This window comes from Streptomyces sp. NPDC000941 (genome assembly GCF_053599555.1).
In genome coordinates this window covers 1-55,206 of sequence record NZ_JBSFMM010000024.1, presented here as the reverse complement: position 1 = coordinate 55,206, position 55,206 = coordinate 1, and the positions used below count along the sequence as shown (strand labels likewise).

General features: G+C 70.2%; 52 protein-coding genes and 1 pseudogene (1 of these 53 only partly in view). 20 read left to right on the top strand and 33 right to left on the bottom strand.

Annotated elements, in window-relative coordinates:
• Together ACWDSL_RS11050 and ACWDSL_RS11045 are read right to left on the bottom strand one after the other, a co-directional pair.
• Positions 1-912, bottom strand: partial view of a FecCD family ABC transporter permease gene (locus ACWDSL_RS11050; protein WP_450483942.1) — the 5' portion only. 195 nt of this gene lie to the left of the window's left edge; 912 of the gene's 1,107 nt are visible here — the first part of the coding sequence; the start codon lies at positions 910-912; its stop codon lies beyond the left edge, outside the window.
• 2 nt (positions 913-914) lie between these two features.
• Entirely contained in the window at positions 915-1,904 is a 990-nt protein-coding gene (locus ACWDSL_RS11045) for a FecCD family ABC transporter permease (RefSeq protein WP_450483940.1), read from the bottom strand.
• A 338-nt stretch (positions 1,905-2,242) separates the two neighbouring features.
• On the opposite strand from ACWDSL_RS11045, the gene ACWDSL_RS11040 reads away from it, so the two are divergent.
• The 4 genes from ACWDSL_RS11040 to ACWDSL_RS11025 are packed head-to-tail and all read left to right on the top strand — an operon-like array spanning position 2,243 to position 5,023.
• On the top strand, positions 2,243-3,277 hold the full coding sequence (locus tag ACWDSL_RS11040) for a zinc-dependent alcohol dehydrogenase family protein (protein WP_450483938.1): 1,035 nt from the start codon (positions 2,243-2,245) through the stop codon (positions 3,275-3,277).
• A gap of 47 nt (positions 3,278-3,324) precedes the next feature.
• A complete protein-coding gene (locus ACWDSL_RS11035) occupies positions 3,325-3,789 on the top strand; it encodes an SDR family oxidoreductase (protein ID WP_450483936.1) in 465 nt (154 codons plus the stop codon).
• A 56-nt stretch (positions 3,790-3,845) separates the two neighbouring features.
• Positions 3,846-4,199 (top strand): hypothetical protein, encoded by a 354-nt coding sequence (locus ACWDSL_RS11030; protein WP_450483934.1) that lies wholly within the window; start codon positions 3,846-3,848, stop codon positions 4,197-4,199.
• Positions 4,196-5,023, top strand: a complete 828-nt coding sequence (locus tag ACWDSL_RS11025) for a thioesterase family protein (RefSeq protein ID WP_450483932.1) — start codon at positions 4,196-4,198, stop codon at positions 5,021-5,023. The genes ACWDSL_RS11030 and ACWDSL_RS11025 overlap by 4 nt, the downstream gene beginning before the upstream one ends.
• A gap of 12 nt (positions 5,024-5,035) precedes the next feature.
• Here ACWDSL_RS11025 and ACWDSL_RS11020 read toward each other — a convergent pair whose 3' ends face one another.
• The 8 genes from ACWDSL_RS11020 to ACWDSL_RS10985 form a co-directional block, all read right to left on the bottom strand.
• Positions 5,036-5,797, bottom strand: a complete 762-nt coding sequence (locus tag ACWDSL_RS11020) for a DUF6461 domain-containing protein (protein ID WP_450483930.1) — start codon at positions 5,795-5,797, stop codon at positions 5,036-5,038.
• Between the two features lie 117 nt (positions 5,798-5,914).
• Positions 5,915-6,595, bottom strand: coding sequence for a VOC family protein (locus tag ACWDSL_RS11015; protein WP_450483928.1), 681 nt, complete (start codon positions 6,593-6,595; stop codon positions 5,915-5,917).
• Between the two features lie 16 nt (positions 6,596-6,611).
• Entirely contained in the window at positions 6,612-7,970 is a 1,359-nt protein-coding gene (locus ACWDSL_RS11010) for an MFS transporter (RefSeq protein WP_450483926.1), read from the bottom strand.
• Positions 7,971-8,041: 71 nt separating this feature from the next.
• A complete protein-coding gene (locus ACWDSL_RS11005) occupies positions 8,042-9,016 on the bottom strand; it encodes an amidohydrolase family protein (RefSeq protein ID WP_450483924.1) in 975 nt (324 codons plus the stop codon).
• A complete protein-coding gene (locus ACWDSL_RS11000) occupies positions 9,013-9,486 on the bottom strand; it encodes a hypothetical protein (RefSeq protein WP_450483922.1) in 474 nt (157 codons plus the stop codon). The genes ACWDSL_RS11005 and ACWDSL_RS11000 overlap by 4 nt, the downstream gene beginning before the upstream one ends.
• A 51-nt stretch (positions 9,487-9,537) precedes the next feature.
• The gene (locus tag ACWDSL_RS10995) at positions 9,538-10,728 is read right to left on the bottom strand and encodes an FAD binding domain-containing protein (RefSeq protein WP_450483920.1); all 1,191 of its coding nucleotides are present in this window, start codon (positions 10,726-10,728) and stop codon (positions 9,538-9,540) included.
• Entirely contained in the window at positions 10,725-12,125 is a 1,401-nt protein-coding gene (locus ACWDSL_RS10990) for an MFS transporter (protein WP_450483918.1), read from the bottom strand. The genes ACWDSL_RS10995 and ACWDSL_RS10990 overlap by 4 nt, the downstream gene beginning before the upstream one ends.
• Positions 12,126-12,218: 93 nt before the next feature.
• Positions 12,219-13,733 (bottom strand): aldehyde dehydrogenase family protein, encoded by a 1,515-nt coding sequence (locus tag ACWDSL_RS10985; protein ID WP_450483916.1) that lies wholly within the window; start codon positions 13,731-13,733, stop codon positions 12,219-12,221.
• 182 nt (positions 13,734-13,915) lie between these two features.
• On the opposite strand from ACWDSL_RS10985, the gene ACWDSL_RS10980 reads away from it, so the two are divergent.
• Entirely contained in the window at positions 13,916-15,790 is a 1,875-nt protein-coding gene (locus tag ACWDSL_RS10980; RefSeq protein WP_450483914.1) for a helix-turn-helix domain-containing protein, read from the top strand.
• Positions 15,791-15,821: 31 nt separating this feature from the next.
• Here ACWDSL_RS10980 and ACWDSL_RS10975 read toward each other — a convergent pair whose 3' ends face one another.
• The 3 genes from ACWDSL_RS10975 to ACWDSL_RS10965 all read right to left on the bottom strand — a co-directional run bounded on the left by ACWDSL_RS10975 (position 15,822) and on the right by ACWDSL_RS10965 (position 18,868).
• Positions 15,822-17,513, bottom strand: a complete 1,692-nt coding sequence (locus tag ACWDSL_RS10975) for a helix-turn-helix domain-containing protein (RefSeq protein ID WP_450483912.1) — start codon at positions 17,511-17,513, stop codon at positions 15,822-15,824.
• A gap of 70 nt (positions 17,514-17,583) precedes the next feature.
• Entirely contained in the window at positions 17,584-17,766 is a 183-nt protein-coding gene (locus ACWDSL_RS10970) for a DUF485 domain-containing protein (RefSeq protein WP_450483910.1), read from the bottom strand.
• Positions 17,767-17,977: 211 nt separating this feature from the next.
• Complete coding sequence (locus ACWDSL_RS10965) at positions 17,978-18,868, bottom strand: DMT family transporter (RefSeq protein ID WP_450483909.1); 891 nt, start codon at positions 18,866-18,868, stop codon at positions 17,978-17,980.
• A 56-nt stretch (positions 18,869-18,924) separates the two neighbouring features.
• Here ACWDSL_RS10965 and ACWDSL_RS10960 point away from each other — a divergent pair.
• Positions 18,925-20,934 (top strand): annotated as a pseudogene (locus ACWDSL_RS10960) (FAD binding domain-containing protein); the annotation flags it as partial.
• A 255-nt stretch (positions 20,935-21,189) separates the two neighbouring features.
• On the opposite strand, the gene ACWDSL_RS10955 reads toward ACWDSL_RS10960, so the two are convergent.
• The 3 genes from ACWDSL_RS10955 to ACWDSL_RS10945 form a co-directional block, all read right to left on the bottom strand.
• On the bottom strand, positions 21,190-21,606 hold the full coding sequence (locus ACWDSL_RS10955; protein ID WP_450483962.1) for a (2Fe-2S)-binding protein: 417 nt from the start codon (positions 21,604-21,606) through the stop codon (positions 21,190-21,192).
• Positions 21,607-21,647: 41 nt separating this feature from the next.
• A complete protein-coding gene (locus ACWDSL_RS10950; RefSeq protein ID WP_450483907.1) occupies positions 21,648-22,058 on the bottom strand; it encodes a hypothetical protein in 411 nt (136 codons plus the stop codon).
• Positions 22,059-22,148: 90 nt separating this feature from the next.
• On the bottom strand, positions 22,149-22,814 hold the full coding sequence (locus tag ACWDSL_RS10945; protein WP_450483905.1) for an O-methyltransferase: 666 nt from the start codon (positions 22,812-22,814) through the stop codon (positions 22,149-22,151).
• 86 nt (positions 22,815-22,900) lie between these two features.
• Between ACWDSL_RS10945 and ACWDSL_RS10940 the strand changes: the two genes are divergently transcribed.
• Entirely contained in the window at positions 22,901-23,545 is a 645-nt protein-coding gene (locus tag ACWDSL_RS10940) for a TetR/AcrR family transcriptional regulator (RefSeq protein ID WP_450483903.1), read from the top strand.
• A 13-nt stretch (positions 23,546-23,558) separates the two neighbouring features.
• Here ACWDSL_RS10940 and ACWDSL_RS10935 read toward each other — a convergent pair whose 3' ends face one another.
• Positions 23,559-24,203: a dihydrofolate reductase family protein gene (locus tag ACWDSL_RS10935; protein WP_450483901.1), complete on the bottom strand. Its 645-nt coding sequence runs from the start codon at positions 24,201-24,203 to the stop codon at positions 23,559-23,561.
• Between the two features lie 107 nt (positions 24,204-24,310).
• On the opposite strand from ACWDSL_RS10935, the gene ACWDSL_RS10930 reads away from it, so the two are divergent.
• Positions 24,311-24,718: an Imm7 family immunity protein gene (locus ACWDSL_RS10930; protein WP_450483899.1), complete on the top strand. Its 408-nt coding sequence runs from the start codon at positions 24,311-24,313 to the stop codon at positions 24,716-24,718.
• Between the two features lie 65 nt (positions 24,719-24,783).
• Here ACWDSL_RS10930 and ACWDSL_RS10925 read toward each other — a convergent pair whose 3' ends face one another.
• Entirely contained in the window at positions 24,784-25,320 is a 537-nt protein-coding gene (locus ACWDSL_RS10925) for a GNAT family N-acetyltransferase (RefSeq protein WP_450483897.1), read from the bottom strand.
• A 40-nt stretch (positions 25,321-25,360) separates the two neighbouring features.
• Entirely contained in the window at positions 25,361-26,362 is a 1,002-nt protein-coding gene (locus ACWDSL_RS10920) for a helix-turn-helix transcriptional regulator (protein ID WP_450483895.1), read from the bottom strand.
• A gap of 134 nt (positions 26,363-26,496) precedes the next feature.
• Between ACWDSL_RS10920 and ACWDSL_RS10915 the strand changes: the two genes are divergently transcribed.
• Entirely contained in the window at positions 26,497-26,958 is a 462-nt protein-coding gene (locus ACWDSL_RS10915) for a VOC family protein (RefSeq protein WP_450483893.1), read from the top strand.
• A gap of 20 nt (positions 26,959-26,978) precedes the next feature.
• Here the strand turns inward: ACWDSL_RS10915 and ACWDSL_RS10910 are convergent, their stop codons facing one another.
• The 4 genes from ACWDSL_RS10910 to ACWDSL_RS10895 form a co-directional block, all read right to left on the bottom strand.
• On the bottom strand, positions 26,979-27,461 hold the full coding sequence (locus ACWDSL_RS10910; RefSeq protein WP_450483891.1) for a hypothetical protein: 483 nt from the start codon (positions 27,459-27,461) through the stop codon (positions 26,979-26,981).
• Positions 27,451-28,281 carry an SGNH/GDSL hydrolase family protein gene (locus ACWDSL_RS10905; protein WP_450483889.1) on the bottom strand — a complete coding sequence of 277 codons (831 nt, stop codon included), beginning with the start codon at positions 28,279-28,281 and terminating at the stop codon, positions 27,451-27,453. Before ACWDSL_RS10905 ends, ACWDSL_RS10910 begins: the two co-directional genes overlap by 11 nt.
• Positions 28,268-28,837, bottom strand: a complete 570-nt coding sequence (locus tag ACWDSL_RS10900) for a PadR family transcriptional regulator (RefSeq protein ID WP_450483887.1) — start codon at positions 28,835-28,837, stop codon at positions 28,268-28,270. Before ACWDSL_RS10900 ends, ACWDSL_RS10905 begins: the two co-directional genes overlap by 14 nt.
• Positions 28,838-28,983: 146 nt before the next feature.
• On the bottom strand, positions 28,984-30,216 hold the full coding sequence (locus ACWDSL_RS10895) for an MFS transporter (RefSeq protein WP_450483885.1): 1,233 nt from the start codon (positions 30,214-30,216) through the stop codon (positions 28,984-28,986).
• A 354-nt stretch (positions 30,217-30,570) separates the two neighbouring features.
• Here ACWDSL_RS10895 and ACWDSL_RS10890 point away from each other — a divergent pair, with 354 nt between their 5' ends.
• The gene (locus ACWDSL_RS10890) at positions 30,571-30,990 is read left to right on the top strand and encodes a YciI family protein (protein WP_450483883.1); all 420 of its coding nucleotides are present in this window, start codon (positions 30,571-30,573) and stop codon (positions 30,988-30,990) included.
• Positions 30,987-32,132, top strand: coding sequence for an RNA polymerase sigma factor (locus tag ACWDSL_RS10885; protein ID WP_450483881.1), 1,146 nt, complete (start codon positions 30,987-30,989; stop codon positions 32,130-32,132). The genes ACWDSL_RS10890 and ACWDSL_RS10885 overlap by 4 nt, the downstream gene beginning before the upstream one ends.
• Before the next feature lie 206 nt (positions 32,133-32,338).
• Here the strand turns inward: ACWDSL_RS10885 and ACWDSL_RS10880 are convergent, their stop codons facing one another.
• The gene (locus ACWDSL_RS10880) at positions 32,339-33,364 is read right to left on the bottom strand and encodes an alcohol dehydrogenase (protein ID WP_450483879.1); all 1,026 of its coding nucleotides are present in this window, start codon (positions 33,362-33,364) and stop codon (positions 32,339-32,341) included.
• Positions 33,365-33,560: 196 nt separating this feature from the next.
• On the opposite strand from ACWDSL_RS10880, the gene ACWDSL_RS10875 reads away from it, so the two are divergent.
• Positions 33,561-33,743, top strand: a complete 183-nt coding sequence (locus ACWDSL_RS10875) for a hypothetical protein (protein WP_450483877.1) — start codon at positions 33,561-33,563, stop codon at positions 33,741-33,743.
• A gap of 9 nt (positions 33,744-33,752) precedes the next feature.
• Entirely contained in the window at positions 33,753-34,202 is a 450-nt protein-coding gene (locus tag ACWDSL_RS10870) for a hypothetical protein (RefSeq protein ID WP_450483875.1), read from the top strand.
• Between the two features lie 46 nt (positions 34,203-34,248).
• Here ACWDSL_RS10870 and ACWDSL_RS10865 read toward each other — a convergent pair whose 3' ends face one another.
• The 5 genes from ACWDSL_RS10865 to glyA are packed head-to-tail and all read right to left on the bottom strand — an operon-like array spanning position 34,249 to position 40,706.
• A complete protein-coding gene (locus ACWDSL_RS10865) occupies positions 34,249-34,878 on the bottom strand; it encodes a sarcosine oxidase subunit gamma (protein WP_450483873.1) in 630 nt (209 codons plus the stop codon).
• Positions 34,871-37,813, bottom strand: coding sequence for a sarcosine oxidase subunit alpha family protein (locus ACWDSL_RS10860; protein ID WP_450483872.1), 2,943 nt, complete (start codon positions 37,811-37,813; stop codon positions 34,871-34,873). Before ACWDSL_RS10860 ends, ACWDSL_RS10865 begins: the two co-directional genes overlap by 8 nt.
• A complete protein-coding gene (locus tag ACWDSL_RS10855) occupies positions 37,810-38,106 on the bottom strand; it encodes a sarcosine oxidase subunit delta (RefSeq protein WP_450483871.1) in 297 nt (98 codons plus the stop codon). The genes ACWDSL_RS10860 and ACWDSL_RS10855 overlap by 4 nt, the downstream gene beginning before the upstream one ends.
• Positions 38,107-38,116: 10 nt before the next feature.
• Positions 38,117-39,337 carry a sarcosine oxidase subunit beta family protein gene (locus tag ACWDSL_RS10850; protein ID WP_450483869.1) on the bottom strand — a complete coding sequence of 407 codons (1,221 nt, stop codon included), beginning with the start codon at positions 39,335-39,337 and terminating at the stop codon, positions 38,117-38,119.
• 55 nt (positions 39,338-39,392) lie between these two features.
• Positions 39,393-40,706: a serine hydroxymethyltransferase gene (gene glyA, locus ACWDSL_RS10845; protein WP_450483867.1), complete on the bottom strand. Its 1,314-nt coding sequence runs from the start codon at positions 40,704-40,706 to the stop codon at positions 39,393-39,395.
• A 101-nt stretch (positions 40,707-40,807) separates the two neighbouring features.
• Between glyA and ACWDSL_RS10840 the strand changes: the two genes are divergently transcribed.
• The gene (locus ACWDSL_RS10840) at positions 40,808-41,473 is read left to right on the top strand and encodes a GntR family transcriptional regulator (RefSeq protein ID WP_450483866.1); all 666 of its coding nucleotides are present in this window, start codon (positions 40,808-40,810) and stop codon (positions 41,471-41,473) included.
• 88 nt (positions 41,474-41,561) lie between these two features.
• Here the strand turns inward: ACWDSL_RS10840 and ACWDSL_RS10835 are convergent, their stop codons facing one another.
• The gene (locus ACWDSL_RS10835) at positions 41,562-43,421 is read right to left on the bottom strand and encodes a helix-turn-helix domain-containing protein (RefSeq protein ID WP_450483864.1); all 1,860 of its coding nucleotides are present in this window, start codon (positions 43,419-43,421) and stop codon (positions 41,562-41,564) included.
• A gap of 366 nt (positions 43,422-43,787) precedes the next feature.
• Here ACWDSL_RS10835 and ACWDSL_RS10830 point away from each other — a divergent pair, with 366 nt between their 5' ends.
• The 5 genes from ACWDSL_RS10830 to ACWDSL_RS10810 all read left to right on the top strand — a co-directional run bounded on the left by ACWDSL_RS10830 (position 43,788) and on the right by ACWDSL_RS10810 (position 49,858).
• Entirely contained in the window at positions 43,788-45,128 is a 1,341-nt protein-coding gene (locus ACWDSL_RS10830; protein WP_450483862.1) for an MFS transporter, read from the top strand.
• A gap of 57 nt (positions 45,129-45,185) precedes the next feature.
• Complete coding sequence (locus ACWDSL_RS10825) at positions 45,186-46,574, top strand: NAD(P)/FAD-dependent oxidoreductase (protein ID WP_450483860.1); 1,389 nt, start codon at positions 45,186-45,188, stop codon at positions 46,572-46,574.
• 150 nt (positions 46,575-46,724) lie between these two features.
• Positions 46,725-47,624: a 4-hydroxy-tetrahydrodipicolinate synthase gene (gene dapA, locus ACWDSL_RS10820; protein ID WP_450483858.1), complete on the top strand. Its 900-nt coding sequence runs from the start codon at positions 46,725-46,727 to the stop codon at positions 47,622-47,624.
• 3 nt (positions 47,625-47,627) lie between these two features.
• Complete coding sequence (locus tag ACWDSL_RS10815) at positions 47,628-48,221, top strand: hypothetical protein (RefSeq protein ID WP_450483856.1); 594 nt, start codon at positions 47,628-47,630, stop codon at positions 48,219-48,221.
• A 125-nt stretch (positions 48,222-48,346) separates the two neighbouring features.
• Complete coding sequence (locus ACWDSL_RS10810) at positions 48,347-49,858, top strand: aminobutyraldehyde dehydrogenase (RefSeq protein WP_450483854.1); 1,512 nt, start codon at positions 48,347-48,349, stop codon at positions 49,856-49,858.
• Positions 49,859-50,256: 398 nt separating this feature from the next.
• On the opposite strand, the gene def is transcribed toward ACWDSL_RS10810, so the two are convergent.
• Positions 50,257-50,916 (bottom strand): peptide deformylase, encoded by a 660-nt coding sequence (def, locus tag ACWDSL_RS10805; protein ID WP_450483852.1) that lies wholly within the window; start codon positions 50,914-50,916, stop codon positions 50,257-50,259.
• 66 nt (positions 50,917-50,982) lie between these two features.
• Between def and ACWDSL_RS10800 the strand changes: the two genes are divergently transcribed.
• Positions 50,983-51,618, top strand: a complete 636-nt coding sequence (locus tag ACWDSL_RS10800) for an ArsR/SmtB family transcription factor (protein ID WP_450483850.1) — start codon at positions 50,983-50,985, stop codon at positions 51,616-51,618.
• 4 nt (positions 51,619-51,622) lie between these two features.
• Here the strand turns inward: ACWDSL_RS10800 and ACWDSL_RS10795 are convergent, their stop codons facing one another.
• Positions 51,623-52,798 (bottom strand): macrolide family glycosyltransferase, encoded by a 1,176-nt coding sequence (locus tag ACWDSL_RS10795; protein ID WP_450483848.1) that lies wholly within the window; start codon positions 52,796-52,798, stop codon positions 51,623-51,625.
• A gap of 270 nt (positions 52,799-53,068) precedes the next feature.
• The gene (locus ACWDSL_RS10790) at positions 53,069-54,451 is read right to left on the bottom strand and encodes an NDP-hexose 2,3-dehydratase family protein (RefSeq protein ID WP_450483847.1); all 1,383 of its coding nucleotides are present in this window, start codon (positions 54,449-54,451) and stop codon (positions 53,069-53,071) included.
• Positions 54,452-55,206 lie beyond the last annotated feature (755 nt).

The following is a 55,206-nucleotide window of genomic DNA, read 5'->3' as shown; positions in this document are numbered from 1 at the left end:
CCGCTGGGCGACCTGCGGTGCGGCCAGCGCCACGAAGGCCACCGGGCCGGCCGCGGCGGTGGCGAAGGCGATCAGCCCGACACCGGTGAGCAGGACGGCGAGCCGCACCGGCTGCACCCGGGTGCCGAGGCCGGTGGCGACGTCGTCGCCGAGCTGCAGGGTGCGCAGCAGCCGGCCGAGCAGCAGCGCCGCCGGCAACAGCACCGCCAGGGCGGCGACCAGCGGCGTGGTCTGGGACCAGGTCCGGCCGTTGAGGTTGCCCACCAGCCAGCCGAGGGCGGCCTGTGCCTGGAAGTTGCCGCCCTTGGCCACCAGATAGTCGGTGGCGCTGGTGCAGATCCAGGCCACCCCGATGCCGACCAGGATGATCCGGTAGCCGGTGGCGCCGCGCCGCCAGGCGAGCGCGTACACGGCCAGCGCGGTGACGAGCGCGCCGAGCAGCCCGAGGGTCTGGGTGCCGAGGCCGCCGTCCCAGCCCAGCACGATGCCCGCCACCACGGCGGTGCCCGCGCCCTGGGTGAGGCCGATCATGTCGGGGCTGGCGAGCGGATTGCGGGTCATGGTCTGGAAGAGGCCGCCGGAGACGCCGAAGGCGATCCCGGCCAGCAGACCCACCAGGGCCCGCGGCAGCCGCAGTTCGCGGACCACCAGCACGGTGGCGGGGTCTCCGGAGCCGGTGAGGGCGCGTACGACATCGGCGAAGGCGATCGGGTAGTCGCCGATCGACAGCCCCCAGCAGAACAGGACGGCGACGGCGGCGGCGAGCAGCGCGCACAGCGTCACCAGCCGGGGCCGCAGGATCCCGGACACGGGCGGTACGGCGAGCCGGTAGCCGCGGAAGGACCGTACGGGCGTATGTCCCTCGGCCGCCGGGAACTTCGGCGGCCGAGGCGTGGAGCGGGTGACGGCCATCGTCACACCTCCGCCAGACGGTGCCGGCGGACCAGGGCGATGAAGAACGGCCCGCCGATGAAGGCGACGATCACCCCGGCCTGCACCTCGGTGGGCCGGGCGACCATCCGGCCGACGATGTCCGCGGTGAGCAGCAGAGCGGGCGCGAGTACGGCGGACAGCGGCAGCAACCAGCGGTGGTCCGGGCCGAGCCCCGCCGACCGGGCGAGGACACGGGCGAGGTGGGGGACCACCAGGCCGATGAAGACGACCGGCCCGATGGCCGCGACCGCCGCACCGGTCAGCAGGGTGATCGCGGCGACCCCCTGGAGCCGGACCAGGCCCGGCCGACGCCCCAGCGAGGCCGCCACGTCGTCGCCGAGGGCCAGGCTGTTGAGGGCCGGTGCGCAGGCCAGGGCCAGGACCGTACCCGGGAGGAGGAAGGGCAGCATACGCAGTACCGTGGCGCCGTCCTGGTCCGCCATCGAACCGGCCGACCAGAAGCGGTAGCGGTCCAGCACATCGGGGTCGGTGAGCACGACGGCGCTGGTGAGCGACGAGAGCAGCGAGGTCACCGAGACGCCGGCGAGTGCCAGCTTGACCGGCGTCGGGCCGGAGCGCCCGAGCCCGCCGAGGAGGTAGACCAGGACGCTCGCCGCGAGCGCACCGGCGAAGGCGAACCAGATGTACCCGTGGAACGAGCCGAGCCCGAACACCCCCACCGCCAGCACGATGGCGAACGACGCGCCCGCACTGACCCCCAGCACTCCGGGATCCGCGAGCGGATTGCGGGTCAGGGCCTGCATGACGGCGCCGGACAGACCGAGGGCGGCGCCCGCCGTGAGACCGAGCGCGGTACGCGGCACCCGGGCCGACCAGACGATGTTGTCCACGAACCGGCTCGGCGGGTCGCCGATCAGCGCCCGTACCACCTGGTCCGGCGGGATACTCGCCGCGCCCAGGGCGAGTGACAGCAGGCAGATGATCCCCAGTGCCACGACCAGCAGTGTCATGAGCAGAACGGGGCGGGCTCTCTTGCCCCGCCTCACCGTGCGGTCTCCAACGGCCAACTCCCTTGAATCCGGCGCGGCTTCATCGCGGTGCTGAACAGGGGATCCCCCACCCAGAGGCCCTTTTGGTTAGGTAAACCTTACCTTAGCGCGGCCGGGTGTCGGCGACGACGGGGTCCGGTGAGCCGAATAACGGCGGGCGCGTGGGGGGCCCTGTCGCTCCCCGGAACACCGCTCCCCGGAACACCGCTCCCCGGAACACCGCGGTCTGCCGCGCGACGCGCCCGCGCGGGAGTGTCGAACGTGTCGGAATCATCCGCTGACCCCTGGGAGCAACCTTCATGCGAGCAACACTGATGTACGGCTCCGGCGACGTCCGCGTCGAGAACGTCCCGGACCCGAAGATCCAGCAGCCCACCGACGCCGTCGTACGTGTCCTGCGCGCCTGTGTCTGCGGCAGCGACCTGTGGCCGTACGGCTCCATGCCGGCCACGGAGCACGGCGTGCGCATGGGCCATGAGTTCCTCGGCGTCATCGAGGACACCGGCGCGGACGTGTCCGGCCTCACCCGTGGCGACCTGGTCGTCGCCCCCTTCGTCTGGTCCGACAACACCTGCGACTTCTGCGCCGAGGGCCTGCACACCTCCTGCCGGCACGGTGGCCTGTGGGCGCGGGACGGCATCGACGGCGGACAGGGCGAGGCGGTACGGGTGCCGCAGGCGCAGGGCACGCTGGTGAAACTGCCGGTGGCCGAGGACTCCGCCCTCCTGCCCTCCCTGCTCACCCTCTCCGACGTCCTGTGCACCGGCCACCACTGCGCGGTCACGGCCGGGGTCAACCCCCGTACGACCGTGACGGTGATCGGTGACGGCGCGGTGGGACTGTCCGCGGTCATCAGCGCCAAGCGGCTCGGTGCCGAGCGGATCATCCTGATGGGCCGGCACAAGGACCGCACCGACCTGGGCCGGGACTTCGGCGCCACCGACATCGTGTCCGAACGCGGTGAGGAGGGCGTCGAGCGCGTACGGGAGCTGACCGGCGGCGACGGCACCCACACCGTGCTGGAGTGCGTCGGCACCCTGCCCGCCCTGCAGACGTCACTGGGCGTGGCCCGCGCGGGCGGCACGGTCAGCCGGGTCGGCGCGCCCCAGTACGGCGAAGTCCCCCTCGGCTTCCCGGAGTTCATGAACAACATCACCCTCACCGGCGGCGTGGCCCCGGCCCGTGCCTACATCGAGGAGTTGCTGCCCGACATCCTCGAGGGCCGTATCCAGCCCGGACGTGTCTTCGACCGCACGGTGGGCCTGGGCGACACACCCGAGGGCTATCGGGCGATGGCGGCCCGCGAGGCACTGAAGGTGCTGGTGACTCCCTGATCCCCTGACTCCCGGATCCCCGCCGCCATGAAGCAAAGGATCCTGACGTGAGCAAGGGAATCGCCGTCGTCATCGGCGCGGGCAGCATCGGCCGCGCCATCGCCCGCCGTATCGGTGCCGGACGCCTTCTGCTGCTGGCCGACTACAGCGACAAGGCGCTGGCCGAAGCCGCGGAACAGCTCGGCGACGAGGGCAACGAGGTGACCACCCGGGTCACCGACGTCTCCGACCGCGCCGCGGTCGAGGCCCTGGCCGACGCGGCGGCCGGGCTGGGGCCGGTCTCGCTGCCGTTCCTCCAGCCCGACCAGGTGGGTTCCTCGGTCCACGCGTACGCCCTCTCCAAGCGGGCCAACTCGCTGCGCGTGCAGACCGCGGCCGCCGCGTGGGGCAAGCGCGGAGCCCGTGTCAACGCCGTCAGCCCCGGGGTGATCATCACGCCCCTGGCCAAGGACGAGCTCTCCGGTCCCCGCGCCGAGTGGTTCCAGCGCACCGGGGAGCTGACGACCCCCTGACGGCCTCAGACCGCCACCAAAGCCTCCGCGCGCCGAGCCCGGAAGCGGGTCACGCGGTGGCCCGGCTGGGCAACTCCGGCCTGACCGTGTCCACCGCCGGCCTCGGCTGCAGCAACCTCGGGCGACCGAACACCGCCAGTTTCACCAAGGAGGGCGCCAACGCCGTGGTGCGAGCCGCCCTCGACAGTCCGGTGCAACAGGTCAACCACTACAACCTGCTGGACCACCGCGCGGATTCTCTCGGCGGCGACCTCGCCGCCGAGGTGACGGAGCCGGACACCGACCTCCGACTCGCGCCCCGTCGCCCTTATGCTGAGGTCGGTGTAGGCGGCACTGAACAGAGCGGCCCGAGCGGCGGGCGGCCGAGTGGTGTCGGTGTGTGTCGTGCTGAACGGAGAGAACGTCGTTGACCGAGGACGCGTGGACCGTGCCGAGTTATTACGAGCGCATCGACGAGGGGCGGTACAAGCCGACCGCCCACGCGAGCGGGGCTTGGAGCACGGACGAGCAGCACTTCAGCCCGCTCGGTGGCCTCGTCGTCCACGCCATGGAGCGCCACCTCGACTCCGAAGCACGGCCGGGCATGCTGTTCAGCCGCTTGAGCTTCGACATCCTCGGGCGGATCGCCCTCGACGAGTGTCAGATCTCCGTGGAGACGGTCAGGCCCGGCCGCACCATAGAACTCGTCGAGGCGGCGGTCACCATCGCCGAACGCACCGTCGTACGCGCCCGTGCCTGGCTTCTGGCCGCGCAGGACACCAGCGCCGTGGCAGGCGGTGAGCCTGCGGCGCTGCCCGCTCCCGAACCGCTCGACGGCTGGGCGCTGTCCGAGCAGTGGCCGGGCGGCTATATCGCGTCCCTTGACCTGAGGCCCGTCGGCACACCGCGCCCCGGCCGCACCACGGCCTGGGTCTCCACTCCGCTGGCGCTGGTCCACGGTGAGCAAAGCGGCGCGTTGGCGAACTACATCGCACTTGTCGACACCGCCAACGGCATCGCCGTACGACAGCCGCCCACGCAGTGGATGTACCCGAACGTCGACATGTCCGTGCACCTCTACCGGCGGCCAGAGGGGCGCTGGACCGGGCTGGACACCACGGTTGTCTTCGGGGCCACGGGGCTGGGCGTCACCAGCACGGTTCTGCACGACGTGCACGGTCCGGTCGGATATGCGCAGCAGGCGCTCACGGTGCGCCCGCACCCGCGCCGCGAGGCGTCGGACGAAGACGAGTAGCGCGTCGCAGCGTCAGTCACTGGTGGCGTGCTGGTAGGCCCGTCGCAGGAGGGCGGGGATCAGACGGAGCCGACCGCTGGGGAGCGGATAGCCGTTGGCGGTGGCCCAGGCGCAGACGACGTCGAAGTCGGGGTCCTCGGTGGTCATATCCGGGGTGCCACTGACCGCGTACGCGGGAAGCCGCGCCTCGGTGAGCAAGGCCGGGGGCAGGGAGAGGCCGAAGCGCTCTTCGACGACGGCGAGAGCGCGGCGGCGACGGGCGGTGTAGTCCACGTTCTCGTGATCACCGTACGCGGTCCCGTCGGGGCGCAGAATCCCGGCGGCGACGAGGGCGGGCAGCAGCAGATCCCGCTCCTCGCCCCAACGGACGGTCTCCTCGCACAGCCCGAAGCCGCAGATGGAGCGGCCGTCGTGGGCGTAGAAGACGGTGGCAGGCGGATGTTCCCCCACTGGCACGTAGTGGATGGCCTCCGCGCCCCCGCGGGAGATGTCTTTCAGACGGTCGCCTCCGGTGGAGTCACCGTACTCGACTGCGAACGCCCATCCGGCGTGCTCACCGACCCGGACCACACCGTCGCCCCTCTCACCGGGCCGGTAGACCGTCATGCCCAGCTCCAGCACTTCGGCATCGGCGATCGGCTGGGTCCCCGCCCCGGGCGCCCCGCCCATCCGTACCGCCAGCTCCTCCGCGTCGATCCCCCGGGCAAAGACCAGACCGGACATCCAGCCTGCCGCCCCGTCCCCGTCGGCCAGCCACCGAATACCGTCACCCATGACACCCTCCCCGTACTGGTGGGCAACGCTTCTGCGCTGTCCACCTCGACCCTAGGGGGCACCACTGACAACGCCTTGAGCATCCGTGGGTGACTGACCTCGACGGGGTGGCCGGTCCTAGCTCGCCGGCTGTCGGGGCTCGGTGACCGCCGTGCGGCGGATCACCACCTCGCCCTCGTCCGTGGCGACGGCGACCGCGTACAGACCGGGACGTCCGCCGTTGTACTTCAGGGGAAGGTCGGCCGCGCCGTCGCCCAGCCATGCGCGCATATCCGCCTCGGTGCCGCCGACCTCCATCCAGGTGATCCCCTGGGGCGTGTTCCGCTGCCCGTCACGCGGCTGTGCCCCCGGGTGCTCGGAGAGGTCTTCGATCAGGAACACGTTGGGCACTCCCCGCTGCCAGCAGGGGATCGTCTCGGGGACACGGATGGCGTTGCGCTGCACGCCGTCCGTCCGCTTGCGCAGTGGCTTGTCGATGATGTCGGTGCCGAAGTGCTCGGCCAGCTTCTCCAGTTCGTCGCGCGTGTCGACTCGCAGGCACCAGCCGATGAACACGTCGCCGCCCTCGATCTGGTCGTAGAACCAGCGGGCGCTGGGGTTGGTCTGCGGCGAGTAGGCGTCGATGACGCTCTCGACCTCGATGTACTGGTCCGGTCCGAGCGGGACGATGCGGTTGGCGATGCCGAGGTGCGGGAACCAGCCCCCCTCGTACTGCCCGAACCCCGTTTCCGCGCAGAGCTGTTCGGTGCCCGCGTAGATGTTGCGGGACCCGAGCGAGATGTGGTCGATCGTGAGCAAGGTGTTTCGTCCTTCGTCAGTGCGAGGTGACTTCTTCGAGGTCGTCGTGGTGCCGGGCCGGGGTGTGGGAGGTGGCGGTCTTCGCCCGTATCCGGTTGCCGGCCACGGTGACGACGGCACAGCCGATGAGTGAGGCGGCGATGAAGTACAGGCCGCTGTTGTAGTTTCCGGTCGTGTCGCGCAGCCATCCCACGATGTAGGGGGCCAGGAAGCTGCCGACGTTGCCGAGCATCGTGGTGAGCGCGATGCCGACGGACATGGCGACGGGGCCGTGCAGGTGTCCGACCGGGATCTGCCACATCAGGAAGAGGGCGGCATAGATACCGGATGTGAGCAGGACCGTACCGAGCAGGGTGAGCCCCAGACCGGTGGTGTTGGCGGCCAGTACGGTGCCGCCGGCGGCCAGCAGCGCACCGCAGGCCACGTGCCACACCCGCTCGTTGCGCCGGTCCGAACTGGACACCCAGACCAGGGCGACGAGTGTCGCGGGGATGTAGACGGACCCGGACAGCAGGCCCGTCTGGAGCACGCTCAGCTTGGTGTGGGCCTGTTCGGCGAAGCCGGTGATGATCAGCGGAAGGAAGGAGGTGATGGCGACGAAGCCGACCCACAGCAGGCTGACGCCCACGGAGAGGGTGACCATGCGGAGGTCGCGCAGGCGCTCGAGGACATCGCTGAACCGGATCTTCGGCTTCTCCGTGGCGCTCTCCGCCGTGGTGACCCGGAGCAGGGCCTCCCGTTCCGGCTCGGTGAGCCAGGTGGCGGTCGTCGGGGAGTCGGTCAGGAAGCGGAGCAGGACCAGACCGAGGATGATCGTCGGAACCCCCTCCAGGATGAACATCCAGCGCCACCCGGCCACTCCCAGCACGCCGTGGGCGTACTGGATGATGGCCGCGGACAGCGGCGTGCCCAGGATCGCGTAGAACGGCAGACACACCAGAGCGGTGACCCGCCCGCGCATCCGCGGCGGGAACCAGATCGTCAGATACATCAGCATCCCGGGGAGCATGCCTGCCTCGACGGCGCCCAAGGCGATTCTGGTCGCGATGAGGCTGCCCTCGCCCTGGATCAGGCTCGACAGAACGGCGACGACGCCCCAGGACATCGTGAGCAGTCCCAGCCAGCGCCGGGGGCCCAGCCGGTTGAGCGCCAGGTTGCCGGGGACTTGCAGGGCGATATAGCCGGCCGAGAAGATCCCGGTGGCGAAGCCGAAGGCGGAGGTGCTGATGCCGAGGTCGGCGTTCATCGTCAGCGCGGCGGTCCCGACGTTGACGCGGTCGAGATAGCCGGCCGTGTACAGGAGCAGGACCAATGGGCCCAGCCGTCTGAGGGCCTTTCTGACCGCCTGGCGCTCGGCCAGGGGGATGTCTGACACGGTGGGTTCCCTTCTCGGAACGGCTCGGTACGGCTGGAGCGGTCTGTCCGCCGGTCTCGGCGCCGGGCCCGTCACAGCCCGAGGAACGCCCGCGCGTTGGCGGTGAGCGTTCCGGCGTCGGGCCCGTGGTCGGTGGCGAAGCGGACCGGGTCGGGCTGGGCCATGTCGAACGGGTAGTCGCTCCCGCAGACGACGCCGCCCTTGGATGCCTGCGCGGCCAGCAGCCCCAGCGGTCCGGGGTCGTGGGTGACGCTGTCGAAGAAGAGCTCGCCGAACACCTCCGCAGGTGGCCGGGACGAGTGGCGGCGCACATCGGCCCGGGTCCGCCAGCCGTGGGTCCACCGGCCGAGCAGCCACGGTGCGCAGCCACCGCCGTGTACGAAGCAGATCCGCAGCCGCGGCAGCTGCTCCTTGACGCCGCCCAGGATGAGCGCGGCGACGGCGGTGGCGCTCTCGACGGGGTTGCCGACGAGGTTGGAGAGGTAGTGCTCCGACCACTCCGGCCGGGGCAGTTGCATGGGATGGACGAGCACGGCGAGGTCGAGATCCGCGGCGTCGGTGAGGATGTGGCGCAGTACGCCCCGGTCAAGCGAGCCGCCGGCGAGCAGCGGCGGGATCGCGATCCCGGCGATGCCTTCGGTCCGGGCCAGCCGCTCCATCTGGGCGCGGGCCTCGTCGGCGTCGTCGAGGCCGACCAGGCCGAGCCCCACGAGCCTGCCGGCGGAGTCGGAGACCACGGCGGACAGCGCGTCGTTGAACGCCGTCACATACGCATCGGCCCCCGGCACACCGCCCACGGGGAACGCGAACGGTGGCGCGGACAGGACTCGTACCCCCACACCCGTGGCGCGCATGTCCTGGAGGATCGCGGGGACATCGCTCATCGCCCGGGTCGGAATGGACAGCGGGATGTCACCGAGGTGGAGTTCGCCGTCGCGGTCGTGCATACCTCCGTACGGAGCGCCCGGGGGGAGGTGGAACAGCTCGGTGGGCAGCCAGTGGGCGTGGACGTCGATGACGCCCTCGGCGAGCGGGGCGCTGATCACGCCTGTCCCTCCTGCCGGGCGGCGTCCGACCCGTCGCCGTGGATGTCCAGCGGCGCGTTGGCGCTGTCGAGGTGTTCGACGGTGGTGAAGACGAGTTCGGTGTCGCCGACGTTCTCGATGTCGTGCAGCAGGTGTTCGCCCGGCCCGAAGGTGAAGTGGCGGGTCTCCCCGGCGTTGTAGGAGACCTCCCGGGTCGTGCCGTCGTGCGTGTGCTGACGACTGCGGCCGGCGTTCACCGCGGTCCAGAAGTAGTCGAGGACATGCCGGTGGGCGTGCCAGCGCTCGCCGGGGGCGAGCCGGATCTCCCAGACCCGCACCCGCGGTGTCTCGCTCAGCAGCCGGGAGCCGACCCGGCCGTCGTGGGAGTGCGCCTCGAACTCCGCGCGCAGCTCCTGCGGCCATCCGTCGAATCCGCCGGCGACGAGGTCGCCTGCCAGCGGCAGGTCCGCGAGAAAGTTGTCACTGGTCATCGTTTTCTCCTTGGGTGTGTTCCGTGGTGGGCCGAGGCGTATCCGCGGGCGTCACCGCCCGGGGCCGTACAGCCCGAATCGCAGGCTCGGGTCGCCGGGCTGCCAGGTGTTCGAGAACTGGGACCGCTCGCCCATCGCGACGACCCGCTCCAGCAGCCGGGCGCTGAGTTCGAGCTGGACCGGCTCCCATGTGTGCAGGGCGGCGCCGATGTCGCCCTCCGCCTCCCGGAGCGCGCCGACCAGGGCCCAGGCGTCGGCCGCCGCTTTCGCGGTGCCGGCCGCTGCGTGCGGCCGGGCGGCACACGCGGCGTCGCCGATCAGGGCCACCCGGCCCTCGGCCATCCGGGACGCGCGCGCATCGGAGACGACCTGGATGTACGGCGTGGCCGTGGCGGTCACGACATCGGCTGCCGCGGGGGAGAGCATCCGCCGCGCGGCGTCCCGCATCTCGGCCACGTAGCGGTCCTGGACCTGGGCGGGGTGGATGGACACCGTGCCGGGGAAGCCGCGCTTGTCGATCAGCATCTCCGACAGCTCGGGGCCCTCGGGCACGTTCCGGTACCAGACGTAGTTCATGAGCCGGTCCTGCGGCCCGGTCCCGCCTTCGCCGGGGATCGGGTAGAGCGTGATGTGCGAATGGGGCACCACGGTGTAGGTGATGGAGTCCTTCAGCAGCTCACGGGTGTCCTCGGACAGGTCCTTCTCCGGGACCGTGCCGCGCCAGCCGATGTATCCCGAGTAGGTGAGGTCCGCGGCCGGGTCGAGGCGGCGGCGCCCGATGGAGGTGATTCCATCGGCGAAGACCACCAGGTCCGCCGTCACCTCGCGCCCGCTCACGAACCGCACCGTGACGGATCGCTCGTCCTGGTCGAATCCGCAGGCGTACTCGCCCAGATGGTAGTGGTCGGATCCGAAGTCGCCGAGCAGGGCGCGGTAGAACGTGCCCCACGAGGTGTAGCTCCAGGTCCGCCGCTCGCGGTGGACGATCCGGTTGTCGGTGTCCAGGTACTGCACCCAGTCCGTGGAGGTGCTGAGGTCCTGCGGATGCTGCTCACTGCGCTCGGTGAACCAGCGCAGGGTGTCCGGCTGCAGCACGATGCCGCTTCCGCGTCCGTCGAGTGCGGTGGGGGTCCGCTCGAAGACGTCGACCGTGAAGCCCAGGTCGCGCAGGAGGAGCGCGGTGGTGAGCCCGCCGATCGATCCGCCGATGACCACGGCGGTGGCACCGTCGTACGCGTTCATGTGTACATCTCCTTGCTGGTGGTCGACCCGGTCGGCGATTGCGCCCGGTCCGGGCCGAGGTCGATGGGGTCGGTCGGTAGCTCGGCGCCGCGGGTCTCCGGTGCGAAGGCGAGTCCGGCCACGGCGATCAGTCCGACCGCGGCGACACAGGTGGTGGCCAGGCCCAGGTCTCCGTCGAACCACGAGGCGGCCATGACCCCGGCCACCAGCGGACCGGCCGCGGTGATGGAGCGACCGATGCTGTTGCACAGGGCCATACCGGTGGCGCGCACACTGGGCGGGAAGAGCTCGGGGCCGTAGACGAAGGTGCCCGACAGGGCCCCGAACAGGCCGAACCCGACGACGGGCAGGGCGAGCAGAAACTCGCCGTAGCCGTGGTGGAAGGGGAAGAGATAGCCGACGCTCACGGCGGAGACGGCGAAGCTGATGGCGAAGGCCTTGCGCCGCCCGAACGCGTCGGCGAGGAAGCCCCATGAGGCATAGCCGAGGACGCCGCCCGCGTTGAACAACATCGAGGCGACCGCGACGCGGCTGTTGGCGGTCTCGGGGGACATCGCACCGGCGGCGGTCATCTGGCGGATGATCTGGGGATACCAGGTCGATACGCTCCAGAAGGCGATCAGCGAGCCGGTGGCCAGTGCCGTGCAGATCGCCGTCCTGCTCAGCAATGGCGCGGCGAGCAGCCGGCGCAGGACGAACTGGTCCGCCGCGGCGGCCTGCCCCTGTGACTTACGTGTCCGGCGTGCCGCGATGGCACCCTGGATCTCAGGGGGCTCGGGAACATAACGGCGGATGAACCACACGAGGAGCGCGGGCGCCACCGCGATGCCCATCATCAGCCGCCAGCCGTGGTCGCCGAGCAACTGGTACGCGAGCGCGGCGATGAAGAACCCGGCGGCGTAGCCGGACATCATCACGCCACAGGCCCGCGCCCGGTAGCGGTTGCGCCACACCTCGGCCACCAGTGCGGCCCCGACCGGGGCCTCGACGCCCGAACCGAGCCCGGCGACGAACCGCAGGACACCGAGTTGCCACCAGGTGTCGGCGAACGCCGCCAGCGCGGTGAACACCGCGTAGGTGACGATGCCGGCGGACAGCACCCGGACCCGCCCGAAGTAGTCGGCGAGCATGCCGAACAGAAGCCCGCCGACCGCCCAGCCGGCGAGGAACAGGGCCACGGTCAGCCCGCCGTAGAACCCGATGGCGTCGGGGTCCACCGCGACACCGCTGTGCGGCAGCAGCTCGGTCATGGCCGGGCCGAGGACCAGTGCGTAGAGGCTTCCGGCGAAGCCGTCCAGGGCCCAGCCCATCGTCGTCCCCAGCAGGACGAGCCATTGGATTCGGGTGATCTCCGTGCGCCAGCCGCGAGCGGGCGGGGCTGCCTGTGTTTTCGACATGGGCGGGTCCTTCGTTGGACGTTGCCGGACAGGAGTCGTCGTGGGAACCACGGGGAGGTTGGTGGGGAGTGGGGAAGTGTCCGGGGCGGCCGGTCAGTTGAGACGGCCGGGCTCGGCATTCCCGTACCAGTCGACGTCGTCCGCGGCGGTCCGCACCACGACGGTCTTGATCCAGGTGAAGTCGTCGAAGGACTCCTGGCCCGCGTCCCGCCCGGTGCCGGACTCCTTGACCCCGCCCCACGGGAGCGAGGGCTCCAGTCGGTGATGGTCGTTGACCCACACCATTCCGGCGGTGATACGGTCCGCGACACGGTGGCCACGAGCGATGTCCCGGGTCCACACGCCGGCCCCGAGACCGAACCGGTTGTCGTTGGCCATCGCCACCGCGTCGTCCTCCTCGTCGAAGGGCACCACGACCGCGACCGGTCCGAAGATCTCCTCGCGTGCGACGGTCATCGACATCGTGGCGTCGGCCAGCACGGTCGGCTGCAGGTAGTAGCCGGAGCCGAGCTCCGCCGGCAGGTCCGGAGCTCCTCCGCCGGCGGCGACGCGGGCGCCCTCCTGGATGCCGGTCGAGATCAGACGCAGGACCTTGTCCCGCTGGACACCGCTGATCAGCGGCCCCAGCTGGGTCTCCGGCAGCACCGGGTCCCCGATCCGGATCGCCGACGCCCGGGCGCTCAGCGCCTCGACGAACTCGTCGTAGATCCCGCGCTGGACGAGAAACCGCGAACCGGCCACACAGGACTGACCGGCCGCCACGAACGCGGCGAACGCCGCTCCTTCGGCGGCGACGACCGGGTCGATGTCGTCGAAGACGACGATCGGGGTCTTACCGCCGAGCTCCGCGGTGACACGGGCGAAGCGGGCCGCCGTGGCGACCGCCGCGGCCCGTCCGGCCTCGGTGCCACCGGTGAGCGTGATCTTGGCGATGTCGGGGTGCCCGGTGAGCCGTTCCCCCACCTCGCGTCCGCCGGTCACCACACCGACCACGCCCTCCGGCAGCCCGGCCTCGCGCAGGATGTCGACCAGCGCCAGCGTGGTCAGCGGTGTCATCTCGGAGGGCTTGACCACCACGGTGTTCCCGGTTGCCAGCGCCGCGGACAGGCTGCGCGCGAGGATCAGCAGGGGGTGGTTGAACGGTGTGATGATGCCGCACACACCGAGCGGTGACCGCCGCTGATAGGTCAGATAGGGGCCGTCGCCGGGCAGCACGGCGTCCCTCTGGGTGACCAGCAGCCCCGCGTTGTAGCGGAACCACTCCGGAACGCGCGACAGCTGCGCCCTGGTCTCGGTGATGGGCCGGCCGTTGTTCCGCGTCTCCAGCTGGAACAGCGTCTCGGTGTGCGCCTCGATCGCGTCGGCGAACCGCAGCAGATGCCTGGCCCGCTCACTGCGTGGCATACGGGGCCACGGACCGGATTCGAAGGCCGCCTTCGCCGCCCGTACCGCCTCGTCCACCTCGGCTGCCGTGTTGTCCGCGACGGTGCGGATGACCGCGCCGGTGGCCGGGTTGACGATCGCCCGATCGCGGTGCGCGGCGTCGTCCGACACCTTCGTCGTGCCGGTGGCATCGGCGTCGGCGAGCAGGGTGGTGTTCTCGTTCATGGGCTGTCCTCACGAAGGGCACAGGGCCGCGGATGCGGGGAGGGGGAGTGGTGTCCGCGTCTCGGCGCGGCAGCGTGCGGTCGAGTATCCAGACAGGCCCCGGGCATCTCCATGTTTGTGCAGACACAATCCATCGGGATATGTGTCTCTGCTGACACCCAGATGCGTGCCATGCTGGATGTATGCCGACGAAGTCACTGGAGAGCGCGGACTCCGCGGGGCCGGACGGAGCCGAGTCACACGCCGAACTGCGCCGCTGGCTGGAGGCCGTACAGGCGCTGAGCGCCGCCGTGAGCGCCGGGCGCGGTCTGCGCGAGGTCCTTGGCCTCGTCGCGGACACGGCACGGTCCCTGCTGGGATTCGACTTCTGCGGAGTCCTGATCCCCGACAGCTCCGGGCAGAACCTCGTCATCGAGGGATGGAGCGGGCTGTCGGCCGAGTACGTGGCACGTGTCAACTCCGACCGCCCGGTACGCCTGCACGGGGACGGTGTCCACCACGCGCCGTCGAGCCAGGCATTCCGGTCGGGGCTGCCGGCCGCGGTGCGGGACATCGACCGCGAGCCGCAGTTCACGCCATGGGGCGGGGTGGCGAAGGAGCAGGGCTACCGGTCGATGCTCTCGGTGCCGCTCGTCGCCGGCGGCGACGTGGTCGGCACGCTCAACAGCTACCACTCAGCCGTCCACGACTTCACCGACCACGAGGTGGAGCGGCTCACCCTGCTGGCCAACCACGCCGCGATCGCGCTCACCTCGGCACGGATGGTCGAGGAACTTCAGCAGCTGAACGTCTCGCTGCGCCGCCGGCGCGACCTGCTGACGAAATCGGAGCGGATACACCAGCGCCTCCTGGAGGTCGCTCTGCGGGCCGGTGGCCTGGACGGCATCGTCCAGGCGCTGGCGGACCTCGTGTCGCGGCCCGTGCTCGTCGAGGACGCCGGGGGCGCCGTGCTCGCGCGGACCGGCACCCCCTCGGAGCTGCCGGGCAGCGAGGTCCGGGCCGCGCTGCCACTGGAGGAGGACCCGTCGGGGCCGCACACGCTCGGCACCGGCATCGTGCGCGAAGAAGGCGGTTACGTCGCCGCCACGGTCAGGCTGGCGGGGGAGGTGGTCGCCCGGGTGTGGCTGCCGCGCGGCGCCGAGGGATTCTCACCCCTCGACGAACGGGCTCTTGAACACGCCTCGATCGTGATCTCACTCGAGCTGTTCCGGCTGCGCACCGGCACCGAGGTAGAGCACCGCCTGCGCGGCGAACTGCTCGCCGACCTCCTCAGCGGCGCCGCCGTCGACTCGCCCCCGGTCGCGGAACGCGCTCGTCGACTCGGCCACGACTTGTCCCACCCCCACATCGCCGTCGTCGGGCAGCTCGACGTGGCGACCGAATCCCGACGGTCCCTCACCTACCAGCGCGCACTGGCCCTGGTCTCCGAACTGGCCGCCGCGTACACGCCGAGACCGCTCGTCGCGATGCACCAGGGAGCCGTGGTCGCGCTGTGGCCCCTGGACAGCGTTCGTACGCTCTCGCGGGCCGCCCCGGCCGGTGAGAAACAGCGCATGGACGCTGTCGCCTCGTCGATACGGCGAGCGATGGCCTCGGTCCCGGACGCGGAGGGAGCGACCGTCGCGGTGTCCGGCGCCGAGCGGCGGACCTTTGTGCAGGCGTACCGGACCGCTCGCGGAGCGCTCAATGTGGCACTACGCACCGGGCGTTCGGACACCGTGGTGACACCGGACGACCTCGGCGTCGCGGGCCTGCTCCTGCAACTGGGCGACGCCCGGCAGTTGGTCGCCTTCGCCGACCGCACACTGGCCGCAGTGCGACAGCACGATCTGCTGCGCGGCACGCACCTGCTGCAAACGCTCCGCGTCTATCTGGACAGCGAGCTCAGCAGAACGGAGGCCGCGCACCGGCTCAGCGTCCATCCCAACACGGTGAGTCAGCGCCTGCGGCGGATCGAAACGGTGGCCGGCCTCGACCTCTCCGCTCCGGCGACCCTGGTGGAGGTCAGCGCGGCCCTGCTGCTCCTGGACGTCGCGGAGGGCGGACACCCGGCCTGACCGGGGCGGGCGAAGCCGGTTGCGGAGATGTTCAAAGAGGCTGTGTGAGATGTGCTGTGTCGCCGACATCGGCCGCCGCGAGTGCGGCGGTGAGCTGCAGCAGCGAATCGGGCTGGGCCACATTGACGTCGAGCAGGTCTTCGATGCGTTTGAGCCGCAGACCCACGGTGTTCGGGTGCACGAACAACGCTTCGGCGGTGCGGGCGGTGCTGAGCTCATGGGCCAGATAGGTGCGCAGGGTGTGCAGCAGCCGGGTGCCGCGTCTGCGGTCGTAGTCGAGGATCGGGGAGAGCGTACGATCCGCGAAGCGCAGCAGCTCGGACGGGTCTTCCAGTTGCAGAAGAAGGCCATGCACCCCCAGATCGCCGAGTTCCACCGTCCGGTCACGGCCGCCGCGTAGCCGGGTGAGCGTCAGCGTGCCTCGCGCGGTGCGGAACGCGGCGGGGTAACCGGCCAGGTCGGCGCACGGCCGGGAGACGGCCACCGTCACCGTGACCGGCGCCGTGCGCGCGACGGCCCCGCGGATGGCGTCGGCGGCCGCCACCGTCCCGGGCGCGACCGTGCCCGGCGCGACCTCCGCGCGCGTCGGCGCCGAGCCCTGGGCGGAACCGTCGACGGCCGGCACGTCAAGAGGCCACAGCACGACGACGTCATCGCCGTGGCGGGCGGCCAGGGGGCGAGGGCTCTGCCCGGATGCCACCGCGTGGACGGCCGACAGCACCTGACGCTGTGCGTCGATCCGCCGGTGCGGGTCGGGTTCGGGGGTGCTGTCGGCCCGGACGACGAGCACGGCGTGCGGGCGGTGCAGATCGTGGCCGAGCCGGCCGGCCCGGGCGACAATGGTGGCCAGGGCCGCGGGCGACTGGGCGAGCAGGTCGGTCAGCAACTCGCCGCGCAGCCGCCACTCCACCTCGACGGCCGTGCGCCCCCGGAGCATCTCGAGGGCGGCGACCACGGCCGCGTGCTCGATGGCCCGGCGGCCGAGCGGCCCCAGCTCCGCCGACTCACCGGGGATCCACATCCGTGCGACGACATCCTTGTCGAGCACCACCGGGGACGTCACCCACGGCCTCCCGGCAGCGCCCGCGCGCACCTCGACGGTCCCGGTGCCCGGGTCGTGGGTGATCGACTGGCGCAGTGTCGCGATGTGCTCGATCCCGTCGAACCGGTCGCAGGGCACGGCACCGTCGGGACCAGCGGCGGCCAGCGCGCTCCCGTACGGGTCCTCGAAGAGCACCGGCCGGCCGAGCAGCGCGGCCAGGGCCCGAGCGACCCCGTCGACCCCCTCGCCGCGCAGGGCCACCTCGGTCAGCTGGCGATGGATGTCTCCCGTCCGCTGCAGCAATGCGTGCTGCTCGCGCAGCGAGTCGTTGAGCTGCCGCAGTTCACCGATGGTGCGCCGCCCCCTCTCCCGGAGCCGGGCCGTCTCGATCGCGATGGCGGCCTGATTCGCCAGGGTGGTGAGCAGTTCCTGCTCGTCGTCGGAGAAGCGGTGCACCTCGGCCCGGTAGCAGGTGAGAGTGCCGAGGCAGGAGCCGGTGGTCGTCAACGGTACGGCGATGATCGAGCGGTAGCCCTGTTCATCGGCGACGCCGCCCCACGCGTAGTCGGTCTCGGCGGAGATGTCGCTCAGCGCGACTGCCCGGCCCGTCCGGAACGCCCGGCTGGAAGGCGCCTCTCCGGGGTGTCCCGACCCGATGCGTACGGGGTGCTGGGCGTTCACCCCCGCGATGTGATGGCGACGGTCGCGACGACAAACGCCGCGAACAGCGCGATGGACAGGGCGCGGTGGCTCACAGCACACCCTCCCGCGACCGTCCGGCCATCGCATGTGGCCGGTAGGCCACCACCGCCATGGTGGTGAGATAGCCGCCGACGAACACGACGACGGCCGGCCAGACGAAACGGCGGTGTCGCCGCTCCAGTTCGGTGAGCTGTGACTCAGCGGAATCGATCGGCTTCGGGGGGCTCGACATGACGCTCTCCTGACACGAGGTGGTGCAAAGGCGCAGGAGCGGGCCGACGGCCTCGGGCTCCTGGGCACCTCAGGGTGAGCGACGTGTTGTCCGTACGCCATGTCGTGTCCCCCAGCGTGAGCAGCGAAGACTGTGGCCTCCCACAGGAGATCTTGGGCCGGGCCGACGCACACTGGCATGCGTGACCACATTCGGTAGCCGCGTCGTTCCGTCACATGCGTGCGGTGGCGGGCTGCTCCTCCTGCCGCAGTGGCTTCTCATCCGGGTCGACACACTTGGCGAGGCACCGGGTGCGGGAGAGGGCGAAGACGCCGTAGCAGAGCAGGGCGACACCGAACAACGTGGGCAGGAGCCACAGCCCCAGCCGCGGCGACTCCGCGAAGAGCGTGACACCGAGGCAGAAGCTGACCGTGGCGTCCCCGAGTGTGAGGGCCGGCTGGGACGCGATCAGTGGGCCTCCTTGCATGGCGTATCCCAGCAGGAGGATGGAGAGCGATCCGACGGCCGCGAAACCGTAGGTCTGCCAGGCGCGGAAGAATCCCGCCACTCCCTCGTCGCTGAGAATGCCCATGGCGGATTTGACCAATGCCGCGGTGAGCGCGTTGCCGATGGCGGCCGCGGTCGCCAGACAAGCCGCCCGCGCCAGGCCAGGCGGGCGCCGCAGCCCCGCCAGAACGAGTACGGTCCCGGCCCCGCCGACGCCGGCGAGCGTCGGCACCCACCAGATTCCCGGCACCTGGGTGCGCCCTCCGGAAGGGAAGACGGAGAACAGAGTGATGGCCAGGCCCACAAAGATGCACACCACGCAGAACCACGCCTTGCGCGACACCCGCACCCGGAAGACCGCGCTGCCGACCAGGAGAGCCAGCGGAAGCTCGAGGACGAAAACGGGCTGGACCGCCGCCAGCGTCCCCGCGTTCAAGGCCAGAGCCTGGAAGAGCGCGGCGAAGACGACCCCCAGAATGCCCCCGAGCCAGACCGGGCTGCGCAGCAGCTGCCGGATGAGACCGAGCCGGGCCGGGGAGCTGGGCACCCGCAACGCCGCACTTCGCTGCAGCACGGTTCCCACCGCGTTGCTGCCGGCAGCCAGCACGGCAAACATGACCGCCACAATCATCCGGCTCGGACCACTTCTTCCAGGTTCTGCGTTGCACGCCGATGGGTCTTGGGTGTTTTCCACCATGCCACCTCCTCGGCAGGAGTTTCCAACGCTGGGTGCGGGACGCGCGTGCTCGTCGTACGGTCCTGACCGCGCGCAGGGCGGCCCTGGTGTGTACGTTGAGGCCGTGGACGCGCAGCGCCGCTCCGGGGCCGGTCAAGGAGCACGACATGGCTGTACACGGTGATATCCGCGCTGGAGTCGTCGACGTTCACGCGCACTGGCTGCCGCGCGAACTGCTCGCCCTCCCGCCCGGGAATCCGCTCGGCGGCATGAACGACCGAGGTGGCGCACTGTTCCTCGGTGACATTCCCCTGTCGTTCCCGACCGCGGCGATGACCGACATCGACACGATCGTCACCGACACGCGCAAAGCGGGACTCGGCGTGCGCGTCATCTCGGCACCGCCCTTCGCCTTTCCCGCCCACGCGCCGTCCAAGGCGGATGACTACGTGGCCGCCTACAACCAGCAGCTCGCCGACGCCGTGTCCAACACCGACGGAACGCTGGTCGGGCTCGGTCTGGTGCGGTTGGATGAGGTGGCCGCGGCCCGGCGGGAGCTGACGCGGCTCGCCGAGGCGGAAGGCGTCGCCGGCATCGCCGTCCCGCCCGTGGTCCGTGGCCGGTCCTACGACGGCGGCGTCCTGCGGGAGGTGCTCGGCGTGGCCGCCGAGCTGGGCCTGTCCGTGCTGATGCACCCCATGCAGCTGCCGCGCCCGGAATAAGACCACCACTACCTGGTCAACCTGATCGGCAATCCGGTGGAGACGACGACCGCCGTGGCCTCGCTCCTCCTGGGTGGCGTTCTGGAGGACCTGCCCGACCTGCGCATCTGCTGTGTGCACGGCGGGGGCTGCGCACCGTCGCTGATCGGGAGGTGGGACCACGGGTGGCGGTCCCGCGACGACGTACGCCGGGGCAGTACCCGGTCACCCGCCGAGTCCTTCAGGCTGCTGTACTTCGACACGATCACCCACGATCCTCAGGTGCTGAGACTGCTGCGCGCCCACGCCTCACCCGACCGGATCCTCTGCGGCAGCGACTACCCCTTCGACATGGCGCAGCCCGACGCCCGAGGCCGACGTCAGCAAGCGCGAGGAAGGCAGTCGATGCAGTCGAGGAAAGCGTTCAAGGCCCTGATCGTCGGCGGGTCTGTCGGAGGCCTCGCAGCCGCGCACGAGATGCGGGCCGCGGGCGCCGAAGTCGCCGTATACGAGCGTTCCGCGGGCAAGATGGAGGCCCGCGGCGCCGGGGTCGTCATGCAGCCCGAGGTGGAGGCACTTCTGGTCCGCCTGGGCATGTCCGCACGATCGGTGAGCGTGGAGCTGCGGGAGCGCCAGCAGCTCCATCGGGGCGGCAACGCCACCCGGTACGAGGCTCCTCAGCTGATGACCGCGTGGGACACCCTCTACCGGGCGCTGCGCGAGCCCCTTTCCGGGGTGTGCTACCGGCTGGACAGCGCGCTGAGGCGGGTACGAGTCGACGGTTCCGAGGTCACCGGCGAATTCGCGGATGGGTATACGGCTCAGGGCAACTTCCTGGTGGGCGCCGACGGGATCGGCTCGGCGACGCGTGGGCTGCTCGATCCGGGGCGTCGCCCCGCCTATGCCGGCTATGTGGCCTGGCGAGGCTTGGAGCCGGAGTCGTCGCTGCCCGCCGATCTGCTGGAGCTGCTGGCGGGCCGGTTCACGTTTTTCGGCGCGGACGGTCTGCAGATGCTGTGCTACCTCGTCCCTGGCCCCGACGGTGAGCTGACGGAGGGCTCCCGGCGCGTCAACTGGGTGTGGTACATGAACGTGGCCGAGCGCGATCTGCCCAGGTTGCTGGCGGGCCGGTCCGGAAAGACGTTCACGGCCTTCGTACCGCCCGGGGAGACGCTGCCGGAGACCGTCGCACAGCTCGCCACCACGGCGGACACCTCGCTTCCGGAGCGGTTCGCCGAGCTCGTACGGCGCTCCGAGGTCTTTATGCAGCCCGTCTTCGACCTGTCGCCGCACCGGATGATCGCCGACCATGTGGCGTTGATCGGCGACGCCGCCGGAACGGTCCGTCCCCACACCGCCTCGGGACCTCGAAGGCGTTCGCCGACGCGGCCGGGCTCGCGGCGGCCCTGCGCGGCTGGACACCCGGCCAGGACCTGCCGGCCGGACGGCTCGCGGACTGGGAACGGGAACGGCTCTCCCACCTGGACGCTCTGTCGCGTGCCGGGATCGATTTGGCCAACCGGTCAGCACTGGGGACGGCGAACGGCCGCCGCTTCTTCGTCAGCGCGCGGCCCGCATGATGGCACGCCGGATGGGCTCGTAGCCGGTGCACCGGCAGATGTTGGATTCGACCAGGCCGTGTACGCGCTCCGGGTCGTCGCCGATCGTCGGGTCGGCCTCCAGGGCGCCTGCCGCCACCATGAGAAAACCGGGTGTGCAGAAGCCGCACTGCAGGGCGTGTTCGGCGGAGAAGGCCCGCTGGAGCGGATGGGGCTCGCCATCGGGTCCGGCCAGGCCTTCCACGGTGCGTACCGAGCTGCCGTCGCACTGGACGGCCAGCATGAGGCAGGACCGGACGGCCTCGCCGTCCACCAGTACGGTGCAGGCCCCGCAGACGCCGTGCTCGCAGCCGAGGTGGGTGCCGGTCAGCCGGCAGTCCTCGCGCAGTACGTCGGCCAGAACGCGCCGCGGCTCCACATCGAGCGGGTAGGCCTGGCCGTTGACCGTGAGTGTGATCTTCACCGGGGTACTCCTTCCGCCGCTTGGCGCAGTGTCCGGCCGACGACCACCGCGACGGCCTCACCGGGATAGCGCACCCGGTCCTTGACCAGCACCGGCCACTCCCGGCCCGCCACCGCCTCTTCCGTCGACAACCTGGCGAGCAGGGTGTGCGGCACCGGGGGCAGATCCTGGAGGTCGGCTGCCGCCTGCCGACAGGGCGGCAGCTCCGAAAGATCGGCAGCGGACCAGGCCCCCGCCACGCCCGCCACCTGACGGGCGGCGGAACAGTCCACCGTACGCAGCACACCGTGGGCCACGTCGCTCCGTACGAACACGGCGTCCAAGCACCCCGGCACCGCCATGTCGGCGACGTACCGGCCCCGGCCGGTGAGCAGCCGCTCGTCCTCACGCCTTGTCCAGTGCCCCATCGAGACCTCCGGAGACCAGCTGGTCGCTTCAGGCTAAGGCCGCGGCTGCCGTTCGTCGTGTCGACCTTGGACGGCGGTGTGCGGGCGGTTTCAGAGGCGGCAGCTGATCTCCATGCCGTCCTCGACGGGGAAGGTCACGTTCTGGTAGCCGTGCGCGGGGTCGCGTACGTAGTCGAGATACGGCCGCAGCGGCCCGTCGCCCTCGCCCTGGTCGATGTCGTCGGCCACGACGAGTGTGCCCGGCCGCAGACGTGGTTCGAGCAGTTGCAGCACGGGCAGGCACAGGTCCTTCCAGCCGTCGAGCAGGACGAGGTCCACGGGGCCTTCGAGAGCGGCCAGGGTCTCCCGGGCGTCGCCCTCGAGCACGGTGATCAGATCGTCCAGCCCGGTCTCGGCGAAGGTCCGGCGGGCCATGGCGATCTTCTCCTCGCTCATTTCCGTGGTGATGACGCGCCCGGTGCCGTTGTCGCGTACGGCGGCGGCCAGATGGAGCGTGGAGATGCCGAAGGACATGCCGAACTCCACGACCGTGGCCGGGCGGACGGCACGGACCAGGTTGTAGAGCAGCTTCCCGCCCTCGGCGGATATCGGCATGTAGATCCCGGCCGCGGCGTCGGCGAGTTCCTGCGGGGGCCTCGAAAGCGCCAGCTCCGACCCGAGGCGCGCGGCGGTGGTCTCGTCCTGTTCGGCCAGCTCGAACATCCGGCTGATGGCGGCCTCGACGCGGGGCTCGGCAAGGGTGTGAGTGAATGTCATGGACGCTAGAGTAGACGCAACGGTGAGTCTTGTCTAGGGAGGGTGGCGCGGCACGAGCACTGGATATGCTGATCACGGGAGGCGAGATGGCACGCGCGACACACACCGCCGAGGCGAGCGACACCGGCCGACCGGCGCCGCGTCACCACGGCAATCGGCACGGACGCAGTGAGCAGGCCCGGCAGGCGGTGCTGAACGCGGCCGACGACCTGCTCGTGGAGAAGGGCTTCGCGGGCGTCACGATGGAGGGCATCGCCACGCGGGCAGGTGTCGCCAAGCAGACCATCTACCGCTGGTGGAGCACCAAGACCGACGTCCTCATGGACGCCTTCCTCCAGGACGTGGCCGAAGACCTCACCGTGCACGACTCCGGTGACATCGCCCTCGACCTACGCGGCTATCTGCGCCGACTGGCCTGGTTCCTCAGCGAGTCCGACCCCGGCGCCGTCTTCAAGGCCCTGATCGCGCAGGCGCAGCACGATCAGGCCTTCGCCCAGGACTTCCGGTCCAGATACCTCGACGAGCAGCGCCGCCGTGACCGCCACCCGCTGGAACGTGCCCTGGAGCGGGGGGAGTTGCCGTCCGGGCTGGATCTGGCGGCCGAGACCGACCAGCTGATGGGCCCCGTCTACTACCGGGTGCTGGTGACCGGCGAGCCCGTCGGCGAGGAGTTCACCGACCGGCTCGTCGACGCCTTCCTCCGCCGCCACGGGCTGACGGCGGAGAACTGATCCCCCGGCCTCGTCACCTCCGCCAGAACAGGTGGTGCGTCACGCCGCTCGGGCTGGGCACGACCTCGAGGTGGAATCGGTCGAGCAGTTCATCGGGTGACTGCCAGAGCCGTAGCCCGGATCCGAGCCGCACGGGGGAGACCACCACATGCATGGTGTCGACGAGGTCGGCGTCAAGGAATTGGCGGACGGTGGTGACCCCGCCGCCGAGCCGGACGTCCTTGCCCTGCGCCGCCTCCCGCGCTTGCTCGAGGACGGTGGCCGGGTCGCCGTCGACGAAGTGGAAGGTGGTGTCGGACAGCGTGAACGAAGGGCGCTTGTGGTGGGTCATGACGAACACCGGGGTGTGGAACGGGGGCTCCTCACCCCACCAGCCGCGCCACTCGTGGTCGTGCCACGGCCCGCGCTGGGGCCCGAACTTGTTGCGGCCCATGATCTCGGCGCCGATGTTGCGTGCGAAATCCCGTGTGAAGTAGTCGTCGAGGCCCCGGCTCCCACCGGGGTCGGTGCGCATGGGCCAGCTCGCCGTGGCACCGGCCCAGGCGAACAGCCTCCCAGGATCGACGTGGCCGAACGGATTCTCGAGGCTCTGGTCCTCACCGGCGCCGATTCCATCACTCGAGACAGTGAAGTTCTGCACTCTCAGCAACTGAGCCACCTGTTCCTCCTGTGGTGTCGACAACGGTGGTGAGACTCCCCGGGCAGAGAAAACTCATCGCTGCGTCCGCGACCGGCCGGAAATCGGGCTACCACTAGCATCGAGTCATGTTCGAGTACCACGGGTGGATCACGGTGAGAGTGAGCGCCACCGTCGATGACGAGGAGGAGGAAGAGGGCGGGCTGACCGAGATCGTCGACGGCCTTCGACGGCGCATCGAGCAAGCTGTCGACCCGTACCTGCTCGATCTGAGGTGGATGAACGGGGAGCCGTTCGTCCACCTGGGCGGAAACGCCAATCACCGGTCCGGTGCGGAGGATGTCATCGAGCTGTTCGCGCACGTGGGCGCTGTGGCGCCGGGGTCTTATGGGCTTCTCCATATCCGCGACGACGAAGCGCGCGGGCATGAGAACGACATGCGGGTGCTCAGGCTGGTCCGCGGCGTGGTTTCAGAGCACACCGAGCCGCTGCTCTCACCGTGCATCCCCACGCTCGAAGATCCGTTCATCGCATAGAGCAACGCTGGGAGCCGTCGTGAGAGCCGTCATCACGAGCGCCCGGACCAGCCGTTCTCGCCCCCTCAGGCCCCCAGTGTGGTGCGCACCATGAAGACGTCGATCGGGTCCTCGGCCTCCACGACGAAACCGTGGCGCTCATAGAGCCGACGCGCAGCACTGCCCTGCAAGACGTTCAAACCCACGCTCACACCCTGTGCGTCGGTCCGCTCCAGCACCGTACGCAGGACAGCGGAGCCGAGCCCTCGGCCCTGCCAGTGCGGAGCAAGGTAGAAATGCTCCAGCCACTGCATTGCTTCGGTGGTCCGGCTGCCTTCGGCGGGCCGGACCGTGACGCACCCCGCAAGTTCACCGTCGACCGTGATGATCGACGTGTGCCGCGCGGAGAAGGAATCCCGCAGCCGCTGTCGCACCCGGTGCTCGTCGTAGCGTCCGAGGCGTTCCAAATCCGCGCGCATGACCGTGGCCCGCAACTCCGCGATGGCCTCGATGTCCGCCGCCACCCCGGAACGCAGCATCCAGCCCGTGGTGTGCGTCGAAGTGATCCGCGCGGGCGCCGCTATGCCCGACCGTGTTCCGTTCCCCGTCATCCCCGCGTCCATGACCGGAAGTATCTCAGGCCACCTGCCCTGAACAGGCACATCACGACTCCGCCGGGTCCGGCACCGGTGAGATCGCTGCACCGGCCGACAGCAGTCTCTCCGCCAACGCGCGACAGCGCTTCCCGAGTTCTGGAGGGTCGAGTACGTCGAATTCGTGCCCCAGCAGGAGCACATGCATCAGCACGAAGTCGAGGCCGGCGGCGCCACTGAGCACTTCGCAGCGTCCGCTCCCGCGCGACCGTACGACGGCCGCCGACGCCGGAATCTGCGCGCGCACCGTATCGGCCGACGCGTGCACGAGGAAGCGGGCCTGATGCGGGTAGACCCGGCTCGCCACGCCCTCCTGCACATACGTCGCCGCGTCGGGCGCCGCGCGCGGGCGGAAGCGCCAGGTCCGTGCGGATACGGCGGTCATCCGGTCGACGCGGAAACTGCGCCAGTCGTCGCGTTCGAGATCGTACGCGAGGAGGTACCAGCGCCGGTCGGAGGCGACCAGGCGGTAGGGCTCGACCCGCCGCCGGCGTACCTCGCCCCCGGACGGATAGCCGAAGTCGGCCTCGACCTCGTCACGGCAGGCTCTGGCCAGCGTCATGAGCACCACGGGGTCGACCGGCGTGGTGCCTCCGCCGCCGAAGGACTCAACCGAGCCGGAGAGCGCGCGCACCTCGTGCCGCAGCCGGGTGGGCAGCACCCGGTCGAGCTTGGTCAGCGCCCGGAGTGCGGCGTCCCCGGCGCCGACGACCGCGCCACCCGCGCCGGCGAGCAGCGAGACCGCGGTGGCGATCGCCTCTTCGTCGTCGAGCAGCAACGGTGGCAGGTCCTGCCCCGGGCCGAGTTGGTAGCCGCCGCCGACACCCTGAGTGGCCTGCACCGGATAGCCGAGCGCACGCAGCCGCTCGACGTCGCGCCGCACCGTGCGCGGTGTGACCCCGAGCCGTTCGGCGAGCTCGGGTCCTGTCCAGACCCGGCGCTGCTGCAACAGCCCGAGCAGGGTGAGCACCCGCTCCGTCGTACCGCGTTCGTCTCGGCATGCCACGTCCATGTGGCCCACCCTGCCAGATAGCGGACCGATTCCGTCCGCTAGGGGTGTCAGGGTGGCTCCATGGACGCAGACGCAATCTGCCTGCTGTGCGACCTCTGCCAGCGCACAAACGCCGCTACGAACGGAGCAACCCGATGAGCCGCCACCTTCAGATCACCTTCGACGCCCACGACCCGCGGGCGCTGTCGGCCTTCTGGCGCGACGTACTGGGCTACGTCCACCCGGGCCCGCCCGGAGTCGACCTGCCCGAGGACGCCGACCCGCTGGCCGCGTGGGACGACTTCCTCGCCCGGGTCGGCGTACCGGAGGAGGAGCGCAACCTCCGATCGGCCATCGAGGACCCGGACGGACCCGGCCCACGGCTGTTCTTCCAGCAGGTGCCGGAGGGCAAGACCGCCAAGAACCGTGTGCATCTCGACGTCCGTGCGGCTCCCGGGCTGCAGGGGGAAGAGCGGATGGCGGCGCTGGAGACCGAGTGCGACCGGCTCGTCGCGCTGGGAGCGACACGGATGCGTCGCCACGAGCCCGCGCCTCCGATGAGCGCCGGCTTCATCGTGATGACCGACCCTGAGAGCAACGAGTTCTGCCTGGACTGACGCGCGAGGGGGCTGCCGGCTCACCCGAGCGGCGGGGAGGCGGGCTCGACCTCGAGGTACCGGCGGCCGCGTGGCCCCCGGTACTCCAGGGCCTCCCAGCCCAGCCGGCCCAGCACGGCCACGCAGCCCCTCAACTCGTCCTGAGCCGAGTACGCGGCGCCGCTTCCTGACGGACCCAGCCACTCGACCCGCACGATGCCCGCCTGCTCGGTCGCGCTGACGCAATATCCGGTAGCGACGCGGCGCCCCTGTGAGTCGGTGGCAGACGGTGAAATGCCGGCGGCCTCCAGAGCGAGGGCCACGGCGCGCATCGGCTGGCGCCGTTCCCATTCAGCGGGCACACGATCAGAGGTGTTCATCAGCCGCCGGATCTGCAGCAATCCCTCGAACGCCGCCCGCACCGCGGCTTCCCGTCCCCGGCCGCTCTCCGACGGCAGCGGCCCCGAGCCGGTAGCCACCTCGAACCCGGCAGACGCCCGGCCGACGTCGTCCTCACCCGCCATCCACTGCCCCCTTCGGACTCCGACGTGCTCGTACACTCCCACCGGGCCCGTCAAGGGGCAGGAGCTCGGGGCGCTTTGCGGTCCGGCCGTCGCCGGAGGATCGACCGCGCAAACGGCGTCCGAGCCAGGGGCCGAGGAACCCGGCCGCCCAGCGCAGTTCGGCCGCCGCGGCTTGCCGGCCCCTGGGCACCGAGTGTGGCGGCAGGGGGCGAGTCCACGTGTCGTCGCTTCCGGGGAGATGGACGGCTTCGGCGAGAGCCGCGGCGATCCGCTCGTGGCCCAGCGGACTGGCGTGGAGTCGGTCCGCGCTCCACAGCCGTGGGTCGGTGGCTACGGCATGCCGCCCGGTGTCGGCGACCGTGACCCCGTGGCGGGCGGCCGCGGCGCGGATATGGGTGTTGAGGCCGAACACCCGGGACCTGAGGGGCCGGGCAAGGGGCGCGATCTTCCCCACGTCGGGGAAGGTCAGTGTCACCACCTGGGCCCCGGCGGCGGTGAGCGCGGCGAACATCTCTTCCAGGTGGCCGGCCACCTCCGCGGCGTCGAACCGGGGCCGGAGCAGGTCGTTGACCCCGGCGACGACGGTGGCCAGGTCGGGGCGCAGGGCCAGGGCGGGGCCCAGCTGTTCGGCGCGGACCTGGCGGGCGACACGTCCCCGTACGGCCAGATTGGCGTAATGGAGGCCGGGGTTGACGGCTGTGAGGTGCTCGGCGAACCGGTCGGCGAAGCCACGTAGGCCGACCGTGTCGTCCCCGTCGCCCAGCCCTTCGGTCTGGCTGTCGCCCAGGGCGACGTAGCGCAGGTATTCACCGCTTGGCATCAGTCGTCTGCCTCTCCCGCAGTACAGCTGTGATCCGTAGGCACCAGTCCCGGTGGCCCTGCTCAAAGGCCAGGCCGCGCAGACACGTCAGGTACGGTCCGATCCGCGCACCTCGGCGCAGGAACTCCTCTTCGTCCGTGTCGCCGCGCAGCTGCCGCAGCAGATTGCCGAGAAGTTCGATCTTGGCCTCGGCCGCGGCTGCCCGCTCTTCGAGCTGCTCGATCACTGACGCGGTGCCGATCCGGTCGGCGACCTGGACCTTGACCAGCAGGTCGTCGCGGATGAACGAGGGCTTCGATGCGGCCGCGGCGAACTGTTCCAGCTCGGCGCGGCCGGCGTCGGTGACATGGAACAGGCGCTTGTTGGGCCGGGTCTCCTGGACCACCTGTCGGCCCGCGACCAGCCCTTCCTTCTCCAGCTTGGTCAGCTCGGCGTACAGCTGCTGGGGCAGGGCATGCCAGAAGTTCGCGACGCCGACGTCGAACGCCTTCGACAGCTGGTATCCGCTGTATTCGCCGTCCAGCAGCGCCGCCAGGACGGCGTGTCGCAAGGCCATCGAAGCAGCTCCTTCCCTCTCCTCGATCCGGTACCGCATCATACTCAAGAAAATGATTAGTCATATCCATGAGTAGGTGTCGCATGCTTTCGTGCGCCGACGTGGAGAAGCACGATCTGGCGGGATTGGGCGGCCTGTTCACGCGCTCACCGGTTTCTGCGCCGGGTCAGTAGCAGCAAGCAGGCCACGGCGCCGACTGCCACGGTGGCGAGTCCTGAGCCGCCGAGTGTCGCCCGCGGGCCCAGCGCCGCGGTGAGCGGTCCGCCGATCGCGGTGCCGAGCGGTGAGGCGGTGAGCAGTGCCGCGCTGCGGGCTGCGAGCATCGCGGCCAGGTGTTGGGGTGGCGACTTCGCCTGCATGAGTGTCACCGAGAGCGCGACGAACGGCCCGTAGACCGCACCGCCGATCGCGAAGCACACGACGGTGACGGCCGTCGGCACGTCGAACCCGAACGGCAGCAGCGACAGCCCCCAGCCGACCACGATGCCCACCGTCACAGGCCACAGCGGCAACTGCCGCAGCGCGCCGGCCGCGAGCCCGCCGAGCAGCGCACCGATGCCGAACAGCATCCAGTAGAGGCCGAGCAGCGTGCCCGGTGCGTGCAGGTCGTTCGTCACATGGAGCGGCAGGGCGACCTCGACCGGGCCGTACAGCAGATTGAAGAACCAGGTGAGTGTCAGCAGCCCGAGCAGCTCAGGATGGGATCGCAGCAACGCGAGACCGCCGCGGGCGGCCGCCTGGTCGACGGTGGAGACCTCCGCTTCCCCCGACTCCGGCAGCCGGGTGCGCGCGATGAGCACGGCGAGGAAGAGGTAGGTGAGAGCGTCCAGGCCGAGCACGAGCGCGGAGCTGACGTACGTCACCAGAACACCGGCGATCGCCGGCCCGGCGATCGTGGCAGCGAAGTTGAGCGAGCTGACGAGGGTGTTCGCGGCGAGCCGCTGCTCGTCGGGCAGCAGCTCGGCCAGCAGCGTGTACTTGCCCGCGCTGCCCCACGCATGCAGCAGAGAGGACACCGCGAGCACCACGACGTACAGCGGCGGGGTGAGCAGCCCCGCGAGCCAGGCGAGCGGTACGACGCCGAGGAACACGGCGCGCACCGTGTTGTCGGCGAGCAGCAGCCGTCTGGCCGGCACCCGCCGCAGGCGGCGACCGAACACCAGCGCGCCGACCACGCCCGGCAACGTGTAGGCGGCCACCGCGCCGCCGACCCACAGCCCGGTGGCGCCTTGCGGTGCGAGCTCGATGGCGAGCCACGCCACCGCGACGAAGCTCATCCCGTCCCCGAGGTACGAGACCGCGAAGCCGAGGATCAGCCGCCGGAACACCCGGTTGGCGAGCACTGGACGGTATGCGGAGGGAATGAGGCGTCCGAACATCGAGGGAACTTTGTGAAGGCGCACCTGGGATCGGTCTCGTCTCACCTGTCCGCCACTGCCGCGGTCGCGGATGTCTCAGCGCCGCTCCTGGATTGGGCGTCCCCGGGATCGTCCGGGCGATGGTGCGGGAGGGCCCTCGTGTGAATGGTGATGTCCATGGCAGTCACGCTAACTAAGGCCGAGGCGACGTACTCCGGCTCGGTACCCGGCGCTACCCGCACCTGGCAACCTTTACCTGGGCTCATCCATGAGAGCCCAAAAAATTCGGACGGCGATGTCGAGAACCCGTGACCGGCTCCGTCCCCGCAATGAACGCGACCACAATGGGTCGCATCAGCACCGAGGAGAACCACGATGGCCAAGTACCTGCTGCTGAAGCACTACCGCGGCGCCCCGGCTCCGGTCAACGACGTGCCGATGGACCAGTGGACGCCGGAGGAGATCTCGGCGCATGTGCAGTACATGAACGACTTCGCGGCCCGGCTGGAGAAGACCGGCGAGTTCGTCGGCGGTCAGGCGCTCGCGCCCGAGGGGGCGTGGGTCCGCTACGACGGTGAGGGGCGCCCGCCGGTCACCGACGGACCGTTCGCGGAGACCAAGGACCTCATCGCCGGCTGGATGATCATCGACGTCGACAGCTACGAGCGCGCCGTCGAGCTGGCCGGCGAGCTGTCGGCGGCCCCTGGGGCGGGCGGGAAGCCGATCCACGAGTGGCTCGAGGTGCGCCCGTTCCTGGCCGCGCAGCCCACCATCACGGAGTGCTTTCATCAATGAACGAGGCCCTGCTTCGGAGCCTCACGCCGAGCGTGCTCGGGATCCTCGTCCGCCGCGGAGCCGACTTCGCGGCGGCCGAGGACGCCGTGCAGGACGCGCTGGTCGAGGCGGTCCGCGTCTGGCCGGCCGACCTGCCGCGGGACCCGAAGGGCTGGCTGGTCACCGTGGCCTGGCGCCGGTTCCTCGACGCGAGGCGGGCGGACGCCGCCCGCCGCCGGCGTGAGGACCTCGTCGACGAGGAGCCGGAGCCCGGGCCCCCGCCCGCCGTGGACGACACGCTCCAGCTGTACTTCCTGTGCGCCCATCCGTCGCTGACGCCGTCGTCCGCGGTCGCGCTCACGCTGCGCGCCGTCGGCGGGCTGACCACCCGCCAGATCGCCCAGGCCTACCTGGTGCCCGAGGCCACCATGGCGCAGCGCATCAGCCGGGCCAAGCGCACCGTTTCCGGCGTGCGGTTCGATCAGCCCGGCGATGTCGCCACCGTGCTGCGCGTCCTCTACCTGGTCTTCAACGAGGGCTACTCCGGCGACGTCGACCTCGCAGCCGAAGCCATCCGGCTCACCCGGCAGCTCGCGGCCGCGATCGACCATCCCGAGGTGGCGGGGCTGCTCGCCCTCATGCTGCTCCACCATGCCCGGCGCGCCACCCGGACCGCGCCCGACGGCAGCCTGGTGCCGCTCGCCGAGCAGGACCGCGGCCGGTGGGACACCGAGTCGATCGCCGAGGGCATCGGGATCCTTCAGGCGGCTCTCGCCCGCGACCGGCTGGGCGAGTTCCAGGCCCAGGCCGCCATCGCGGCGCTCCACGCCGACGCGCTCACCGCCGAGGAGACCGACTGGGTGCAGATCGTCGAGTGGTACGACGAGCTCGCGGCCCTGACCGACAGCCCGGTCGTCCGCCTCAACCGCGCGGTCGCCGTCGGCGAGGCCGATGGACCCCGCGCCGGGCTGGCGGCGCTCGCCGCGCTGGACGCCTCACTGCCTCGCCACGCCGCGGCGTCGGCGTACCTCCACGAGCGCGACGGGGACCTGGCGACGGCGGCCCGGCTGTACGTCGAGGCGGCCCAGAAGGCACCCAACCTCGCCGAGCGCGACCACCTGACGCGCCAGGCCGCCCGGCTCAACGCCCGCCGGTGCCGCTGACGGCGTCGATGCCGATACGGTGCCAACGCCGGTCGAACGTTTTCTGCGCGTACTGGCTTACGCCGAGCACCGCCCACACGGGGCACCACCCGCACACCGGTATCGGTGACGGACTCTCATCGACGCCCTCCAGCCACTGCTCGACAAGGCGGGCGTGGCTGCCGCGGAGAGGTAGTACGCGATCGAGCCGTACCGGCTGACGGGCGTCAGCCGACCGTGAGCACCATCCGGAAGCGCGCCTTGCCGGCAAGCATCTTCTGGTACGCCTCGTCCGCACGGTCCAGCGGCACGGGCTCGGTCATCGGGCGGATGTCGTGCAGGGCGCTGAACGCCATCGTGTCCTCCACGTCCTGCGAGGTGCCGGACGGGTGGCCCCGGACGACGTGAGCGTCCATGAGGATCTGGGCCGGGCTGATGCCCATCGGTGTGGTGTCCGCGCCGATGACCACCAGCTCCCCGCGTGGGGTCAGGCCGTCCACGGTGGCTGTGATCGCCTCGGAGCTCCCCGCGGTGGCCAGGACGACCTTGGCGCCGCCCAGGGACTGCAGCGCATCGGCGACCGGAGTGCCCGAGGTGCTGTCGATGTAGTGATGGGCGCCGAGCTGCCTGGCGAAGTCGGCCTTCTCGGAGCCGCGGGCGATCCCCACGGTCTCGAAGCCCATCGCGACCGCGTACTGCACTCCGAGATGCCCGAGGCCGCCGAGGCCGAGCACCGCGACCATGTCCCCGGGGCGGCCGGAGCTGCGCCGCAGCCCGTTGAAGACGGTCACGCCCGCGCAGGCCATCGGCCCCGCGTCGCCCGGCGCCAGTCCGTCGGGGATGCGGGCCAGGGCGTCGACGGGCGCGATCACCTTCGCGGCGAATCCTCCGTCGTACGCCCACCCCGGGACCTTCAGATTCCGGCAGACGATGAAGTCGCCCTTCCGGCAGGGCGTGCAATGACCACAGCTGCCCCCGAACCAGCCGACCGCGACCCGGTCACCGACCTGCCATCCACGGTCCTGAGTGCCTTCACCCAGCTCCTCGATGTGTCCGGCGATCTCGTGTCCGGGCACCTCGGGGAACGATACGCCCGGTAGCCCACCGCTCACGAAAAGTGCGTCGGAGTGGCAGATGCCGCATGCCTCCACGGCGATCCTGACCTGGCCGAAATCCGGCTGTGACACCTCCCGCTCGGCGAGTTCGAATGTGCCGTTCGGGGCAGTCACCTGCATGACTCGATAGGTACTCATTCTCGGCGCTCCTCGGGAAAGTCGTCGCCGTACATCGGCAGGTCGCTCAGGGATTGATTCCGGGAAGCTCCCTCCTCGATCACGTCCCAGTGTTCCATCAGAAGGCCACCCTCGCTGCGCGTCCGGGTCGGGTGGCCCGTGGCAGGTTGAAGGCGCCGGTCAGTGGGAACCCAGTGGTCGATATAGGAGACCACCAATGACCACATTCGCGCCTGTACCCGATTTCGCTCTGGGCCCTGAGATCCCGGAATCCGGTTATGTCGTCACTGACCTGGGCGGTGGTGTTCACGGCATCACTCAAGGGATGGTCAACACGATGTTCCTGGTGACCAAGAATGGCGTCGTCCTCGTGGACGCCCCGCTGGCGCCCACGAGATGACCGCCAGGTTTGTTCGTCTATCTCCCGGAACAGAAGACCATGGCGGCGATCGACAGCTTCACCATCAAGAACGCCCCGTTCTTCCGCCTCGTCTTCTCCGCCCATGTGCCCGCGTACTTCGAGGCCATGGATCAATTGCTGGAGTACGACTTCGAGACCATCGTGACCGGTCATATGTCCCTGTACGGAACTCCGGAGGACGTGCAGACGAACCGCGAGTACATACGCGATCTGCGAACCTCCGCTGCCGAGGCGGTGCGGACGGTAGACCTGAAAGAGGCCGCGGCCGCCGCCAACGTGCCGGGGAACAATCGGCAGGCGGAGCTCAAGGTCTGGATGGACGCGGTCGTCGCTCGCGCGGCAGAGATGATGCCGTCCTGGGAGAAGCGCCTCGGAGGGACCGACATCTTCCTCACCGACAACCTCAACGCCACCGCATGGAGCGTGTTCATCGACTAGGCAGCCGCGGTGGACTGGTTGCGCACTCAGGAACACACGACTCGCCTCAGGGCACCTCCGGGCCGCGGTACTCGCTCATCGCGTCGATGAGCCAGCGCGCCAGGTAGTCGGCGAACGACGACCGCGGGAAGAGCCGATACGTCGGCGCGTCGTCGACCTGCCAGAGCAGCACCGCGACGGGTCCCACGGTGGTCGACACCGCCTGGCCGGGCCCGAAGGCGCGGGGGTGCAGGTCCAGCGGGCAGCCCTTGTCCAGCACCTGCCGGGCGGCCGGGCCGCTCAGCTCCAGCGTGGTGCGGTTCGCCGAGACGTCAACCACCGAGCCCGGGGCCCCCGCGAGGGCGTCCCGCAACTCGGCGGCCAGGGCGGTGCCTTCGGCCTGGGACAGGACGAGCCATTCGTCGGGGCCGAGCCAGACGACCGTATGCGGACCGGACGCGGCGGTGTGCCCGCACTGCCGTGGGAGCGGCGCACCCAGGGCCTTCTCGACGCGGCCGGCCGCCTCGGAGGCGGGGTCGACGCGCAGGTTCACCATCGTGATGAACGGCCACTCGGTCAGCGTGATGCCACGGCTGCCGCTGACGGCGGCGGCGCGCATCCGCTCCTCCAGATGTGCCAGGGGGCTCCGGCGCAGTGCCGCGGTCCCGGCGCCTGCGCCGGTCGTCAGGTCAGCCATCTCGCTTGGTCCCTTCGGAGTCGTAGAGGACGGATTCGGCCACCAGGACGGGCACCAGGTCCTGGCCCACCGGGGCGAGCAGGGTCTCGCCGACCCTCGCCCGCCCGTCGGCGACGAGGGCGAGGGCGAAGGGGCGGCCGAGGGCCGGGCTGTGGTAGCTGGAGGTGACATGGCCGAGCATCGGCACCGGCCCGGCCTCGGGGGTGATGGGTACGTCCGGCGCCACGAGTTGGGTGCCCTCGGGCAGCCGGGTCCTGCCGTCGCTCGGCAGCAGGCCGACGAGCTGTTTGCGGTCGGTACGGGAGGTGTCGGCGCGGGAGTAGGACCGCTTTCCGACGAAGTCCTTCTGCTTCGAGACCACCCAGGACATGCCCGCGTCCTGCGGGGTGACGGTGCCGTCGGTGTCCTGGCCGACGATGATGTAGCCCTTCTCGGCCCGCAGGACGTGCATGGTCTCGGTGCCGTACGGGGTGATGCCGTACGGCTGCCCAACCTCGTACACCTGCTCCCAGACGGCCAGGCCGTACCACGCGGAGACGTTGATCTCGTAGGCGAGTTCGCCGGAGAAGGAGATCCGGCAGATACGGGCCGGGACACCGGAGGCCAGGGTGGTCTCGCGGAAGGCCATGAAGGGGAATGCCTCGGCGGACAGGTCGACGTCGGGGGCGAGCCGGGCGACGACCTGGCGCGACTGGGGGCCGACCACGGCGATGGTCGCCCACTGTTCGGTCACCGAGGTGCAGTGGACGTCGAGTTCGGGCCACTCGGTCTGCAGCCACTCCTCCAGCCAGTCCAGGACCGCGGCGGCGCCGCCGGTCGTGGTGGTCATGAAGTAGCGGTTGTCCTCGAGGCGCAGCGTCACACCGTCGTCGAAGATCATCCCGTCGGGCTTGCACATCACACCGTAGCGGGCGAGGCCGGGCGCCAGCTTCTTGAAGGCGTTGGTGTAGATGCGGTTGAGGAATTCACCCGCGTCCGCGCCCCAGATCTCGATCTTGCCGAGGGTGGAGGCGTCCATGAAGGCCACGCCCTCCCGGGCCGCCCGGCACTCGCGGGCCACTGCCTCGTCCATGCCCTCACCGGGCCGGGGGTAGTACCAGGGGCGCTTCCACTGCCCGACGTCCTCGAACACCGCCCCGTGCGCGATATGCCGGCTGTGGACGGAGGTCGTGCGCTCCGGATCGAACAGGTCGCCTCGCTCACGCCCGGCCAGGGCGGCGAAGGCCACCGGGGCGTACGGAGCCCGGTGGGCCGTGGTGCCGATCTCTCCGGGCGAGGCGCTTGTGCCAAGGGCCTCGGCGATCACCCCGATCGCGTTGACGCCGGAGGTCTTGCCCTGGTCGTTCGCCGTACCGAGCGAGGTGTAGCGCTTGACGTGTTCGACACCGCGCATACCGGCTCCGGTGGACCGCCGAACGTCGGCGACGGTGACGTCGCGCTGCAGGTCGACGAAATGGGTGTCCCAGGTGTCGGGGTCGCGGTCCCGGTCGCCGGCGGGAGCGGGCACCAGCCACAGTGCGCGCACCGGGCCCGATCCCGCCCCGGGCCGCGCGTCGTCGTACGGCGGCGCGGGCACGGGAACCGGGAACCCGGCGTCCGTCGCCGCGCGCGCACCGGCCCGGGCCCCTTCGGCCAGACAGCCGTCGAGCCCGTACGTCCCGCGGGCCGCGCCGACGACCTGCTGGTCCCGTACGGTGCCGTCGGGGACGAAGGCGGCCAGGCCCTCGTCCCAGCGCAGTCGGCCCTGGCGCTGGCTGTGCAGATGTACCACCGGGCTCCAGCCGCCCGAGACGGCGAGCAGGTCGCAGTCGAACGACTCCGGTTCACCGGTGAGTTGCCCGACCTCGTCGAGGGCTTGGACGGTGACGCCGGTGAGCCGGCCGTCGCCCGTGGTGTCGACCACCGCGCTGCCCCTCAGCACCCGTACCCCGGTTGCCACGGCGACCTCGGCGGCCCGGTGGGACAGCTCGGGGCGCGCGTCCACGACGGCGGCGATGTCGATCCCGGCGGCGTGGAGATCGGCGACCGTGTCATAGGCGCTGTCGTTGGTCGTGCTCACCACGGCCCGCGAGCCCGGGGCCACGGCGTATCGGTTGAGGTACGAGCGCACGGCCGCGGCGAGCATCACCCCGGGGCGGTCGTTCCCGGCGAAGACCAGCGGACGCTCGTGGGCGCCGGTCGCCAGGACCACCTGGCGGGCCCGGATATGCCACAGCCGCTGGCGCGAGACACCCGCCGACGCACCCGCCGGAGCGGGGGCGTCGGCCCCGAGGTGGTCGGTGCGCCGCTGGAGGGCCAGCACATAGTTGTCGTCGTAACTGCCGAACGCCGTGGTGCGCCGCAGCACGACGACCTCGGGCGCGGCGTCGAGTGCCGCGCGTACCTCGGCGACCCACCCGAGGGCGGTCTGCGCGCCGACGGTCTCGGCGCGCCCGGAGAGCAGCGCACCGCCGGGTTCGGGCTGGTCGTCGACGAGGATCACCCGGGCGCCGGAGCCGGCGGCAGCGGCGGCGGCCGCGAGCCCGGCCGGTCCGGCGCCGATGACCAGGACGTCGGTGTGGACGTACTTCTTGTCGTAGCCGGCGGGGTCGGGGGTCGGATCGAGCCGGCCCATTCCGGACAGCGTCGTGGCGGACAGGCCGTCGTACAGCTCTGCCGTCGTCGCCGGCAGCATGCCCTCCGAGTGCGGGCCGTCGATCTGCAGCAGGGCGTTGGGCTCCTCGATGCCCGCCGAGACGATGCCGCGCGGGCGTCCGCGGTAGATCGACGGAGCGACCTCGACGAGCCCGTTCGCCAGCATCGCCGAGGCGACGGTGTCTCCGGGGTGTCCGGTCAGTTCCCGGCCGTCGACGGTGAAGCGCAGCACGGTGCCGCGGTCGATACGGCCCCCGTGCCGGAGCCGGAAGTGCTGGTGCCGGAAGTGCTGGTCGGTCATCGGTTCCCTCCGGCCTGGGGCAGTTCGGGGCGCGGTTCGTCGAGCCGGTAGACGGCGAGCACGTCGTTGGTGACCGTGTCGCGCAGGACGTTGAACCAGCGGCGGCAGCCGGTGCTGTGCATCCACCGCTCGGCGAAGGGGCCCTTGGTGTTGTCGCGGTAGAAGACGTACTCGGCCCACTGCTGGTCGTCGAGGTCCCCGGGGGCCTGGGGGTAGGGGAGATGGGCCTGCCCCCCGTAGTGGTACTCGGTCTCGTCACGGGGACCGCACCATGGGCAGCTGATCAGCAGCACGGTGTCCTCCTCAGTGGGCCACGGCCGCGGCGCCGTGTTCGTCGATCAGTGCGCCCGTCGTGAAACGTCTCAGTGCGAAGGGGGCGTTCAGCGGATGCGGTTCGCCCGTGGCGATGGTGTGCGCGAAGGTCCAGCCGGCGGCCGGCGTGGCCTTGAACCCCCCGGTGCCCCAGCCGCAGTTGACGTAGAGGTTGTCGATGGGGGTGGTGCCGATGATGGGGGAGGCGTCCGGCGTGACGTCGACGATGCCGCCCCAGGTCCGCAGCACATGGGCGCGCGCGAAGACGGGGAACAGCTCCACGGCGGCGGCCATCTGCTGCTCGATCACATGGAAGGAGCCGCGCTGCCCGTAGCCGTTGTAGGCGTCGACGCCCGCGCCCATCACCAGTTCGCCCTTGTGCGCCTGGGAGACGTAGACGTGCACATGGTTCGACATCACCACGGTGGGGTGCACCGGCTCGTGCAGCTCGGAGACCAGCGCCTGGAGCGGATGGGACTGCACCGGCAACCGGAAGCCGGCCCGCTGGGCCAGCACGCTGCTGTGCCCGGCGGCCGCGAGGCCGACCCGGCCGGCGAGGATGCGGCCGCGGCTGGTCTCGACGCCCACGACCCGGTCGCCGTCCTTGAGAAAGCCGGTGACCTCGCACCCCTGGATCAGATCCACGCCCATCTCGTCGGCCCGGCGGGCCAGCGCCCAGGCGACGTGGTCGTGCTTGGCGATACCGGCCCGCGGCTGGAAGGTGCCGCCGAGGACCGGATACCGGGTGCGGGGCGAGACGTTGAGGATGGGGCAGACCTCGGCGATCTCGTCCGGCTCCAGCCACTGGGCGTCGACACCGTTGAGGCGGTTGGCGCCCACGCGGCGCACGCCCTCGCGGACGTCCTGGAGGGTATGTGCGAGGTTGAGGACGCCGCGCTGGCTGAACAGGAAGTCGTAGTCCAGCTCCTCCGGGAGCCGTTCCCACAGCTTGAGCGCGTGCTCGTAGATCGCCGCGCTCTCGTCCCACAGGTAGTTCGAGCGGATGATCGTCGTGTTGCGGGCCATGTTGCCGCCGGCCAGCCAGCCCTTCTCGAGGACGGCGACATTGGTGATGCCGTGGTTCTTGGCGAGGTAGTAGGCGGTGGCCAGACCGTGGCCTCCGGCGCCGACGATGACGACGTCGTACGAGGAGCGCGGCTCGGGGTTGCGCCAGAGGAAGTCCGGATGCTCGGGCAGCGGCTCGGTGGTCATGCCGCATCTCCGTTCAGATCGGGATGTTCAGGTGGAGATGTTCAGCTGGGGATGTTCAGGCGGGGATGTCCAGCTGGGGATAGAGCGGGAACGCGCCGGCGAGCTTGTCGACCCGGTCACGCAGCAGGCCCGCACGCTCGTCGCGCAGCTGCTCTTCCTTGAGGGCCTGGGCGATGATGTCGGCGACCTCCCGGAACTCCGTCTCGCCGAAGCCCCGGGTGGCCAGGGCCGGGGTGCCGATCCGCAGCCCGGAGGAGATCATCGGCGGGCGGGGGTCGAACGGGACCGCGTTGCGGTTGACGGTGATGCCGATGCGATGCAGCCGGTCCTCGGCCTGCTGCCCGTCGAGCGAGGAGTTGCGCAGGTCGACGAGGACCAGGTGGACCTCGGTGCCGCCGGTGAGCACCGTGATCCCGGCCTCGGCCACATCGTCGGCCAGCAGCCGTCCGGCGAGGATGCGGGCGCCGTCCAGGGTGCGCTGCTGGCGCTCCCTGAACTCCTCGCTCGCCGCCACCTTGAAGGCCACCGCTTTCGCCGCGATGACATGCTCCAGCGGGCCGCCCTGCTGCCCCGGGAAGACCGCGGAGTTGATCTTCTTGGCCAGCTCGGCACGGCTGAGGATCACACCGCCGCGCGGACCGCCGAGGGTCTTGTGCGTGGTGGTCGTCACGACATCGGCGTACGGCACCGGGCTCGGGTGGAGGCCCGCGGCCACCAGCCCGGCGAAGTGCGCCATGTCCACCATCAGATACGCGCCCACCTCGTCGGCGATCCGTCGGAACGCGGCGAAGTCCAGTCGGCGGGGGTAGGCCGACCAGCCGGCGACGATCAGCTTGGGCCGGTGGGCGAGAGCGAGCTGTTCGACCTCCTCCATGTCGATGCGCAGATCGGACTCGCGCACGTGGTAGGGCACGACCTTGTACAGCCGACCGGAGTAGTTGATGCGCATGCCGTGGGTCAGATGCCCACCGTGCGCCAGGTCGAGGCCGAGGATCGTGTCGCCGGGCTCGAGCAGCGCGAACATCGCGGCCGCGTTCGCCTGGGCGCCCGAGTGCGGCTGTACGTTCGCCGCTTCGGCGCCGAACAGTTCCTTCACCCGGGCGATGGCCAACCGCTCGACGACATCGACGTGTTCGCAGCCACCGTAGTAGCGGCGGCCGGGGTAGCCCTCGGCGTACTTGTTCGTCAGTACCGACCCCTGGGCCTCCATGACGGCGGCCGGGGCGAAGTTCTCCGAGGCGATCATCTCCAGGGTCGACTGCTGACGGCGCAGCTCGGCGTCCACCGCGGCGGCGACATCGGGATCGAGCTCGGTGAGCGGGAGGGAGAGGGAGGAGGTGACCTTGGTGGTCGACGGGTCCGTTGCCATCTGTGCACCATCCTGAGAGCCGTCCAAGACTAAAAGCCAACTGATATATCAGCCCCTGCGGTAAGGTATGGGAGCTCGCCGGAGCAGGTCAAGGGGGCATCATGCAGAACGTGGCGACCGAGCCGAGGGGCGAGGAACTGTCCCTCGCCGAGCGCGCCTACCGCGCTATCCGCGACCGGCTCGTCATGCTCGAGATCCGCCCGGGCGCACCGATCAACGAGGACCAGCTGGCCCAGTCCCTCGGCGTCGGACGCACGCCGGTGCGCGAAGCGCTCAAGCGGCTCCAGTACGAGCGCCTGATCGCCACCTACCCCCGACGCGGCACCTTCGCCACCGACGTCAACATCACCGATCTGGCCCATATCTCCGAGGTGCGCCAGGAACTCGAACCTCTGGCCGCCGCCCAAGCCGCGCGGCGCGCCACGGCCACGGACCGCGCGGCCCTGACGGCCGTACGGCGGGAGCTGGAGAGCGTGGATCCCCGGCGGCAGGACGCCGCCGAGCTCATGCACCTGGATCTCTCGGTCCACCGCGCCATCTACGCCGCCACGCACAACCCGTATCTGGAGGACACCCTCGTCCGCCACGACAACCTGGCCACCCGCATCTGGTGCCTGTTCATCGACCGCCTGTCCGACATGGCCGGCCACGTCGCAGAACACGGACCGTTGATCGACGCGATCGTCACCGGTGACCCCGACCAGGCGGCACGGCTCGCCCGCAGCCATGTCGAGGGTTTCGAGCGGGCCATTCGCGGCGCCATCTGACCCGGCGCCGTGATGCGCTGGGGCCGCCAACTCGGCTCCGAACCGGCGAGTTGGCGATGGGGCCGATGAAGCCGACGGCTGCCCCGCGTCAGTGTGTGGCGCCCCGCGGATCTCCCGGGCGCAGACGGGGCCTGCCCGCCAAGGTGGTCCACAGATGCGGGGCGACGTCGTCCTCGGGGAGCTGGGCGATCATGTAGCGGACGCAGCGTTCGATCTTCACCCGCCACAGGCGCGCCGCCTCGTTCCCGTCGGCGTCGCGCAGCGCGTCGTGGACGACGGTGTCCTCGTCGGCGATGGTGTCGCAGGCCTGGCTGTAGTCCATGTCCAGGACGTTGACGAACATGCGCAGACGGGCCGTGAGGCGTTCGAAGGTGCCGGCGGCCTGCGGGAGGTCCGCGATACGGGCGAGGGCGTCCTGGAACCGCAGGTCGACTTCGCGTATGCGCGCGTGGTCGTTGTCCCGGGCGGCGGCGCGGACCTCCGCCAGGGCCGCTGAGGCCGGGGCGAGGTTGTCGCGGCCGAGCATGGCGATACGGCGCATGAGCAGCGCTCCGAGGCTGGCCCGCAGGGCGTAGAGGTCGAGCACGTCCTTCGCCGTGATGGTGGGGATCGCGGTCGCACCGCCGGGGAGCAGGTCGAGCATGCCCTCCTCGGCCAGCGCGTGCAGGCCCGCGCGTACACCCCGGCGCGAGAGGCCGAGGCGGAGCGCGAGCGGGGCTTCCAGGACGCGGTCACCGGGCCGGTAGTCGCCGGTGAGGAGGGTTTCGCGCAGCATGCCGACGACGGGGTCGGTGGTGATGGGGGCACCGGGCGACACCTCGGGCGATGTGAGCTGTGCCGCCATGGACGGGGCGCGGTGGTCGAGGGCGTGCACATCCTCGACGTTCGAGTCACTGTCAGGCCCGCAGATGGCCGGGCTGTCGTACGACGGGCGGGGAGCCGCGATGCGGGTGAAGGGGGCCGCGGCGGGGGTCCATGTGCTCGACCAGGTCAGCAGCGCGTCTCGGAGGCGGGGAAGGGCGGATGCGACCTCAGGATCAGGAGGGACTTGGCCATCGGCGGCGAGCAGACGACGGGCCTCGTCGGTCCACGCCTCACGGCTGGGCGCGCGGTGCCAACGCAGGCGCACGGACGCGGCCGGGTCCGACCCGTCCGGGGTCCCGCATGCCTGCGCGGGTATGCCGTACGCCAGCAGGTGCACGCGCGTACCGGCCCCCGCGGCCGACCTCAGCTGCCCCAGGAACGCGTCCATCGGGGAGTGGTCAGTCCCGGACGCGTTCTCGCCGTGCTGCCTGCCCCGCAGGTCCGCGAAGGCGCAGGCCACGGCCAGCACATGGGGCGGTTCCCGGTCCTTGCCGAACAGCCGGCTCGTGACGGTCGCCGCGGAAGTGCGTGCGGCCCCGGCTCGTCCCGCCCGGGCCGTCACCGCGAGTACGCACACCGGAGGGGCGATGAACAGACCCACCACCTCTTCGGCACGGTCCGGCAGGGCGTACGCCCTGCGCGGCCCGGCTGTGACGCGTTCTCCCCGCTGGATGCCGTAGGTCCGCCAGATCCGGCTCACCGTGCTCTGGCTCAGACCGGTCTCAGCCGCCATGGAACGGGTCGACCAGGTCTGCCTGGCATCGGGCGGGGGCGGTGTCAGGGTACGGACGAGGACGTGCGCGACGGTGTCGTCGTCGGCAGTGGGAGGCCGCCCGGGACGTGGCTGCTCGTCCAGGCCGGCCAGCCGTTCGGCGAGGAAGCGGGCGCGCCACTTGCCGACCATGTCGCGGGAGACCCCAAGGCGCCTGGCCACGTCACTGTTGGTGGGCTGCTCCGCGCACGCCAGCACGATCCGCGCACGCAGGGCGCGCGCCTGTGAACAGGTGCGACTGCGAGACCACTGCAGCAGCGCGGTCCGCTCGTCCGTGGTGAGGACCACGGTGTCGCGGGGGCGTCCGACCATGCCGGCAACCGTAGCCGAACTTTTGGTTCGGACGTACCCCGGCGGTCGGCGCGGCACCGGGGGCATTGTTGGCGGGCCGGGGCCTTCACATACTTCGTTGCCATCCGGTGGCCACGCCGCCGGCGTCCCCAGGAAACCGCGAGTTCGCTTCCCCGCGAGCCCGAGCCGACAACGCTCTCCGGGCAGCACTCGCGACATCGGAACCACCGTGTTCCTGGCCCGGCCCGCGACACCCAAGACGCCGACCGGGTTTCCGGCACCGACGACAAGACATCAACCCCGACCCTGGAACGGACATACCCTCGCCCTGGGTACGTCCGGGAACCGCTCCCGGAGGCCGTGATGACCGTAAACGCTGGAAACAGAGTGGATGACGCGCCCCTGTCGCGCTTCCACAAGAAGCTCGCCCTGTACTCCTCCGGAGGTCCGTTCCTCGACGGCTATGTCCTGAGCATCATCGGCGTGGCCATGGTGCAGATCACGCCGCAGCTGCGTCTGTCGTCCTCCGCCGAGGGCCTCATCGGCGCATCCGCGCTGATCGGGATCTTCCTCGGTGCCTTCGTGGGCGGTTACCTCACCGACAAGTTCGGCAGGCAGGTCCTCTACACCATCGACCTGGTCGCCATCATCGGCTGCTCTGTAGCACAGTTCTGGGCCACCGATCCGGTGTGGCTGTTCGTCCTGCGTCTGCTGATCGGCATGGCGGTCGGCGCGGACTACCCCATCGCCACCTCGCTGCTGGCCGAGTTCACGCCCCGCCGCTACCGGGGGCCGCTGCTGGGCGGGTTGGTCGTCATGTGGTTCGTGGGCGCCGCGGTGGCGTACGTCGTCGGCGAGGCGCTGCTGAACGCCGGTGACGACGGCTGGCGGTGGATGCTCGCCAGCGCCGCGCTGCCCGCCACGATCATCGTGCTGCTGCGACTGGGCACGCCCGAGTCCCCGCGCTGGCTGGCGAACAAGGGCCGTATCGAGGAGGCCGAGAAGGTCCTCAAGCAGGTCTACGGTCCGGAGGCGACGATCGGCGACCTGTCGGAGGAGGAAGAGCGCGAGAACGTCGACCTCAAGGCGATCATTCGGTCCGGTTACGGCGGACGGATGCTCTACATCTCCGTCTTCTGGACCTGTTCCATCGTGCCGCTGTTCGCCATCTACGCCTTCGGCCCGAAGATCCTCGGCGCCCTCAAGCTCGAGGGTTCGCTGGCCAACGTCGGGTCGGCCCTGATCACCGTCATGTTCCTGATCGGCTGTGTGATCGCGTTGCTCGGCGTGAACCGCATGGGACGGCGCCCCCTGGTCATCCACAGCTTCGTCTGGTCGGGTCTGGCCCTGCTGCTGCTCGGTATCTTCCCCGACGCCCCCGCGGCCGTGATCATGGTCCTCTTCGCCGCGTACGCGGTCATCATCGGCGGCACCCAGATCCTGCAGTGGGTCTACCCGAACGAGCTGTTCCCGACCGAGGTACGCGGCTCCGCGGTCGGCCTGGCCTCCTCCGCCAGCCGCATCGGCGCCGCCGTCGGCACCTACCTCGTCCCCATGGCGCTGACCGACTGGGGCATCGGTGGCACCATGCTCGCGGCCGCCGCCATCAACGCCGTCGGCGCCGTCGTCTCCGTCCTGTGGGCGCCCGAGACCCGCGGCATGGCCCTGCACGAGGCCGCCGCGCTGTCACCCAAGACGGAACCCGCCGGCCGCCCCGCCGCGGTCTGACCGTCGCTGCCCCGACGGGCCCCCGCCCGTCCCCCATGAATTCGCAGGAGGCTATCCGTGAAAGACGTAGTGATTGTTGGAGGCGGGATCGCGGGACTGGCCGCCGGCTGGCGACTGCGGCACTGGGACACGCTGCTGCTCGAATCCGGGGGACGGGTCGGCGGGCGCGTCCGTTCGGAGCGGCGTGGACCGTACTGGCTCAACTGGGGCGGCCACGTCTACGCCGGTGGGAACTCGGCCACCTCGTGGCTGCTGAACAGCACCGGCGTCGACTCGGTACCGGTGCCCGGCTCGCTGGCGGGGCTGTCGATGAACGGCAAGCTGCTGCTCAAGGGCCGGGTGGAGAGCTACCCGTTCCGCATCCCGATGTCGCTGGAGTCGCGGGTCGGCATGGTCAAGGCGGGTGCCAAGGTCGCGCTGCAGGTGGCTCGGTACGCCCGGATCGTGAGGCTGCGGCGGGGCGAGACCGAGGCCCAGCGCCAGCAGCGGATCTACGACTTCATGAACGACCGCTCCTTCAAGGACTTCATCGGCGACCTGCCCGAGGACGCCGAGGCGCTGTTCAAGCCCACGGTGACCCGTTCCGCCGCCGACATCGACCAGCTCGCCGCGGGCGCCGGCGTCGGCTACTTCAGCCTGGTGTGGAACATCGGGGCCGGGCTCTCACAGAGCATCCTCGGCGGCCCGTCCACCCTCACCGAGAGCATCGCGGCGGCCCTGTCGGACCGGGTGCGGCTCAACTCGCCCGTCGACGAGATCGTCCAGAAGAACAACTCGGTCGTGGCCCGCTACCGGCAGGACGGCGTCGAGAAGGAGGTCGAGGCGCGCTACGTCGTCCTGGCCACCCCCGCGACCGTCAGCCACCGGATCGCCGTCGATCTCGACCGCGACCTCCGCGAGGCCCTGTCGAAGATCGTCTACGGCCCCTATGTGAGCGCGGCGTTCCTCAGCAACGAGACCGGACGCCAGGTCTGGGACGACGCCTACGGCATCGCCACGCCGAAGCGGTCCTTCAACGTCGCGCTCAACATGTCCAACGTCGTCCACGGTTACGCGGCGGAACGCCGGCCCGGCAGCAGCATCATGACCTTCTCACCGGGCAGCCTGGCGCGCGAGTTGCTGGAGCACGACGACGACAAGATCCGCCGTATCTACCTCGACGACCTGGACCAGGTGCTGCCCGGCTTCGCCGACAAGGTCGTCGAGGCCGAGGTCCAGCGGTGGCCAACCGGCGCGCCCTACTGCTTCCCAGGCCGCGGCAAGCTCCAGCAGACGCTGACCCGCCGCAGCGGCCGGGTGCTCCTGGCCGGTGACTACCTCGGCACCCTCTACACCGAGACCGCGATCTCGTCCGGTCTGTCCGCGGCGCAGGAGGCACGGAGCCTGCTGGCCACGGAGCGGCAGTTCGCCGCGCGTGACCGGTCCCCGGTGCACACCGCGTCGTAAGTCCGCCACCGCGTCGTAACCCCGCCACCACGTCGTAAGCCCCCCCACCACGTCCGGAGCTGCAACAGCTTTGGGCACGACAAACCGATGAGCCCCGCATCCGCCCCCGTCGGCCGATGCCCCCGCAGCTTCACCTGAGGAGACTCCAGAATGTCGGCACAGCTGAGCGGCGTCCTGACCGCACTCGCCTCCCCCTTCGCGGCGGACGGAAAGCTCGACGAGAAGACACTGCGCCGCCTGGTCGACCGCGGCATCGACGGCGGGGTCGACGGCGTCGTCGCCTGCGGCTCCACCGGTGAGTTCGCGGCGATGAGCGCGGCGGAACGGCGCCAGGTCGTCGAGACCGTCGTCGACCAGGCCGCCGGACGCGTGCCGGTCGTCGCGCAGACCGGCGCGCTGAGCACCAGGGAAGCGGTCGAGCTGTCCCGCCACGCGCAGGCTGCCGGTGCCTCGGTGCTGATGGTGGTCGCCCCGTACTACGAGCCGCTCACCCTCGACGAGACGCTCCACTACCTGCGCACCGTCGCCGACGCCGTGGACGTCCCGATCATGCTCTACAACCTGCCGGGGGCCACCGGTGTCAACCTCTCACCGGAGACCGTGGGACAGCTCGCCCGTGAGGTCGAGAACATCCAGTACATCAAAGACACCAGCGCCGACATGGCCCAGGCCGGACAGCTGATCCACAACTACGGCGACGTCATCTCCACCTTCGTCGGCTGGGACAGCCTGCTGCTTCAGGCGGTCTCCGAGGGCGCCGCCGGCGTCATGGCCGGCACCGCGAACGTCATGCCGGCCGAACTCGTCTCGATCCACCGCGCGTTGCGCGACGGGGACCTCGACCGCGCGCGAGCCGAATGGGCGCGGATCTATCCGCTGATGGACGCGATCATGTCCGCCCCGTTCATCCCGGCGGTCAAGGCCGCCCTGAACGCGGCCGGGTTCCCCGCCGGAGCGCCCCGCGAACCGCTCCTCGCCCTCGACGCCGCCCAGGCCGCCAGGATCTCCTCCCTGGTCGCGGAACTGCCGCGGCTGTCGGCCGCACGCTGAGCCATGCGATTCCCCGACGAACACGACTTCCGCGCCGTGTTCGACCTCGACACCGCGATCGCCTCGCGGCGGGCGGCGTTCGTCGCGCTCGCGCGGGGCGAGGCGTGGCAGCCCGAGAAGATCCTGGGCGGCCACCCTGATGATCCCGACACCGTCTTCTGCTACGCCGCTCACCTCGACCGCACGACCGGCCCTGTCTGCACGTTCGGGAGCGTCAACCCCGGGAATGCGGGGACGAGTCGGCCGACCATCAACGCCGTGGTCGCCGTGCTGGCCTCCCACACCGATGTCCCCCTGACCTTCTTGGAAGGTACGGCGCTCACGATGTTGCGTACGGCCGCCGCGAGCGCGGTCGCGGTCGGGGCGCTGGCGAGGAAGGATGCCGCCCGTCTCCTCGCCTTGGGGCCGGCGTTCAGGGGTGGGCGTACCGGGCGAGCCGCCACGTCGTTGTCGACCATGAACAGACGGCGCGACAGAGCTGCGGTCCGATCGTCAGGGCCGGGGCGCAGGCCGGCGCGGCGGAGCTGGGAGTCGTCGAACTCGGCCGTGTCCTCGTCGGAGACGTGGCCGGTCGCGACGGCGAAGACGACATGGTGACGTACCTGAGCGCCGGCCTCGGCGTCCAGGACGCGGCACGTGGCAGTCCCGCGCACGCCCCACCCCCGCTTCGGCCCGCCCTCATCCGGCATTCTCCCGCGACCTCACTCAAGGAGTCACTGATCATGACCACTGCCGCCGGCCTCACGACGGTCACCATTCGACGCGCAGCCGACGCATCAGCTCTGATCACCGCAGCCGACCTCCCTCCGGCCCGGCATTTCGTCGACGGGACGTTCGTCGAGGGATCGGCCGACCGTGTCATCGACGTGGTCGACCCATGTACGGAGAGCGTCATCGCCCGGATCCCCGAGGGCAGCGCCGAGGACATCGACCGGGCGGTCGCCGCCGCGGTGGCGGCCAAGGGCCAGTGGGCGCGGCTGCTGCCCAAGGAGCGCTCCGAGCTGCTGCACGCCATCGCCGACCGGCTGGCCGCGAACACCGAGCTCCTGAGCAAGCTGGAGTCGGCGAACACCGGTAAGCCGCTCACGGTGTCGACGGACGACGTCGGCCAGGCCGTCGACACCTTCCGCTTCATGGCCGGTGCGCTGCGCGCGACCACCTCCATGGCCGCCGGTGACTACGCCGAGAACCACCTGTCGCTCATCCTGCGGGAACCGCTCGGCGTGATCGGTGTGGTCACCCCATGGAACTACCCCCTGCTCATGGCGGCCTGGAAGATCGCGCCCATCCTCGCCGCAGGCAACACCCTGGTCATCAAACCGTCCGAGCAGACGCCGCTGACCACCCTGAAGTTCGCCGAACTCGTCAAGGATCTTCTGCCGCCCGGCGTGCTGAACGTGGTGAACGGGTACGGCGCGGTCGTCGGCGCCCGGCTCGCCGAGCACCCGGACGTGAACATGATCGCCCTGACCGGTTCGGTCGCCAGCGGTCGGGCCGTCGCCCGAGCCGCCGCCGACAGCCTCAAGCGGGTGCACCTCGAACTCGGCGGCAAGGCACCGATGGTGATCTTCCCTGACGCCGACCTCGCGGCAGCCGCATCGTCCCTGCGCGTCGCCGGTTTCTGGAACTCGGGCCAGGAGTGCGGGGCCGCCTGCCGCGTCCTCGTCCACGAATCGGTTGCCGCACAGTTCGTCGATCAACTTGTCAGCGAAGTCCGCGAGTTGGTCGTCGGTGAGCCGCTGGCCGGCGAGGACATCGAGGTCGGCCCGATGGTCTCGAAGGCGCACTTCGACCGTGTCACGGGGTACCTGGAGCGCGCGAAGAAGGAGGGCATCCGAGTGGCGACGGGAGGCCGGGCCCTCGACGGGCCCGGCTACTTCGTCGCCCCGACCGTACTGACCGACGTCCCCGAAGGAGCCGAAGCCGCCCACGAGGAGATCTTCGGCCCTGTGATCACGGTCGAGACCTTCACCGACGAGGACGAAGCGGTACGGCGAGCCAACGACGTCCCGTTCGGCCTGTCGGCATCGGTGTGGACCGAGAACGCCCGCCGTAGCCACGACATCGCCGCGCGCCTCGACTTCGGCACAGTCTGGGTCAACTCGCATCTGGTGCTGGCCAGTGAAGTCCCCTGGGGCGGCTTCAAGGGATCCGGCTACGGCCGGGACCTGTCGATCTACGCGCTGGACGACTATGCGCGTACCAAACACGTCATGCACAACCACGGGCGCTGATCCCGTACGCCCCCAAGTCCCGGAGGTCTGGTGTGACTGTCAACGATGCTGGATGCGGTCCGCCTCTGCCGAACGATCTGAGCAGTCGCCCGCGTACACCGTATCCAGGTTCTGCCCGACGCGCGCTCTTCTGCTTGGGCGGTCAGAGTATTCCTCACGATCCACCTTTCACGGAGCAACGGCGCCCGGGTGCCGAGGAGGCCACTTCGGACGATCAATCGGCAGTCGGTTGCTCAGGTGCGGGTCGCGCTGGTCGATGTGGTCAAAACCCCGGGCGAACCTCTACTCACGCGTCGCACCGGGTGCCCAGCGAGGCCGCGCCCGCTGCCATGCGTAACACCAGGGTCTCTGTTCACCGTTGCATAACGCAAGGGATCCGTTGTTCACCAGAACGCCGGTCATTTGCCGAGTCTTTCCGCCACGGAGGCACGTCGGGCGAAGACCTTGTCCTGGGAGTCCTTCATCTCTCGGAGGGCCGCTTTACGCTCCCGCTGTGCGAGCCGGTCCAGATAAAGGCGGCCGTGAAGGTGGTCGGTCTCGTGCTGCAGGCACCGGGCGAAGTAGCCCCTGCCCTCGATCACCAGCGGATTGCCGTCCTTGTCACGGCCCCGGACAACGGCACGGTCGAGACGGGGAACCACGCGGTAGGGGCCGGGGACGGACAGGCAGCCCTCAGGTTCCTCCACCAGGCGGCGATGCTCGGCGGCCACCTCGTCCAGGACCGGGTTGGCGATGTGTCCAATATGACGGACACCCCACTCATCCGTGATGTCCCAAACGAACAGTTGCAGGTCCACGTCGACCTGGTTGGCGGCGAGCCCGGCCCCCTCCGCAACCTGGTTGGTGGCGAACATGTCGTCGATCAGCTTCGCCAGCTCCGGTGTGCCGAACTCGGTCACCTCCCGGCACCGGCGGCGTAGAACCTCTTCCCCGACCACGGTGATCCGGCGCACCGCACCGCGGCTCACCTCCGGAGCGAGCCGTGGATAGGACTCGACAGGCTCACCCTGTACCCGCACCCGACGATCCTGTGCCGAGTCACCGAACCCCATAGCCATGAACCATCCACGCCTTCCATGCCCAACGGCTTGCCAACTCCTTTGCAAAGTAGCACCCTTTGCAAAGTGAGCGATGAAATCCATCAAAGCGAAGCCGCGAGCCCCCTGCCGGACCGTGCCCGCCAGTCCCTCCCCGACCATCCCGTGCGCATCGCCCTGCTGGACCTGCTCGCCGAAACCGGCACCCTCACCTCCACCGAAGCCGCCGCCCGCCTCGGCCACAGCTCCGGACTCTGCTCCTTCCACCTGCGTCAGCTGGCCCGGTACGGCCTCATCGAGGAAGCGCCGCACCAAGGCGGTCGAGCGCGGCCGTGGCGGCTGCGGTGGGGCTCCCCCCACCCGGCCGAGCAGGGAAAGACCGGTCAGGAAAAGGCTGAAGAGTTCGCCACCCTCGCCCGCGGGCTGGAGGACGAGAGTTACCAACACTGGCTGGCTCACCGAGACCAGGCACCGGCCGCGTGGCAGCAGGACGAGTCCTTCAGCGCCGTCCTCCACCTCACCCCGACGGAGCTGGCTGAACTCGCCGCATCCATCCGCCGTCTGTTCGCCGGCTACGGCGACCGGGAGCACCACCTCAGCACGCGCCCCCGGGACGCCGTGGCCGTAGCCGCGGTCGCCCGACTGTTCCCGCTTCTCGCTGAACATTCCGGTCAACCGCAGCCCGCGCCGCGTCGAAGTGTCGATGAGTCGACTGATTCCTGAAGGCTCAGGCCAGCATGTTCTCGATGAGGTCGGCGGCGCGCGGGGTGCCGCCCTCGGCCCGTGCGCCGGCGCGCAGCAGTGCCGAGCGGCGGCCGACCTCCGCGTCGGTGACCAGGTCGTTCAGGGCCGCCCGCAGGGTCTCGGCGGTGGCTTCCGGGGTATCGATACGGCGTGCCACACCCAGCTCCACGAGCTGATCGGCGTTCATGAACTGATCGGCGGCCTGTGGCACGGCGATCATCGGGACGCCCGCCAGCAGTCCTTCGCCGCAGCCACCCATACCGGCGTGGGTCACAAAGGCATCCGCCTGCTCCAGAATCGCCCGCTGCGGGACCCAGGAGTGCACCTCGACGTTGGACGGGATGTCGCCGAGTTCAGCCAAGTCGGTGTACTTGCCGATCTGGAGTACGACGTGCCAGCCAGGCAGATTGCCGTAGGCCGCCAGGCACTGGCGGTAGAACTCCGGCTGACGGGTGTACGCCGAGCCCAGCGAGATCAGCAGCACGTTCTCCGCATCCCTCGGTCGGGTCCAACCGCCCTCACCCGCACGTGTGCCGAAGCAGGGCCCGACAAAAGTCACCGTATCGGTGTCGACCTGGTCGGCGTGCGGTTGCATCGCCCGGGTGATCAGCGCCAGGACCCGTGCGGGACGACCGGAGAAGGCGTCCACGTCGGTGGTGGACGCCCCGCAGTCGGCGAGCCACTGTGCGAACTTCGCCCGGTACGCATCGGCGCCCGGCAGTTGACGCAGATGTGCCGCGACGTCCTGGTCGTAGCCGTCCCAGGCCACGAACGTCGGGGACAGCTGCATGACGGGCCGGTCCTGCGATTCGGCGAGGGCACGCGCGGCGTAGGCGCCGATGTCGTACAGATACAGGTCCGCCGGGTCGTGGTCGTAGACGGCGCGCAACCGGGGGAGTGCCTGGATGGCGTCCTCGAGGAAGAGCGCCATCGCGGCGATGGGGTCGTCGGGCCAGTTGTTGTCGGCGACCGGCAGTCGGGAGGCGCAGGGGACGAGTTCGGCGCCGGTGGCCGCGATCAGGTCGGCCACCGCGGGGTCGTTGGCGTAGGTGACCCGATGGCCGCGGGTCACCAACTCACGGATGATCTCAAGGCTCGGCAGGACATGGCTGACGGCAGGGATGCCGACCATCGCGATGTGGGCAAGGCGACGGGACATGGAAGATCACTCATTTCAGTTCTACGGCGAATGCGGCGAAAAAGACACGGCAAACCAACGCCCCGCCGACTCCGAGACGAACTCGGTGGCGGGGGCGCATATGGGCATGCGGGAGGGGAGCCGGGGCACTGCCCGGGCCGTGTCAGCCGTAGATCTGAAGGAGGAAGTACATGCCCGAGACCTTAGCCCGCTCAAAGCTTCTGGACACGTCAATTAGGAGGACGCCGCCGCGTCGGCCCGCAAGGCATGCCGCCGGCTCTCCGATGGCCTCTAAGACCATGTCGGACACGCTCCGAGGCAGGCGAGAAGCGTGCGGGCCTGAACATTGAGGTAGTGGCCGTGGCGGACGAGTCCGCTCAGCTGGGCGGGGGTGACCCAGGCGTAGCCAGGCGGCGGATCCTGGGGAGCCTCGGCCTCGGTGGCATCGACGAGCAGATAGCGGCTTACCGCGTTGCGGAACCGACCGCCCTCCTCCGAGTGCATGGCACCGTAGCGGATACGGTCGGCCCCCGCGCCGAGCACGGTGTCGAGGAAGAGGGGGCGTTCCTTCTCCGGCAGATGGGCGTAGTTCTCGGGTGTGTACTGGACCGTGGGGCCCAGTTCGATGGTGTCCAGGAAGCCTCCCTCCACCCGGGCGTGCACCAGTACGTGCGGTATCCCGCCGAACTCGCGGATGAGGAAGGCGGTGACTCCCGGACCGACCGGCTCGAACAAGGGCTGGGTCCAGCTGGTGACCTCGCGATTTCCCGCCCGCACGGCCACCGCGACCACCTTGAAGTAGCGGCCGTGCTCGTGCTCGATGGCCATCTCGTGGCGGCGCCATCCGGGCAGACCGGCCAGCGGGACGCGTTCGGCCTGGACATCATGCCGGGACCGCTCCCCGGTGATCCAGGACAGCAACTCGGTGTCGGGGAGCAGCGCGAGGCCCGTCGCGTCGGGCACGGGCAGGCAGGACAGGACGGTGCGCGAGTCCATATTGACGGTGTTGTCCTGGTGCAGCAGTTCGCCGATCTGCCCGAGAGTGAGCCAGCAGAAGTCGTCGAGGAGGGGCACGTCGCCGGTCGCCTCCACGATCATGTTGCGGTTCGACTTCCGGAAGAACCATGAGCCGTGTTCGGACTGGAGAACATCCGCGATGACACGGCCGCGGCCAGGACCGACGAAGTACTCGATGTACTTCACCCCCGCGCCCTGGTGCGCCTTGGTGTAATTGCTGCGGGTGGCCTGGACGGTCGGGGACAGTTGGAGCAGGTTGGGGTTGCCGGGCTCCATCTTCGCTTGCATGAGGAAGTGCGGCACCCCGTCGAACTCCTTGACCAGGATGCCGAGGATGCCGATCTCGGGCTGCTTGATGATGGGCTGGTACCAGTCGGCGTACGGGCCGTCGCCGTGGGGACCGTCCCGTTCGGTGACATGCAGGCCCTCGACGGTGAAGAAGCGGCCACTGCGATGCGTGAGGTTTCCCGTGGTCTCCTCGAAGGACCAGCCGTCGAGCCGGTCGAACGGGATGCGCTCCACGTGGAACTCATTGGCCCGGCCGCGCTCGGCGAGCCATTCACTGAAGTCGCCGGTGGCCAGGTGCGCGCCCTCGGTGGTGGCGGCCGACAGCGCCAGCCGGTCGGTCAGCCGCTCGTCCCCACGTGGCCGCGGCATATGAGAAAGCATCAGAGAACTCCCTGGTCGAGAATGAGGTGGCCCGGCGTCCGACTGCTCAACCGAGGTTGGACGATGTCCAACCGCTCTGCCCTCACGGCCTGCTCCAACTGGCCCGCTGGACAAGCTTGGTGATGTTGATGACGTCATTGATTCGAGTGATCACCACGCAACATGATCCTCGCAAAGATTAACGTAATGGCCTGGCCGGAACGGCGATCTGGGCTCAGGAAACAACAGCATCCGCTCGGTGGGTGTTTGGCAGCCGGGGTTGTCCAATGAGTCGTCAACCGCAGTCGAATACGGGCCAGTTCGACCTTGTGAGTGAAGTCACAACGAAAGTTGAATGTTGTGCATGATCACTGTCGGTGAGCGGAGTGGGGTTGCGCTTGCCGATCATGTGGCGTGTGGCCGTTCTTGGGGGGATCCCTGTGGTTACGTTGTGTGCCGCATTTGGGCAACGGCTGCGGGGGCGTCCGTGGATGACGCCCTTTCAGGTCGCCCTGTACCTGCTTGACATGGTGCCTGAGGTGGGATTTAGCTTGGCGCAGTAGCACACTACGGGGGTATGTCCTAGGCGTATGCCCTAACACGGTCTTTATCACTGTTCCATCCATTCTCGGGCGACCACCGGGGATGGATTTTGGCGCGACCTTTTCGATCGACTGAGCGGGGGCTGTCTGTCGTGTTGTCGGGTGTGGGTGTGGTGCGGGATGACGCGGTGGCTGTGGTGGGTTTGTCGTGTCGTTTTCCTG

What these genes read in the sequence shown, in the direction of transcription:
- ACWDSL_RS11045 (WP_450483940.1), bottom strand. Translation starts at nt 1,904, where the DNA reads ATGACACTGCTGGTCGTGGCACTGGGGATCATCTGCCTGCTGTCACTC.
- ACWDSL_RS11040 (WP_450483938.1), top strand. Translation starts at nt 2,243, where the DNA reads ATGCGAGCAACACTGATGTACGGCTCCGGCGACGTCCGCGTCGAGAAC.
- ACWDSL_RS11020 (WP_450483930.1), bottom strand. Translation starts at nt 5,797, where the DNA reads ATGGGTGACGGTATTCGGTGGCTGGCCGACGGGGACGGGGCGGCAGGC.
- ACWDSL_RS11000 (WP_450483922.1), bottom strand. Translation starts at nt 9,486, where the DNA reads ATGACCAGTGACAACTTTCTCGCGGACCTGCCGCTGGCAGGCGACCTC.
- ACWDSL_RS10995 (WP_450483920.1), bottom strand. Translation starts at nt 10,728, where the DNA reads ATGAACGCGTACGACGGTGCCACCGCCGTGGTCATCGGCGGATCGATC.
- ACWDSL_RS10990 (WP_450483918.1), bottom strand. Translation starts at nt 12,125, where the DNA reads ATGTCGAAAACACAGGCAGCCCCGCCCGCTCGCGGCTGGCGCACGGAG.
- ACWDSL_RS10985 (WP_450483916.1), bottom strand. Translation starts at nt 13,733, where the DNA reads ATGAACGAGAACACCACCCTGCTCGCCGACGCCGATGCCACCGGCACG.
- ACWDSL_RS10980 (WP_450483914.1), top strand. Translation starts at nt 13,916, where the DNA reads ATGCCGACGAAGTCACTGGAGAGCGCGGACTCCGCGGGGCCGGACGGA.
- ACWDSL_RS10970 (WP_450483910.1), bottom strand. Translation starts at nt 17,766, where the DNA reads ATGTCGAGCCCCCCGAAGCCGATCGATTCCGCTGAGTCACAGCTCACC.
- ACWDSL_RS10965 (WP_450483909.1), bottom strand. Translation starts at nt 18,868, where the DNA reads ATGTTTGCCGTGCTGGCTGCCGGCAGCAACGCGGTGGGAACCGTGCTG.
- ACWDSL_RS10950 (WP_450483907.1), bottom strand. Translation starts at nt 22,058, where the DNA reads ATGGGGCACTGGACAAGGCGTGAGGACGAGCGGCTGCTCACCGGCCGG.
- ACWDSL_RS10945 (WP_450483905.1), bottom strand. Translation starts at nt 22,814, where the DNA reads ATGACATTCACTCACACCCTTGCCGAGCCCCGCGTCGAGGCCGCCATC.
- ACWDSL_RS10940 (WP_450483903.1), top strand. Translation starts at nt 22,901, where the DNA reads ATGGCACGCGCGACACACACCGCCGAGGCGAGCGACACCGGCCGACCG.
- ACWDSL_RS10930 (WP_450483899.1), top strand. Translation starts at nt 24,311, where the DNA reads ATGTTCGAGTACCACGGGTGGATCACGGTGAGAGTGAGCGCCACCGTC.
- ACWDSL_RS10925 (WP_450483897.1), bottom strand. Translation starts at nt 25,320, where the DNA reads ATGGACGCGGGGATGACGGGGAACGGAACACGGTCGGGCATAGCGGCG.
- ACWDSL_RS10920 (WP_450483895.1), bottom strand. Translation starts at nt 26,362, where the DNA reads ATGGACGTGGCATGCCGAGACGAACGCGGTACGACGGAGCGGGTGCTC.
- ACWDSL_RS10915 (WP_450483893.1), top strand. Translation starts at nt 26,497, where the DNA reads ATGAGCCGCCACCTTCAGATCACCTTCGACGCCCACGACCCGCGGGCG.
- ACWDSL_RS10910 (WP_450483891.1), bottom strand. Translation starts at nt 27,461, where the DNA reads ATGGCGGGTGAGGACGACGTCGGCCGGGCGTCTGCCGGGTTCGAGGTG.
- ACWDSL_RS10905 (WP_450483889.1), bottom strand. Translation starts at nt 28,281, where the DNA reads ATGCCAAGCGGTGAATACCTGCGCTACGTCGCCCTGGGCGACAGCCAG.
- ACWDSL_RS10900 (WP_450483887.1), bottom strand. Translation starts at nt 28,837, where the DNA reads ATGGCCTTGCGACACGCCGTCCTGGCGGCGCTGCTGGACGGCGAATAC.
- ACWDSL_RS10895 (WP_450483885.1), bottom strand. Translation starts at nt 30,216, where the DNA reads ATGTTCGGACGCCTCATTCCCTCCGCATACCGTCCAGTGCTCGCCAAC.
- ACWDSL_RS10890 (WP_450483883.1), top strand. Translation starts at nt 30,571, where the DNA reads ATGGCCAAGTACCTGCTGCTGAAGCACTACCGCGGCGCCCCGGCTCCG.
- ACWDSL_RS10885 (WP_450483881.1), top strand. Translation starts at nt 30,987, where the DNA reads ATGAACGAGGCCCTGCTTCGGAGCCTCACGCCGAGCGTGCTCGGGATC.
- ACWDSL_RS10880 (WP_450483879.1), bottom strand. Translation starts at nt 33,364, where the DNA reads ATGAGTACCTATCGAGTCATGCAGGTGACTGCCCCGAACGGCACATTC.
- ACWDSL_RS10875 (WP_450483877.1), top strand. Translation starts at nt 33,561, where the DNA reads ATGACCACATTCGCGCCTGTACCCGATTTCGCTCTGGGCCCTGAGATC.
- ACWDSL_RS10865 (WP_450483873.1), bottom strand. Translation starts at nt 34,878, where the DNA reads ATGGCTGACCTGACGACCGGCGCAGGCGCCGGGACCGCGGCACTGCGC.
- ACWDSL_RS10860 (WP_450483872.1), bottom strand. Translation starts at nt 37,813, where the DNA reads ATGACCGACCAGCACTTCCGGCACCAGCACTTCCGGCTCCGGCACGGG.
- ACWDSL_RS10850 (WP_450483869.1), bottom strand. Translation starts at nt 39,337, where the DNA reads ATGACCACCGAGCCGCTGCCCGAGCATCCGGACTTCCTCTGGCGCAAC.
- glyA (WP_450483867.1), bottom strand. Translation starts at nt 40,706, where the DNA reads ATGGCAACGGACCCGTCGACCACCAAGGTCACCTCCTCCCTCTCCCTC.
- ACWDSL_RS10840 (WP_450483866.1), top strand. Translation starts at nt 40,808, where the DNA reads ATGCAGAACGTGGCGACCGAGCCGAGGGGCGAGGAACTGTCCCTCGCC.
- ACWDSL_RS10835 (WP_450483864.1), bottom strand. Translation starts at nt 43,421, where the DNA reads ATGGTCGGACGCCCCCGCGACACCGTGGTCCTCACCACGGACGAGCGG.
- dapA (WP_450483858.1), top strand. Translation starts at nt 46,725, where the DNA reads ATGTCGGCACAGCTGAGCGGCGTCCTGACCGCACTCGCCTCCCCCTTC.
- ACWDSL_RS10815 (WP_450483856.1), top strand. Translation starts at nt 47,628, where the DNA reads ATGCGATTCCCCGACGAACACGACTTCCGCGCCGTGTTCGACCTCGAC.
- ACWDSL_RS10810 (WP_450483854.1), top strand. Translation starts at nt 48,347, where the DNA reads ATGACCACTGCCGCCGGCCTCACGACGGTCACCATTCGACGCGCAGCC.
- def (WP_450483852.1), bottom strand. Translation starts at nt 50,916, where the DNA reads ATGGCTATGGGGTTCGGTGACTCGGCACAGGATCGTCGGGTGCGGGTA.
- ACWDSL_RS10795 (WP_450483848.1), bottom strand. Translation starts at nt 52,798, where the DNA reads ATGTCCCGTCGCCTTGCCCACATCGCGATGGTCGGCATCCCTGCCGTC.
- ACWDSL_RS10790 (WP_450483847.1), bottom strand. Translation starts at nt 54,451, where the DNA reads ATGCCGCGGCCACGTGGGGACGAGCGGCTGACCGACCGGCTGGCGCTG.